Source organism: Cytobacillus spongiae (genome assembly GCF_021390075.1).
In genome coordinates, this window is the sequence record NZ_CP089998.1 from 403700 (window position 1) to 461370 (window position 57671).

The following is a 57671-nucleotide window of genomic DNA, read 5'->3' on the forward strand; positions in this document are numbered from 1 at the left end:
ATCTGCTTGAGGAACTAGAGGGAATATCAGAAGGTGTAGGCATTCCATTTAATAAGGCTGCTGCATTATTTAGTGGTTATGATCTACCAAGAGTTGCCGCAATGGGATGTTCTGCAGTAATTACAAATGAATATTATGTTAGAAATTATGACTTTTCTCCATTCTTATATGATGGTTTATTTAGCTTAATTAAATCTAATAATTCATATGCTTCAGCTGGATACAACCTCCAAGGAATAGGAAGGCATGATGGAGTTAATGAACATGGACTTGCTGTTGGATTACATTTTGTAAGTAACATGGAACACACTAAAGGTTTATCCGCTTGGACTTCCATTAGAATGGTTCTCGATACTTGTTCTTCAGTGGATGAGGCTATTCTCCTGTTAAAAGAGCTGCCGCATTCTGCTTGTTACAATTTCTCAATGGGAGATCGAAAAGAGGGGCTAGCGGTAGTAGAGGCAAGTCCACAAGGAGTTATTACAAGAGAACATTCGGATCATTTGACATGTACGAATCATTTTCAACAAGAGAACCATATACATAAGAATAGGCAGTCAATTGAAGGATCGATTAGGAGAAACAACTATTTACAAGGTATCCAGGATGCTGAATTGACACAGGCTGAATTGGTATATAAGTTCTCAGTCAAAGATTCTCCTCTGTTTTTTAGAGATTACAAAGCTCTATTTGGAACTCTTCATACCTTTTCATATTCTTTTAATGAAGGGAAGGTTGTTACCACAATTGCTCAGAGTGAACAATTATTAGAGATAGACTTCCAAGACTGGGTTGTTGGAAATGACATTGCAGAGATACAAATGGATGGGCTGATAGAAAATATTTAATATCATTTTGGACTTAGTACAGGTTACTAGAATAAGCAGTGCTAAAAGCTGACGTAATCCCAAAGGGGATTGCGTCTTTTTGTCCAATTTAGGAACAAGAGCATTGCCGAAGCTCGAAATTTTTGAAATAATTAGTATTAGTTCAAAAAAGCTGAAAAAACATTTTAATATGCAAGAGAGGGTGAAGACCGATGATTTCAGAACTTGAAAAGTCTGATTATTACAAGTGTAGAGAATTAATATATGAAAAAGGACCCTTAGAAGCAGAAGCTGTAATCGAAGGATCGCATCCTGGTCGCATATTTGTTGATGACATTATTTCTCCTACGTCTGGATTCATTTGGTTGGGGAGTAATAATGGTTTTATCTTTATTGGGAATGAAGCAAATGAGGAATTTAATTTCGAATTATACGTTTTTTTTAATACAGTAATCAAACTTGATGCCTATAAATTAGGTTTAACAGCTTTTGAAGCGATTGGAAATCATTCGAAATGGAATGATACTTTTAAAAAAGTATTTGGTGAAAATATGAAAGCTTACAATCAAAGGGTTTATGAATTTAAAAAAACCGATTATAGAAAGCAAAATGAACCTGTTATTGAGCAGGGGTATGAAGTAATAAAAATTACCAAAGATATCATTGAAAACAAAGGTTATGTATCGTTTGAAAACATTAATTTTTTACGCTCGAAAATCTTGGAGTTTTGGAATTCCTTTGAAGAATTTTTAGAGGATGGTATTGGGTATATTGCCGTTTATAAAAATGAAATTGTAAGTGTGTGTTTTTCTGGTGTAGTAGCTGGAATCGTACATGGTGTTGATATTGAAACTTTAAAACATCATCAAGGAAAGAAGCTCGGACAAAAGGTTGCTCATTTATTTGTAAATGAACTTATAGACAATAATATTACTCCGTATTGGGATTGTATGGAAATAAATAAACCTTCTGTTTCGTTTGCAGAAAATATTGGATTCAAGAATGAATTTAATTATATTTGGTATAGCATCTCTTTTAAACAAATTTAGTTTTTATCTAAGAGGAGAATAAATAAACACCAGTTATTTCCTTATTCAATTATCCGAGCAGTTTAGTTGAATAAGGATTGGTGTTAATATAAGTTAAAAATGGATTGGTATGGAGGAGAGTAAATGTCAATAAATAAAGCAATAGAAATTATAGAAGCTAACCAAGAAGAAGCTGATTTTATTGGTGAAATCGATGAACAAACAATAATTGATGCAGAAAATAAATTAAAGGTGAAATTTCCTAAAAGTTATAGGGTGTTTTTAAAGAAATATGGTTTGGGAGATATTTTTGGACAAGAAATTTATGGTCTAGGAACAGATGAAACGGGAGTTCCGAATATGATTTGGATTACCAAAGAATTAAGGGAAACAGATAGTTTGCCTAATAATCTAATTTGCTTTTATTTCGCTAATGATGGCGAGTATTTCTGCCTGGATTGTTCCAAAGTCCAAAGTAATAATGATGACAATGCACCCGTTGTTTCGTTTATCAGTGGACTTTCGATAAAAGAACAATCATTTGAAATGATTGCAGAGAATTTTGGAGACTTTTTAGCAGAGTTATTAAAAAATTCTCTAGAAGATTAACTACTGAGTTCTACATAGCTTTATTCTAAGGTCCATTCCTTTAACAGGGAAGCAATGCATTTTCTTATTCAAGTAATGGGCAGTAAAGTTGAAAAAAGGCAGTTGTTATAGGTATCTATATCGAACAAACTATAACTATAAAGGCGGTAATTTTTTGAATTTGAATATTGCATTGGCACAATTTGAACCATCTTTTAAAATACTTGAAAATCTACAAAAAATGCTGGGGTTAATTTCACATTCATCAAAAGGGGATATTGTAGTATTTCCAGAAGGATGTTTATCGGGCTACTCAGATAACCTTGATTTTCTCCACAAAGACATTATGAAAGATATTGAAAACGCCATAACCAAATTACAAAAAACAGCCAAAGAACAAGACGTTCATTTAATCTTTGGTTCTTGTATTGTAGAGGAAGGTAATTGGTATAATGCTGGTTTTTACTTGTCTCCTAAAGGAATTAAGCATACATACAAAAAGGTTAATTTAGCCTATCATGAGAGAGAAATTTTTAAAGCTGGAGATAAATTATCTTGTTTTTACATTGAAATAAATGAGAAAAAAATAAAATGTTCAATTCAGTTATGTAGAGAAATTAGATTTCCTGAACAATGGAAATTCTTATCACTACAAGGTTCAGAAATCTTCTTTTATTTAACTAATACACTTGGACCCGAAAAACAACCAGTTTGGGATGCTCACTTAATAAGCAGAGCTGCAGAAAATCAACGTTATGTCGTATCTTCTAATATTACTAGCGATGAACAAGGATGTTCAACAATGATTGTCTCTCCTAAAGGAAGTATAATTAAGGAACTTACACCTAATATTGAAACAATAGAAAGAATCAATATTAATTTGAAGCAAAATTCCGATTGGTACTTAACGCAAAGTAGAACTGACTTGTTAAAAATTGTTAAAATGTAGTGTTTTCGTAAAGGGGCAGCGCGTGCGGTGAGGAGCAGGGGGAAAGCCCGAGATAACTTTAAACGCTTACCTATTGCTAACATTAACTAAGATCAGCTAATTGATTGTCATTGTTCAATTATTGGGCAGCATTCCTGTTATGAAGAAAAATGGGGTTTGAACAAAAAAATAACCTCTTGGTATGATATGAGTGTCCAGAGCCGGCAAGCAAAACGGACGAAATCATATCTACCAGGAGGCCTTCATAATGAATTATAACCAAAATGAAAAGATTGCTCAAATCACTTCTCAAACGCTAATTATAGGTGTAGACATTGCGAAATTCAAGCATGTCGCACGAGCTCAGGATTTCAGGGGATTGGAGTTTGGAACCCCTTGTCACTTTGACAATACCAAAGCCCATTTCGACTTGTTTCTCAATTGGATCAATCAGTTGATGAACCAAAATAAGATGGACAAGGTGATTATAGGAATGGAACCTACAGGACACTATTGGCTTAATCTCGCCCATTTCCTGAAAGAAAAGGAGATTAAGTTTGTCGTGGTGAACCCTATGCATGTTAAGAAGTCGAAGGAATTGGATGATAATTCACCAACCAAAAACGATGTGAAAGATGCCAAAGTAATTGCCCAGTTAGTCAAGGATGGAAGGTATGCTGAACCAAATATTCCGCAAGGAGTTTATGCAGAACTTCGTGTAGCCAGAAAACTACGCGACCTTTTGACTGTAGATTTACAAGCGATTCAGGGTCAAATTCACAACTGGTTAGATCGCTATTTCCCTGAATTCTTGACCGTTTTTAAGGATTGGGAAGGGAAAGCAGCACTACAATTATTGAAGTTAAAAGTATTACCACATGAGTTGGAACTTTTATCGGATCAAGACATTCTGACTCATCTTAGAAAGACTGTAAAACGTGCGGTTGGACTCCGTAAAATTCAAGAGCTGAAACGAGCTGCCAAAGACTCAATTGGCATTCGGGAAGGTTTGAAGATGGCTAAATTAGAGCTTCGCACTTTACTTGAAAAGTATGAGTTGGTAATCGAAAGGTTCGAAGAACTAGATTCTGATATAGAAGAACTTCTTGAAAAGATTCCTGGTGTTCCACAGATGTTAGCTATCACAGGAATAGGCAGGGATACAGTGGCAGGGTTCTTTGCGGAAGTAGGAGACATTAGAAACTACTCCCATCCCCGCCAGATCATTAAATTGGCTGGACTTAGCCTGAAGGAGAACACCTCTGGAAAGCATAAGGGACTAACGAAAATTACGAAACGAGGAAGGAAGGCACTTAGGGCTCTGCTCTTCCGAGTAGCTATGCCGTTGGTCGCCAAGAATGCCGCCTTTAAAGCTTTACATCACTATTATACTACTCGACAGAGTAACCCTTTGAAGAAGATGCAGTCCATGATTGCCATCTGTAACAAGCTAATACGGATCTTATTTGCGATTGGCACAAAGCATTGTGAATTTAGTGAAGAAAGAATGTTGAAAGACATTCCTCATCTGGCTTCATTACAGGCCGCAGCCTAAGTTTCACCGTTGTTTTTTAGTATTTTTCTAAAGATTATAGTCATAGACATTTGAAGCACGGATTAGTCAGTAAAACAGTTAAAGTACGGGCATAGACCCTGTCGGGCAGCATCACTGACATCCACCTCATGGAAAGGTTGGACGAAGGAATTTTAGAGCATAGACTCTGGGAGAAATGGGAGGGTTGACCTCCGTGAGAATTGTGGAGATCCACCAGTGCGACCATACTTTTACTAGTTAACCACTTTTTGGTTTGAAGTGGCTAGGTAGGTTAGCTTTCTTTTTCTCTTTATGCCCAAAATTACCCTTACTTTCAACATCTATCCATACCTCAAATGTCTTAGCTATTTAAATCTCTTAGGAATATTGAGAATAAACGAGAAAACAAGAGTTATCTCTTTCTTTATAGAGGGAGTTTAACTGAATATAAACCAAGGCAACTTTAAGTGGGAAGTTGCCCTGGTTTTTTAAAAGAATAAGTGGAGTCTAAAACTTCACTTTGTCCTTACTCAAATTTTTTGTAATCAGCCTTTTTAATAACTGAATTTCTTCCTCGGATGCAAAGTACCTTTTGGGCAGAACAATAGCTTTTGCTCTTGATACATATAACCGAAACATTTCAGTGTTTTCATATGCTGTGCGAATTTGTTCCCATTCTAGATAGTTGTTTGACTTGCCTATTTTCTGATGAATCTCCTGAGAACTAATTATATAAGTTATCTCTCTCTTAACTAGGGGATCACTTTTATATTCTCTGTACGCTTTTAGCTTAGTTATAATCTTTAACCCTATTAGAAGAACGCTTGATAAAATCAGCGAAAACAATGCGAAGAAGATATAACTGAAAACATCATCAAGGTCTTCCGCATTCCAAGTTGCGATTACGAATGTGAGGAAGGAAAAAATCATGAACGAAAAAAAAATCGTATGGAGGATTTTCTTAAAATGATAATCCCCATGCTTTGTAAATTCTTTCTTAGTTAGCGTGCCGCGTAAAATAAGTGTATCCTTTTCAGGGCAACAGTCTTTCTCCATTGTAAGGACATTTCTCCTTTCAATAACAATTACTTTTTTAAGTTTAACATAAAGTTAGAGCATTTTTTCTAATTCTGTATGTATGGAATGTAAATTTCCTGGAAAGTCGTGGTCATCAACTTTAACCTCTACAAGTGTCTGTTGTCATTGGGCAACTATTGAGCGATATTCCATTAACGGGGGCTATAGCGGAAGTTCGTTCGGGTATCTGATCTTCAGCTTTTTTCTTTGTTCAGTTAAAGGAGCAGTTTAATTCAGTAAAAATTTGTTTAAAGAAAGGATAATTTGTAGTGATAAATGAAGAATTAAGGGATGCTATTTTGAAGTTGAACATTGAAAATTCAGCGATGGAACATATAACAAAAATTGGTGAAGGTGCCTGGCACAATGTTTATAAAATAGAAAGAAAACATGGAGGAGATCTTGTACTAAGAATAAGAAAAAAGAATTCTTATGGACAACTACAAGAATATCATGAGATCGACTTGATTACTGAGTATGAATCTTCAAAAGTGTATTATCATCAGGCTAACCGATCTTCTTTTAATATTTGTCCTTTATTCTTTGATTATTTTTATGAAGAATCATTGGTTTTTACGATAGAAAGTTATATGGGTAATGGAAAAAAACTTCAGTATCTCAGTCATTCTGAGGGCTTTGCCATTGGAGAAAAATTAGGGGAATTCTTTAAGGATATGCATGAAAAAATTCCCGAAATAAAAGGATTTGGAAATATTATATGGAATGGTAAACAACTTGAAGGGAATATTCAACAAGAAACCAACCTAATTTGGCAAAATGATAACGATAACTATTTAAATGTATTAAATGAATTGACTACTACAGATTTAAAAGTTGATCGAAAAAGAGTTGTAGATAAAGTAATCAACATAATTGATAAAAGACGCAAATTTCCACAAAAGATATCATTAGTAAATCAAGATGTAACACCAGAAAATATTATATTTAACTTAGAAGATACTTCTTTAATTGATCCATATCCACGCTTAGATTTTGATTTGAAATATGCTGGATATTTTGTGTTTTGTTACAAATTTCTAATTCCTGCATATTCCAATGCACCCAGATACCAAAAACATACCTATGCCCACAATTCTAAAATAATGAGTAGAATTGCCGATGGTTTTATGAAAGGATACACAAAAAACAAAGAGAAACTGTATCATCGCTTAATGGAGGAATATGTATTATGGGTATTGTTAGAAACTCATGAACACTATGAAACACTAAATAAAAGTGAACTGCCCCCTAAGACACTACAACAAATGGGTGATAAAGATATGATTAAGAATAGATTATCATTATGCTTGAGAGAATTGGAAAAATCTATGCTCTTCTTGAACTAACGGATGCGCTAATGTAAGATCGATATTCATTTATGTGTTCCTATAAAAATCGACCTTTTTTTCATAGATTTGTATTAATCATCTTCCGAATGGGCGTACTAAAACCAAAGTTTACTTGGTTGGCAGCCTTGTAGGAGATAGTAACGTGATGAGACTATCCGAAGCCTGGCAAAAGTATCAGTTAGATAAAAAGATTGAAGGGTATTCTCCGTTAACGTTGAAAGCATATTGTTTTCAATACAGTCTTCTGTTAAAACACTTTGGTGATATCAGCATTAAGGACTTTACAACCGACGAATTGAAGAATTATTTGATTAATTCAGGAGACCATTTAAAACCGGCGAGCCTTGGGCATCGAATAATCCAGCTGCTAAGTTAATGGAACCGAAGATAGGAAAAAGAATTCCTAAGTTTTATACGGATCTTGAAATTGAACACTTAAGGGAAGCTTGCGATAGCTCCCTGGAAAATGCCTTTTTTAAAATTTTTTATTCGACAGGTTGCAGGCAGGATAGGGGAAATTGTTAAACTTAACCGAGAAGACATAAACTTTTCAGCTAACTCTGTTATTGTTCATGAGAAAGGTGACAAAGAGAGAGGAGTCTATTTTAATACTCGATGTTCCCTTTGGTTGAAACGATAATTGGATGAAAGAGTAGATCAAGAAGATTGCCTATTGATAACAGAAAGAATAGCATTCACCCTCATCAATTAAGACATAGTTAAGCGCCACTCATTTAATTAATAACGGCGCACCTCTGGAAGTGACCCAAAGCCTTTTGGGACATGAGAAAAGTGAGACTACAAAGATCTATGCTCAACTTAGTGGGAAGCTTCGCCAGGACTCTATTGGTGTCACCGCCACACTAGGTTATGCGAGTCAGAGCGGCTGGCGCCCATCGAATTACCTTCCAGAATCATTAAAGTAAAATTATATAGGGAGGGCTCATAGATGTATACTTTGTACGAGTTGATACCCGCTTATGTGTTTGGGATTATATTGATAATAATTTCAATATATCTATTCTATATTGCTTTTTTTAAGAATCCAAGTAAAGGTGAATATATAATTGGTAAGATGGCCTTTGTTATGATATTTTTTAGTGTTTCAGTCAGTGCACTATTTGCTGAATTCAACACTGTCATTGCATCAAATGTATTACTTTACATTACAATCCCGTCAATATTTATTTTTGTTATCATTGCTTTAATTAATAAGCAAAAAGGAAGTAGACTTTGAGATTTTTAGGAAGTTCAGCTTACATGCTAACGGGTTCTCGATTAGGGATGAAAAGAGTAATTTAGTCAGTCAAAAGAGGCTGGGACATATCCAGCTTCTATTAGAAAAAAAGGTGATACCTCTTGATTTAGTGAATACTAAGTCAGGAGGTGTTTTTATGTTGGTTACATTTGTACAAAAAGACTTATCCAAAATTTAGGAACTAATTATAGAAGGTATTCTAACTGAAGGAGAATTTATTCAGCAGGAACAAAGATTTTGTAATAAAAAGAATATACCTCAATTTATGTTGAAAATAAAACGATGAAAGGAGGGGATAAGATGAGTGGTCAAGTTACAAACTACTTAGATCCTAAAAGAATTAACTTTTTCAATATGAATGGGAAAAACGTTTATCTGAAATTGACAATGAAATTAACAAATTAAAAAAGTTAGATACAACAAAATTCATTATACAATGTGTAGATTCAAGAAGTGACGTTTCTATTTCATCAGACCACTGAAGAGTCTGCTGCTCAATAAACCGGCGAACGAAGGAGGGGTTCATATCGCTCAAAACAGTCGATCGCTTATGATCCTGCAGGAGTTCATGAAAAGCGTTAAATCGCTTTCATAGCTGGCAAGGGTATTTTTGGAATAATTTTTTCAACGTCGAGATACAGCAAAAATTCATCCAAAGCCTGTTGATATTCCATGGAAAAGACCTCCAAATGATTATTATTTGAAGGTACCAAAAAATTCTATCCCGAACCAACGGATTATCGAAACATGCCGGAGACTTATCAGGAAGGTCCAGAACATTATCCGGAATCATTATTGAGAAGTCACACAGCAAAAACTTCTCAATATCATTTATTATGGGAAGTGTCTCATTTACCAAAATTTTTATTCTGTCTCAATATAAGGCGTATACTAGCCTTTTGAGACCCAATCATTCATTTTAGATTAACTTCCTATAATATATATTATGTAAACTAGAAACAAATGAAATAAGAAATCACAAACTAAAGCCTCTCCTTCTGACGAACGACATAAATGTCAGGATTCTTCCTCTATTGCTTCATTTTATATTATTGATTATTTAAATTAGTGAATTTTTACCCAGCTTATAAAATTTTTTGATATGGGTGATTATAATCGCTCCTAAATGTAAAAAGTTTGCTAATGTGGACAGTGACTCTGGACTGAACTTGATCGAATCGTCTTTCTCAGCTTTAATATATATTTGATAAAAGTACAAGTTTACCACAATCAACATAAATACAAGATTAACTAACAAACAACCACCTCAAAAAAATATGTATCATAAAAGCCTATTCATTAACATGCCATTTCCCTACACATTCCCAGGCAAGAAAATCCGAAACGTCGTCCCCACTCCCCGCTCGCTTTCCACCTCTATTTCACCCTTCAACCTTTTGACGATTTGATAGCAAAAGGTCAAACCGAGTCCCGTCCCTTTTTCCTTGGTCGAGTAATAGGGTCTTCCCAATACCTTGAGTTGTTCCGGAGACATCCCTGATCCATTATCTTGAATCAGTATCATGATTCTGCCGTCTTTATGTACAGTGGCGGCCGCGGTGATTTCTCCATTTTCTTTTACCGCCTCGATGGCATTTTTCAGAAGATTGAGCAGTACTTGCTTCATCTCAATCTTTATCCCTTTGATCATCAGGTCATTTTCGATGTTTCGATAGATTTGAATGCTGTTCATGACAGCATATGTAGACATCACGTCAACGGATTCATTCATGGTGTCGGTTAGACTGAACACCTCGTAATCCTCCGTTTGCGGCTTTGCAAGGGATAGGTATTGATTGATGACGTCTTGTGCATGGTCCAATTCCTGTATGGATATGTCAATAAAGCTCTTTTGTTGATTGGTTAATGTTTCTCTCTGCAAGAGCTGCATGAATCCTCTTACAGTCGTCATGGGATTTCGGATTTCATGCGCAACCGAAGCCGCCAACTGGCTTACTACATTAAACTTTTCAGCCTTCATGAGCTCTTTTTTGATCCTGGTTTGTTCCAGCCGGTTTTCAATCAGATACATGGTCAGGATCAGCGTGATCCATATGATCAAGGTAGAGCTTGCCACAAGTGGGAGCTGCCCTACTTCATTGTTCTGAAGTAAATACAGGGATCTTGTAACCGGGATGAACAAATAAAAGACCGAAATCAGGAGCACTTTATTCTTCCAGGTCAACTTTCTATACCATCTCGATAATGGGACCAGCAACACACCATAAATCGCATAATTCACGAGCAAAAAAATCCATACATGGTGTGTAAAGAAACCGATCACCAGCATGGCGAAGAACGTACTGACCCCCACTCTCTTACCGCCATAAATAAAGGCAAGGATAATGGGAATCACTTTGAAATCGTACACATATCCGCTAGAGTAAACAACGGGGAAGGTCATGGTAAACACTAAGATAGCAAAATTCATGAGAAAGAATTTAACGGGAAAACCTTTTGTGCCGCTGTCCGATTCACTCATAACCATTTGAAATACAAGAATCGTAAATAGAATAAATACCACATGTAAAATTAAATGATGGACAGTCTCTACCATACCAGGTCTCCTTTAAGAAAAAGCGTCTACTCTAATTCTTCGACATCCTTATGGGAAATCCTTTCCATTCATCACGAACATTCGACAAAAATCAGGGACCCACAGGGACAGGTACCTTGGTTCCTCGCAGATGAGAGCTTTTTTCAAAAGTAAGGCCATGGTAATCCAAGGGTCTTTTTATCTACAAAAAATCGAGCATGAGATCTAACATGCTCGATTTCATATGATTAGAGAGTTCACTTGTTACTACTTGCCTAGTAACTTATCAAAGCACCCTGATTCATTAATTGGAAGTTGACTTTAAAAGGGTGATACCTATGATGATGACAAATTTTTTTCGAACAGGAATACTTGCATTCACTACTCAGGGAGAGTATCCGGAGCCCAGATCGCCAAGTCTTTACCCGGTAGTGCACTTATCAGTTCACTTTCTCCATAAATTCCTGCTTGCCAACATTCAAATTCGCCATGATTTCCGCTTATAAATAAGGAATAATCGTTTTCAAATTGAATGAGTAAGTGGAGAGCATTGTCGTCAACCAGTTCTACCTTTGTCACCAGTTGTCTTCTCATTCGAATGATTTGTAGAAATTTCTCCTCTTCCGAACTATCTTCTAATTCATCCTCACTGAAAGGATACTGTTTTACTCCGGGGTCCAGGAAACACCACGTTGATTCAATGTTTAAGAAGAGTTGAGGATCCTCAACATTGGAACAAGTTGTTTAAAAGGTCTTCAGCTTGAACTTTATCTCCTTTTTTCTTGAATTTTTTTTTAGCTTTAATATTGTGCTTATCTGTCCCTCGTAACATACTACGATATGAAGCTTGCCTAAGTCGTGTACTGCCTCACCTTCTCATAAATTGAGAGGAAGCTTTTATTCGTCTACAAACGTCTTAGGTATACCAAGCGATCGATATTTCTGATAATCACTTTATTTAACTTGCAACTGAATGTAAATCTTCCTCTACTTTCTGAGTTCCTTCATATAATTTGTCCGCATATTCTTTAAGGTCCTCCCAGCTATCCCTTGCAATATTAAGGTCTTCTTTGATAAAAGAATAATCATCGGGACTTAATATTTCAATATTATTTAATAGACTGTTATATTTCGCGCCGATAGTATTCCACTGATTCGAAATATTTTGGAGTGATGTGATGGCGGTATCTATTGTCTCATTTAAGTATCTAATCTGATTGTTTATAGTTGTCAGCGTACTTATGGCTGACTGTGAATCTGAAATTCTCTTGTTTAGCTTTTGTATTTCTTTGTTGGCAAAATCGATATTTTTCTTGGCTGTAGCAATCATTGGCCCTCCGGCAATACATCCGATTAGTGACAGACATAGGAGTCCACCGGTAACAATCATATCCTTGTTCTTTTTGATGGCATCATTGTGCTGTTGTATTTGTTGCTGGAGTAGTGGAATCCCACTTTCGTGACTCGTAATAATACTGGAAATTGTATTGAGATCATCATTAAAATTACGCATGTCCTCTCCTATTTCATTTCGTAAGTCAATGAAATTAACTAACAGTTTATCTGCATTTTCTTTATTTTCTAAAATGGTGGCATATAACGTTTCTAACTCTTTTTCGAAAGTAGCCGTGTCATGAATATTGATCGCACTTAGTAAATTAAGATAATGTACTTCAAAAAGAGATTGATAGTCAACAATATCCTGGTTTACATCCACCATTTGAGGTTTAAGTTGATTTGTCCATCGGTCGGCATTCATTCGTGAATCTTCCTGATGGACCCTGATATTGTCTTTAATATTTTCACTGATGAAATTTGAACCTGTAAAATCTACAGGAGTTTGTTCTAGCAACGTAAGGGAATAGCTATCCATGATCAGCACATTGGATGCCATTCTCTCCATGGCATTCTGGAAATTATCAGGACCTAAAGAATAGGTTCCATTTTCAGTAGCAAAAGCTTGGTGTGGTATCAGACTATATGACAAAAATAGCATTATTATAATAAATGAGAACAGTTTATTAATCCGGGCTTTCTTCAAAGTAAACACTCCCCTTGCTCATTTAATAGGAGATCCCCTTTTCGAGAAGATCTCCACTGTTTCTATTAAAGAGTTTGTGTATCTACAATTTTGATATCCTCAGCATAAATCTTTTCTGCATACTCTTTAATGTTATTCCAGCTATCTTTCGCGATACTTAAGTCTTCTTTAATGAAAATCAAATCATCAGCACTGATAGCGTCAACATTTTGAAGAAGCGAATTGTACTTGGATCCCATCGTATGCCATTGGTTTGAAATGTTCTGTAAGGCAGTAATAGCAATGTCAATGGTACTTGTCAGATATTCAGTTTGATTTTTGATATTGGTTAACCCTGCTACTTGTAATTGAGCCTGAGAAATTTGACCAGTAATGTTCATGATATCTTCTTGTGCTTTGTCCATTTCCTTCTTCGCTAGTATGATTCCGGTGGTCCCTCCTCCTACTGCTGCTGTACCTCCGGCAATCAATGCGATCCCAAGAGGTGTTCCTGCACCAGTGGCGATAACGACGGAACCTCCGATGATTGCAACTGGTCCTAAAGCCGTTGCAACAGAGGATCCAATAATAATCGCATTGTATTTGTCGATTGCCTGATTGTACGTCGTCAATTGGTTTTGCATCAGAGGGATACCTGCATCCTGACTTGCCAAAATTGACGTGATTTGGTTGGCATACCCTTTAAAGTTTTGTGTATCCGCGGTCATTTTGTCCCTGAAAGTTCTTAATTCCAGTATGAGCTCATCTACACTGGCTTTATTATCTGAAATACTGTTCGACAACCTTGTCAGTCCCTTTGTCAAGGTTTCTTTATTTTGGTTATCCACTGCTGTAACTAAGGTATTATAATAGTTTTGGAACTTTGTATTATAATTGATGATATTTTGGTTTGTTGTAATAAGCTTGGGTTTAAGGTCATCCAACCAGTAATTTGCATTCGTTCTGGCAACGGATTGGTGATGGACGATGCTTGATTTCAAAGCTTCATTAACAGTCGTGATACCATTGAAATTCGCATCGGCTTGTTTTATGATCGTTAATGCATAAAGGTCCATTACTAAGGCATTTGAACCTGTACGTTCCATTGCATCCCTAAGGCCATCGGGTCCTAATGAATAACCCGGGTATTCAACTTCATGGTTTATGGCCACGACTGGTTGATTCGATTTAGTAGCAGCTTCTGTTGCCGATGCTTTGGCAGGGACTATATTACTTGCCGATAAAGCTAGTAAAGCTGTTAACGTCATTATTTTAAATGGTATTTTTTTCATATTCCTCTCTCCCTCTTATTGAAATTCATAAACTATCGAACATTTACATTCGTTACGAAATCTTCGAATTGATTTGTTTGCTTGTCCATTTCGTCACTCATGTGTTTAAAGTGTGATAATTTCTCTTGTAAAGCCTTTATATCCACTGGTTCATCTGTTGATGTCATGTTCATCAATTCTTTCATAGCATGATTGAATGCTTTCCAATCTGTCTTCAAAAAGTCCAATATCATTAATTGACGGTTAATCATTTCTGTAAATCCATCAACTTGATCCTCAATCAGAGTAATCTGGGTTGCTTGAATTTGTGTATCGGACAACTGTTGTATCAATGGAATCAGCTCTTGTTGTTTTTGCTGAATGGTTAAAGCTGCCGCAGATACTTGGCTATCAGAAAGGTCGATCAGGTCGTTGCTAAGGTGTTCAATTGATACAAAATCAACGGTTTTCGTTTGAGCCCCATTGGAGGTAACTGTAAACACTTGCTTTCCGATATTGATTGACCCGTTAATTATTTCCTGAGGACGATTTAATATGATGGTGAGCTCAGCTTGTATTTCATCTTGAATTCGTTTAATCTCTTCTCGAATTTGTGGGATGTTTCCATTTACACCTTGCAAAGCTTGAATCGAAGCATTTGCACGTTCTGAAAAATTTTCACTATCTTGAATGAGCAATGTATTATAACGAATTAGTTCCAATGAAGTCATATCCATATTTCCCTCAATCTTTTGCGCTTGAGCCTGAAGTCTACCAAAAGCATATTGAAAGCTTTCTTTCGCCTGTGGATCATCATTCATTTCCTCCGATAGTTCAGTCAGCTTGCTGTAATAACTATCGAACCTTGAACTGAACCTCATCATTTCTTGATTCAAATCAATTAACTTAGGGTTGTACTCATCAACCCATTCCCTTACATTGTTTTTGGCGAATAATTGATGATTTGTTATGCTGGGCATCGACTCAATCTTCACTTCAGGCTGTTGTAATATGACTAGTCCATATGCTTGAATAAGCGGGGTCTGAGATCCTAACGTTCGGATCGAGTTGGAAAGGGTGTTGTTCGAGATCGTGTTTTGAGTCATAGAGTTTAAATATTCTTGTTGTGGGTTTGCAGGTGATGCACCTACGGGGATCATACAGCTAGCAGATACCGTCGTTACCAATAAACCAGATATTAAAGTCTTCTTCATCATTCTCATTTCCTCCTGTTTGTTATTTCATTACCTACTATTCCAAACATTATTTCAGATCTTCAACTGACACCCTCCTCCCTACGAGATTACATTATTATGAATTGACTAATAATGTTGAATCCGATTATACATATCCAACATCCAACGGTGAAGTTAGTATGCTTAAAAGAATATCAAGTTTTGTCGAAACAAGAAAAAAGACCTACATTCAACTCTTCGATTGAAGACCACTATACCTGCTTATCACAGAATAATTTCCTACACGCGTTTTTATGTACGAAAAAGAAGCCCAGATAATCAAATCTGACCTTTGTCGTGTAGGAAGTGAATGGTCCAAATCAACATCAATCCCGAAGAACTAAGTGACATTATCGTTCTAAAGGCTGACATGACACTTAGCCTATTGGCTTATAGATACATTTATACTATCTTAATAGTATGAAATTTCAGATAAAGGAGAATGGAATTATGGTTAATTTAAGTAAGATGATCGTCATTTTGTTTTTGATATTCTTATTGTTTCAAGAAAGGAAAATGTATGCAAGTACCGGAGAATCTGAAGGCAATGATTACCCAATTTTCCTAATACATGGAGTAGGTGGTTGGGGGAAAGAAGAAGTGTCTAATTTTTATTATTGGGGGGGAATTCATGATATAGAAAATGATTTAAACAATCAAGGATTTGAAACATTTACAGCTGCAGTGGGACCTGTATCAAGTAACTGGGATCGAGCAGCTGAATTATTTGCCTATATAAAGGGTGGTACCGTTGACTATGGGGCTGCTCATTCTTTACAACATAATCACCATCGTTTCGGGAAGAAATACTCTGGAGAAAAAACGGATTGGGATGAGGAGAATCGAGTACATCTACTTGGTCACAGTATGGGTGGACAAACTTCAAGAATGTTGCTGGAATTACTGAAATCTGGCAGTAAAGAAGAAAAGGATTTTCATAAGAAGAATCCTCATGCTCAACAAATGTCCAGTCTTTACGATGGAGGAAAAGATTGGGTTCATAGCATCACAACCTTGGCGACTCCTCATGATGGATCTCCTTTTGCTAATAAACTAGAAAACTTTATGCCCTTTCTAAAAGGGTTTGTATACAAATATGTTAATTTGGCAGACCAGCATTCTAATGAATCTTTTAACTATGATTTCAAACTGGATCATTGGGGTTTGAAGAGAGAGGTGAATGAACCGACTTATTCGTATATAGAACGAATGTATAACAGCCCTTTCTGGAAAACAAAGGATACAAGTCAATATGACCTCTCAATAGAAGGAGCAAAAGAGCTGAACGAAAAAATGAAAACGTATTCAGATGTTTATTATTTTTCTTATACAGGGGATGCTACATTTCATTCTCCCTTAACAGGGTACAACCTCCCCCTCCCTTCAATGAATCCACTATTATATCCTTCTGGCTTTTACATTGGAAGATATGGAAATAATCAACTTGGTTCTTCATGGTGGCCAAACGACGGTCTAGTGAGCGTTCCTTCTTCACAATATCCGAATGGACACAAGGCTCAACCTGCACAAAGTACGGCTGAAAAAGGCGTTTGGAATTATCATAAGACTCAATATAGATGGGACCATGCCGATTTTATAGGATTGAGCTTGTATGACACTGTTGGATTAAGTGATATCCGTGCCTATTATCGAGAAATTTCCATGAAACTAACTTCATTACCAGTCAACTAAGGTCATGGAAATAATGATTTATATCTTTTATGAATTCTTTTCATAGGAGTTTTACGAGAATCCTAGCCAGCTCTATCCATCGTTTTTGAAGAAGGAGAGGCCTTATGCCATCTTTTGTATTACTTCTGTAAGGGAGATAAGAGTACCCACTTACAATTCTTTTTTGCTATCTGCCTTTATACGTTTAAGGTACATCAGGCTATCTCCCATCACAGGATTAAATACTTTTGAAACAGGTATTGATCCAATTTCTGTTGGTGGTAAATCAGGTTCCTGCACCCCTACGTAAACAATCAGTTCAGGATCATCCGCTGGAGCCATCCCCAAAAATGAAAACAAATATTCATTGGATGCAGTTAAATATCCTCCACCATTTGGGTTTGGTATCTGGGCAGTACCTGATTTACCAGAGACTTGAAAATGATTCAATTGGAATTTGCTCCCTGTTCCTATATCGGACGTGACAGTCGACGTTAAATACTCCCGTGTTTTATCAGCAGCTTCTTTGGTAATTGGAGACCTTATGACCTCTGGGTGAAATTCTTTAACGATTTTGTTTGAATCCCTATCTACTATCCGTGAAACTACATATGGTTTCATCATTTTCCCACCATTAGCAATCGCCGATCCTGCTTGGATCATCTGAAGTGCTGTCACGGTACTTCCTTGACCGAATATTGTAGTAGCTCTTTCGATTGGATTGTTATATTGTACTATTCCTTTTGCTTCATTTTGAAGGTTAATGCCTGTTTTATTACCGAATCCAAATGATTTTAAATAAGTGTAATACTCATCTGTTCCTATTTTTCCTAACAGATTAATAAAAGCTACATTTGAGGACCGTTGTAGTCCCTCTAAATACGAAATTGTTCCCCATCCTTTCCCTCTATTCCAATCCTTTATTGGTGAAGGGTAGCCATCTACAAAAGTCTGCCCGGATTTATAATATTCTTGTGGGTCAAATACCATACTATCCACTGCAGCGGCTAAAGAGAATGATTTCATAGTGGATCCTGGTTCAAAAGAGGTTTCAACTATGAAGTTTGACCAACTGTCACGTATACCTTCTTTTGTATCATTATTGAATGATGGTCTTTGGGCCATTGCCAGTATTTCTCCAGTAGTGGGATCAGATACAATGGCAAACATTTTTCTAGGGTGATACTCGTTATCAACGGAATTTAATGCATCTTCTAAAATTTTTTGGATGTTTCCATCTATGGTTAAATAAACATCATCACCATCCACTGGGGGAATGATGGTCTTTTCTGAATCCGGTAATAGATACCCCCAAAAGTCACTTTCATATCTTATCTGACCATCCTTACCACTAAGGTATGTATTTAAACTTTTTTCGATGCCCATTATACCCTCGTTTTGTGTGTTCCCATTCCTCTTCGCATCGGCTTGAGTGAGACCAATGGTATGAGAAGCAAACATCCCTTTTGGATAGGACCGTCTATTTATAGTAAGAAACGTAATTCCCGGTAATTCTTCCTTTTCAATTTTTTCTTTCATTTCGGTAGAAATTCCATTACCTACAGCTCCTAATTCCACTTGGAATTTCCCTTCATTATTTAATAGTTTGTAAATTTCAGTCTTTTCTAACTTGATATATCTAGACAACACATCAGCCGTCCTATTCTTGTTGACAACATGGTTGGGTTTTTTAGGGTTAGATGTTACTGACTCAGATAAAATCGCTATTATTTTATATGAAGGAGTGTCTTGTGCTAGAACATGTTCGCTACGGTCAAATATCGTTCCTCTATTTGCCTTTAATATATGATTCTCTAAATATTTATTAGATGCTTCTACAACTAAATTTTTCCCTTCTATTTCTCCTGTTACTTGTATATAAAGAAAACGAACAAATACTATTGAAAATAGGAGTGAAAAAGTACAGAACAAAAAGGCACCTGCCCGATTCATATTTGGCGGTTTTTTATTCATTTAACTCACAACCTTAACTTCGTGTTTATTCATACTGTCCTTTACCTAATCTTCCTTATTCATTTGAGTATACATTATAGTAATTATCCCTCCCCTCACATGAAATACATTAATACAATATAGGTAGATCACCTCATAAAATTTAAAATGGTTCCACTCATTATTTGAATTCGACTACTCATCCAGTTTTAGAAGATTGTGGAGATAAGTCTTCAATAGAATATTATTCATTGGATAATATTAGACTAATTTCTACATTTTTCTACAAATCCCAAAACATCTTAACACTAATTGATTTAGTTTAAATCCCTCTTTTTTACCGAGTTAAAAGTACTAAAAATCTTTTTTAGGGAATTCAGAAATTTGAGACGTTAGCTATTATAATATTCATCATATTCTTGAAACGAAAATGAACATTGATCCTTTATGAACAGTGTTCTCGTGCTTCCGCTGTATGCAAGCCCAATGACTAATAACAGTGTGAATCAAATTAACTGTCTTCCACCATATGGATGCAATGTTTTTTTTGATCATCATACCTCTGTGTCTTTATATTCAAATAATTCAACCTCCTCCTTAACTCCTACTAATCTCCCAGTGACTATGATTCGTCATTTTTCGCGGTTAAATGACTATATTCGACGTCTGGAAATTAACGAACATAGGAAAACAATGGGTACTAAGGATTGTATTGGTAACTCCAACATTAGACCCTTCTCACCCACAAATGGCTCATATATAGTTAGTTCGATAGTATTTAGGACAAAGGAGATGGAAGAATTGAATACAATTCAACTTAGTAGGAGAGAAAGAATAGCTATTGAAAAGAAGAAAGCATTTAAACAAAGAAACAAAAAATTAACGATTGCCACTACTGTAGGAGCACTGTCTGCTCTTATACTCACCAATGGAAATGCAAGTGCTTGCAGTGCAGAATATACAGTGAAAAAGCATGACACATTATATAGTCTAGCTAAAAGATATGATGTTACAGTCGATCAACTAAAAGAAAAAAACGTATTAATGTCTGATAAAATTTATGAAGGTCAAGCGCTTCTGGTGCCTCACCTAGAAAATCATAATGAAAACAAATATTCAGTCCAACGAGGAGATACATTATACTCATTAGCCAAAAAATATGAAACAACAATCGCTTATTTAAAACAATTAAACGGGTTGGATTCAGATCAAATTAATATTGGACAATCTATTTTGGTTCCTGTTGAACAAAACAAGTCAAATGTTGGAGAAATATACACCGTAGTTCCTGGTGACACTTTATGGGGCGTAGCTCATCGGTTTGGAGTAAAACAAGAAGACTTAGCTAAATCAAATGATTTGAAAATGGATATGTTACTCATAGGTCAAAACTTACTTATACCTGGAAAATCCGAGGTAACTGAAGCAGAAATTATTGGGGCATCTGACAAATTCACTGTTGAATTTAAGAGAAATGGTAAAACATTCGCATTGAAAGTCCCATATGGTTCTTCTTCTGATTTTCAAAAAAAGTCCGGTGTCTTCGTAACCGTCATACATAAAAATGGTGCTGTCATTTCAGCAACATAATGAATACCTTATTAAGGTATTGGATATGGGATTGGATATTTCCATTCCCTTCTAAATACGTGATTGTCAAGAGATACCACAGGGACAGGTACCGTGGCACCTCAACGATAAGCGCTTATTCCTAATACGTCAGAAAAAACGCCCCATGGCAAACAAAGGACGTTTCCTATACATTTTTTGAACTAAATTGTATTTTTCAAACATTTACTCCATACTCAGGAAAAGGGTATAACCACGATTCACGCGGCGGATTTCTGATTAAACATACGAGAAAATCGAGAATCATGACCCAGTGTCGAATTTTCTTTATTTATGAGTACTCAAAAAAGCACCTGACCCCCGATACACTAAAACGTTCCCGTGTTGGGGGCAGGCACCGATAATCACATTTATTGCGCATACAGTTCTACTATTTTTTCTATGGGTAATTGATTCGAATGACTCAAATCAACAAAATAGGGTAACTGCCATTTTTGAGTTTTTATCGCTTGTTTGCTAGTTGGGGTATCCCAACCAGGGTAAACTCTGATGGCCATCTTCCCTTTTGTAGTACTTGTTTTAAGAATATTTCGTTTGGCAAGGATGTCTTTCGGGAAAATAAATTGTCCCCATTCATCCTTACTTAAAAAGGTAGTAACAACCAATAAGTCGGGGGCCTCTTCATATGTAAATGGTTGATTGTTATCATTTTCGTCTTTTTCCCAAAAAGCAACAAATTGCCCTACCTTATTAGGTGTTGTTTTTGCCACTCTAAATCGAACTGAACGAGAAGCTAATTGAAAAGTACCAGCACCGTAATGTGCATTTTGTTTTTCCTCTTGAACCGATTTTATCTTTAATTGATTAGGTTCATAAACTCTTTCGTTTACATAGGTTAATGCTTTCATAAAGTTGTTCATTTCTTCACTCCTGGTCTTTCTACTATATAATGCAGGCACCGATATTTTAGATCCTATTGGTCCTGGGCTTTCATATAAGCTCTATTCCTTAATTGAAAAATAAAATATGTAGCCGCCCAGCCATATTAAATTGGAAAAATACGTTCACGACATCTCTAAAAGAAGCAATCGGATAAATACCGCTAAGAAGTAAAGTTGGGAACACAGTGATCAGCATGACCAAATAATGAACCATCATTTGGTTAAAGAAGCTCCTTTTTTTCATTCTAAATTCGCCATCCATTTTTTCCGATTATAAAATGATACGATTTACTTGTTGTTTCGTTTCAATATTTTCCAGAAATTTTCCCGGAACGAAAAAAACAGGCCCCCCTTATAAGAAAGCCCATTTCTCTATTCTTAACTCAATTTAACTGGTGAATGTCTATCATCAGAATCCCGGTAAGATCGAAAGGAAACCAATTCCTTTCCATTTAAAGAACCATCCAGTTGTAAAATACGGTCATGGGTGGTTTCTAAGTAGAACCGATAGTTATTCAAGTTCAGTCTAAAAAAAGAATAGATGTTGCCGAGCAGACTCTTCTTGATTTCATGTGTGTCAGGGTGTATCTGAATGAAATCCGCCAACTCCTGAACGGAAGCTGTGGGAATGTCAGCAATAGAATAGTACGTCCCCTTCACATTGTGTTTGAACTTACTCATTGCAGCCTTAGCCCTGTCTTTTAAGTTTCTGCCATCTAACTCCATACGTCCACTCCTCTTTCGTTCCTATTAAGAAGAATCCCCAATATTTCATAGAATAAACCGAAATTAGAAAAAGGGACTTCCCCCTGCACACTGAATACAGCACGTAGAGAGAAAAGACCCGAATTATAAATCACTTCTGCTCGATCATCTGAATAAGGTTTCCCCATGTATCGTCGAAGACAGCAATGGTGATATCGCCCATTACGGTTGGCTCCATCGTAAACGTTACTCCCTTGTCCACTAATCGCTTATGCCATACCTAAACTTCACCTTAACAGGTTGAGACCCCAAATTTTCTAAATTGATATTACTATCAGAAAAACAGAAAAACCCATATCTCTAAAGATACCGGTTTTTCTGTTCTATTGATTTATGAAAATCTCTTAGTCTTGCCCCTCACCAGAAATCGTGTCTATACCTTGAGAAGCCCATGATGCCGCTTCCTCCTGAGGTCCATTTCACATTGGGCTCATATAACTCTTAGCTTAGGCCAGATTTTGTTAATCCAAACGCTTTGTCAGCTGAACCTGGTACCGATTTAAACGCAATACTTATAAGGTTCCAAGCATTAATTGCCATAACCGAGAATGTAAGGTCTGATAACTCTTTTTCTGAAAACTGAAAACGAACACGGTCATAAACGTCATCAGACACACCATGCTCAGGCATCTTTGTCAAAATCTCTGTCCACTCTAGTGCCGCACGCTCACGTGGACTAAATAGTGTTGATTCACGCCAAATGGTAGTGTGGTAAAGACGCAGCTCTCTCTCACCATGGATTTTAGCTTCTTTGACGTGCATATCTAAGCAAAAGCCACATCCATTCATTTGTGAAGCTCTAATGTGCACTAAATGACGGATTGATTCTTCAATTGAACTTTCCTTCTCTTGCATGCTAAGTTCCATCAACTTTTTAGAAAATTCCGGTGATTCTTTCATGTAATTCACACGTTCAGCCATAATTGGTATACCTCTCTTTTCCTATTTTATTCAATCATGTAGATTGGTTCTTTCCCATTCAATGATGCGTTTACATACTATTTACAACCCTCCTTAGTAAATAATTGGATGAATCAGATGAAGTATTAAGTGATCTTATGAAGGCAACTAACCTTTTGTAATGCTGCTTTCATTACTTCTCCTCCATCAACACCTATATAACGAGTAAGTCATTCATTCTGTGACAGGGTGTTCAATTAAAATAGTTATATATATATTTCCATATGATTTTTATCCATATTTAGAAAGTAGTTGTAATATATGTTAATATTTTTTTAAGAATAAATACTTTATTTTGTCACAAAACTGCTCCTCAGCTCGTTATATTTGTAGCCCATTCTACAATCGGTGAATTGTAGAAAGAGAATGGAAGTGAAAATGTGCAGGAAATGTACGAAAAATATAAAATGTTGCTGTTTAAACTCGCCTACCAACTGACAGGATCGGTTTCAGATGCGGAAGATGTCGTCCATGACGTTTTTATAAAATTATATGACGTTCCTTCGGATAAGTTGGGTGAGCCTAAAGCCTATCTTTGTAAAATGGTAACGAATCGATGTCGGGATTTACAAAAAACAGCTCGCAAGAAGCGAGAACAATATTTTGGAGAATGGTTACCAGAACCCTTATCTAAATCTGCAGAAGATACAATAGACTCCGTTATCCGTGACGATGAATTGTCTTATGGGATACTTGTGCTACTTGAAAAGCTTACACCAACGGAACGTGTCGTTTTTGTCCTTCGAGAGGCACTCGGTTTTGGTTATCACGAGATAGCAAAGCTCATTGAAAAAAGTGAAGTGAATTGCCGGAAATTATTCAGCCGTGCAAAAGCAAAGATGGGGATTAATTTTGAAGACGATGTTCATTCTGAAGCAGCTTCTCAAGATTTAGTTCATGATTTTATAATAGCACTCAAACAGGGAAACCTGAATCAGGTCATATCCAAGCTTGATCAAAATGTGGTACTGGTGTCAGATGGAGGAGGCAAGGTGTTGGCTGCCGTAAATCCAATTTTAGCACGGGATCGCGTTGTAAAGTTTCTGTTTGGTGCAGTACGAAAATCTTCCATTGTTGATGGAAATTCACATATTGAAATAAGTGAAATTAACGGGCAACCTGCTCTTATTCTCCGTTCAAACGAAGGTATTCATACAGTGGGGATGTTTCATGTCGAAAATAATATGATCCACAACATATATATTGTCCGGAACCCAGACAAGCTGAGGCATGTAGGAATATAAAAAATTCTCCACAAAGAACACACAAAGAGAAAAGAGCCGATCCTTAGGGTTGGAAAAATCGGTTTTTTCCATGTCGAAATTTACTTAGCGTATGTAGTTTGTAGGCGGGACCCCATGAGTAGCTTTTTGTTATTTATATTGAGTTAATAACAAAAGATCTATTGCACATTCGACGTTATTGTGTGGTAAGCAAATGGTGAACCACCTTCCAAGATCGGGTGCTATTGCGGCACAAAGTGGAACCTCTTTATCACTAGATCAAACCCAGTTATTCCTTTGAGAAGCTGGGTTTTTAAATTAGATGTGCAAACTATCTCCTAAAGTGACAGATATGACATTTTTTAGTTTGAGATGTACCAAATCTCTATTCATTACTCTCTGTTCAAAAACATTTTCATTTTACCTTTCGCTTAAATTAAATTAGAGCAGACAGTTCATTTACTATCCTCAATAGAGTGAGGCTGGGACAAAAGGATTTTTACTCAAACAAAACCCGAACCATTATACCTGAAAACAGGTAAAACAGTTCGGGTTTTGAATTATTAAAATATACCTAAGACTCCAATTCTACCCAGCGGTTGATTGGAGTGCAAGACGGAGACTCCTGCGGAAAGCGGAGTCTTGCACGGAAATCATTAGCGGCATAAAGAAGCATCACTGAAATGGTTCATGTTTAAGCGAGGTTGTTATAGTTTTGTCCCAGCCTCTTCATATTCTGCTGCAGCAGGTACAGAATCCATGAAGAAATCAGTATCATCACGTGCCACGATCTTTCACTACTCACAGATAAAACCCTGCTATACGAATATTAAGATAAAAGCCAGACCCTCTAAGCTATTGATATCAACCGTTTTGCGCTTTATTTCTTCTCAATTTTCATCGGTTGATACTGGAACTGAATCCCTTTTTCAACACTTTCGATATCACATAATGGAATAAAACTGGTCGTACCTGGAACAAGTAAATCATCAATTTCAAGTACACTATACTTCAAGCCCCGGAACCTTCCGACGAAAATCCCAGCAGAAACATCTCCCAATCGAGTGATTCCAATCGTATCTCCGCAACGGAACTGCTCTCTGATTGTCTTCTCTAATCCAATGACACAACAATCGCATGTATCTACTTGATGATGGTCACGATGATCATCATGCTTGTACCCATTGGATTTATGGCAATTACAGTCATGATAGTTGCTATTCATATTCTTCCTCCTTTCTACTCTAAGGATAATCTAGGATATGAAAAACTGAAGCGTGTTTCATCCAATTTCAGAGAAAACACATGATCGTACTACATTCACTCTATAAATCCTAATGTCTGATGACCTATATGAAAGCTCAGAGTGTAAAACCCCTGAGCTATTAATTCAATTTTTCAGTAAATGGCATTACTTTTTTTCAATTTGCATCGGTGGCTCCTGGAACTGAATGCCTCTTTCAACACTTTCGATATCACATAATGGAACAAAACTTGTCGTACCCGGAACAAGTAGATCTTCAATTTCAACTACACTATATTTCAAGCCTCTGTATCTTCCGACGAAAATACCTGCCGCTGCATCTCCGAATCGAGTGATACCAATCGTATCTCCGCAACGGAATTGCTCTCTGATAGTCTTCTCTAACCCGATGACACAACAATTGCACGTATCCACTTGATGATGGCCACTATGATCATCATGCTTGTCTCCACTACATTTATTGCAGCTACAGTTATGATAGTTACTATTCATATTCTACCTCCTTTCTACAAAGGATACTCTAGTATATGAAAGCATAAGTAGAATGGTATAGGCTTTTATTTCAATTTGAAAAACACTTAGATATACTGAGTATATCAATGACTATTTGATAGAAACTATCCCCCCTCCCATTTCCTTCCTGCTTACACTCTCTCTTTTTGACAGAACCATTTTACATATTAAAATTCCAGTCAGGATTACCATAAGGGAATAGGTCTAAAAAAATCCTAAGCCATTGGGGCTTAGGAGAAAGGCATTTATGAAATTGATCATACAATCTTTCCGTTTTATTCCCTGTCCAAGCTTGCAGGCTGTGGAGGCTGTTCGAGCCATTGATTGGCTATCATGATATTCGCCCCTTTACGAGCAAGTTTAGATGTCTCTGTTAAAAACTCCATGTAAGCCGTTTTTAAGTCATTTCTCATACTGGCGGCAAGCGAACTGGCGTATCCAGATATACCTGATGCCATCATAGTTGACATTTGATACATCATGTACTTGTTGGAGAAAGCGGATTCCGTAATGGGATTTACATGGATATCAGAGGGCATAGGAGCAGACAGGTCAGAAGAAGTTAAAAACGTTGACAGCTTGCTTATGATCTCCTTCCCCATATTCACAGAATCTGACATGAAGTCTCTTACCTCTTTATCCTCAATCGTCTGGCCAAAAGCTTTAGTAAAGGTGATGCCTGTCAAATTTGCTTCCAGATTACCGAATACATGAGAGATTTCTACGGCATTTAAAGGCCTTTCTTCTCTAATCAGACGATATCCATCCAGATATTGCTTTCCCTTTATGTAAACTGATTGGGTGTTTGGCTGTATGTGTGGTGGTCTTACATAAAGACCTTTTTGGAGCAACACATCACTGACGCTGTTAAAAACCTTAAAGGCTCGAACAGTACATTTTTCATAGTGAGTACGAATATCCCCCCTAGTGGACATGGTCATCATTAATCCGCAAGCAGAAGCCATCACTCTAGATAGATTCTTGATATAGTAGAGTGAAAATGAATCTGAAAACAGTTTTTTGGCTTTTGTATTCACATCCTCGTCACTGAATCCAATAGGTATTGGCAGGTTTTCTTTTTTTATAATCGATAGTGTTGCTTCTTTTGTCTCTTCAACAATTGTAAAAGCCTCTTTTAATACGGATACGATTTCTTCATCCTTAGTGGTTGCAATTAAATAGAGTAGCATACAGCGGCTATGTGTATGGCTTATATATTCCTGCCATAAGGAAGCTATCTCTGAAGAAGTTAATTTTATGAGATTGGAATTTGACATAACGTCCCTTCTTTCATTAATTCTTGAATGATCTTTTCATTAGCCTTCCACCCTCAATATCAAATATTCTTCAAAAAATGTTCGTATATCGTTCTCATTCACCCGCGTCACGGAAGATCATATACATGCCTTTTTGATAAAATCAGGAATTCCATCTTTCACTTTTTCTTAAGGGAATCAAGCATGTAACGATCATGCTTAAAATAGGACAGAAGGAATAAGATTATTGGGACTATCCCCCCATAGAGCAAAACATATATCTGCATGGTTTGAGTAAACTCGATTAAATAAGAGATATTGGGTAATAAATCTAAGGAAAGGACATACATGAGTAACCCCAATGGAAAGACGAGGATTTTATAATCATGCAATTCAAATGTCTGCGCGAGCCCTAATGAAACGATATAGGTAAGGATCGTCAATTTCATGAAAACCGTTGTAAACCAAATGAATGCCATCATGGCTTCTACCCTTTGAAAGAACCCCCCTAAATTGATTTGCTTGGCCAGATCATAGCTCGAGTAGATGCTTTCGGTTGTTTCACCTACCCCTGTGACCAGAATAGACAGAAGGGAAATCAGGATAAGGCAGCACCCGCCAATCATCGTTCCGGAAATGAAGCCTTTTCGAACCTCTTGTGTATTCACATATGGGACGATCATTAAAAACACAACCAGCTCTAAAAAAGGAAACGTTAGAAAGGAAAAGCTGGCGTTAAATACTGGTTTAAGTCCGAATTCCAATATGGGTAAAACATTAAAGATGTCTATTTGGGGAGCAACTGCCAGAACAAGGATCAAAAACAGGAGTATAATCCATGGAAGAAATAATTCCGCTGTTCGTGAAAAAGACTCCAGCCCATGTCTTACAGCATAAACAACCACAAGTAAAAAAGTTAAATGAATGACTTGAATCGGAGTCTCCACCATCATCACCGAAACCATGAAGTCCCCGATATCCCGCAGGACAAATAAACACAATAAGAAGACAAACGTAAGAAAATAAAAAACAGAAAAGAGTTTCCCCAGCCACTTCCCAAGTATCAGCTCCAACATCTGTGAAAAGTTTTTACCCGGATATCTGGAAGCCAGTGCTGTGTATAAAAAAATTGCTGCAATTCCTACTCCTAACCCGATCATTCCAGAAATCCAGGCGTCTTGTTTTGCAGTTGATGTCAGGATAGAAGGAATGATTAAAATGGTACTTCCAATCGTATAGAGTAGAACCAACACTGTAAATTGCCTACTGCTGATTTTTCCTTCCTCCAACATGTTTCGTACCCGCCTTCTTTATTCGAATAGTTTATAAAAAGATGAAGTCACCGGTTTGAGAATATAGTCAATCCCTTTTAATGGGGTTGGAATCGGTCCAATAAAACTTTGATAAATCAATAAACCTGTCCCTACTCCCAATAGAATGATAAATGTCCAGAAAGCATTAAACCGACGTTTTTTCCATAGGGGTACACCGTCCACGTAGATAAAAATCAGTAAGACAGCTAAAATCCCAAGCATTTTCCACATAATCTCTTACTCCCCGCTTCTGTTGACTACGGAATGATTTCGTTTCCCTATTTGCCGGATTTGTGCGCTTACTTGTACCTTTACGGGCAAATCGTCGAAGTGTTCATCCCATTGTTCCTTTACATCCTTCCAATAGGAAGGCCTCTTCCGATGAATTACTTCTCCAAAGCCAAAAATATCTACATGATACGTTTCCTGAGCCGTTTTGATGGATTGTTGCATTTTCCCCTTAATATCTTTCTGCATTTGTTTTTCTAGGTACTTAATCGTCTCTGATTTTTCGAAATTCATTCCGCATTCCACTTCGCCCACATTCCCCATTGCCTTAAGGAGGATTTCAATGGAGGGCTTTCCCTTGGTGAAATGTGCCTTAATCTTTGACTTCGTTTTCAGAATTTCGATGGCCACACTCCCTTTTTCACTGCATGGTACGGTCACAATGGTGCTTTTTACGTTTCCGTTTATATAGTTATAGCCTTTGCTTTCCGCTTCAGTTAACCAACCTTTCAGTTTATCCTCTTTGAACAGTGCCAAATCTGTGTATTGCAATCGAACAGGAGGATCTGCCGATTGAAGATTGGCTGAGGGTGTCCCCTCTTCTGGATGACCAATAATCTTTACCCCCGTAATCACCGCTTGTTTGCCTGGGCTGATGAACTCATCAATCAATGTCCCGATTTTCAGGGCAACGGTGGGAGCCCAGACGTTTGAAGACGTTTCTAATTTATTGAACAGGTTCTGAGCCGTGATCTTTTCCACCGGTACTAACATTTTTAAAATTTGTTGGGCTTCATTTTCTTTTGCAATCACCACATAAAAATCAGTTCTGAATTCCTGGTCTCTCGCCAATAAATCCATAGATGTAGCAATTCCTTCTTTGGCTAAGTCCTCTCCGATGACAAGCATTCTCAAATGCGGAAAGAATGTTTTAAGAGGAACGGTCTTTGTCATCTTCCTGAGAGCTTCAAATACAGTTTCCCCTGTTTCCTGATATACGACGATAGGGGCTTTGTTTCCACTTGAATGTTTACTTGAAATTTCCGCGGGATTCACGAGTTGTACGGATACAAGCACCTCATCACCTGCTTTATCGAATCCCAATGCTACCGCAATGCCGATGTCATCAAGCTCCCTGCTATTCCAGCAGCCACTAAGGATTAATGAAAATGTAATCAATACACTCAAAAGCCTTGATTTCATCTCGTTCACCTTCCTGTTTTGCCTTTGTTCGATTGTTTGTCCTGACGCACAATATTTTTCTGACTGATTAGGCGCGGCCTGGTCAATAAATGTTTTTGCGGGAGTCTTAACAATGTATCTTTTTGATCCTGTTTAATATACGGTGCAACTGGAGACATAAACGGGACCCCGAAGGAGCGCAGACTGCTCAGATGAATGGCCAGTACAAATAACCCTAGAGCGATCCCGTATAAACCCAGCGTAGCCGCCAGAACCATAAATAGAAATCTTAAAATCCTTATGGAAATGGCAATATTATAAGACGGGATGATAAAGTTGGAAATAGCAGTAATGGAGACGACGATCACCATGGCAGGAGAGACAAAGCCTGCTTCAACAGCTGCTTGCCCAATCACCAAGGCACCTACAATCGACACGGTTTGTCCAATGGTTTTGGGCAGTCGGATTCCCGCCTCCCTTAATATTTCCAAAGTGATTTCCATGAGAATCGCTTCAATAAGTGCTGGAAAGGGAACGCCTTGTCGTTGAGCAGCGAGGCTGATCAACAGGTTCGTTGGTAACATTTCCTGATGGAAGCTACTTAGAGCGATATAGAGGGACGGTCCAAGGAGAGACACAAAAAGACTGAACACCCTCAAGATTCGAATGAGACTCGCAATATCCCACCTCTGATAGAAATCTTCAGCTGAATGGAAGAATTGAACGAATATGGCCGGAACCAACAATGCAAAGGGAGTTCCATCCACCAATATGGCGATTCTCCCTTCCAATAATCCTGCTGCGATCACATCAGGTCGTTCAGAATTATAAATGGTGGGAAATGGAGAGTATGTTTGATCCTCAATTAATTCTTCAATGTAATTCCCTTCTAAAATCCCATCTATATCAATCCGGTCGATCCGTTGAAGGACCTCATCAACAATCTTGTCATCTGCCACCCCATTGATATACATAATGGAAATATCGGTTTGGGTAGAACGTCCAACATGCCTCTCGATCCTCCGAAGATTGGGGTCTTTTATCTTTCGGCGAATGAGAGCGATATTCGTTTTCAACGTTTCAGTAAAAGATTCCTTGGGACCTCTCACAACCTGTTCGGCTGTTGATTCTGATACATCCCTCACCTTCTGACTGGATGTCTTCAGAACAAACCCCCTCGATACACCGTCAATCAGGATGGCGGTATCTCCACATAATATCGATTTGATGACTCGATCAAAACATTCAACCTCACCTGTATTGCCGGGTAAGGAAGAGTTTGAAATGTCCTCATACAAATGCAGATCGACCAAAGACTGCTTAAAGTCCTCAATGACCGAATGATCAACCATTCCATCTAAATACATCAAACTACCTGCCTGTGTCTCCAATACAAATTGACTAATCTGTAAATCTGAAGTATGACCGAACACTTCTTGTATGTTTTCAATATTTACAATTAACTCGTTCGATAGTGGTTTAACAGGAGCATTCGAAGCGCTGATCTTCTCATTTGACCTGTGAAATGACTGTCGATTCTGTTTTCCACTGCGCATCATGACCGCTCCCAATGACTCATTTCTTTTATCTTTCCTTGATTATAGGAGACTATTCATTATTAGGTACCGATAAGCAAAAAAGCGAATTGAATATTCCTCAGGGTTCTAAGCTGAGAGCACGCATGCCACCTCTCAACAACATAAAAAGAAAGTATCGATATGGCATGAGTTTAAACTAAAAAATATACCCTTCTCATCATACAGAGTTTAGTTGATACATATATTTAAAAAGTTTAGATCCTGAATAAGGGGTGAATCAGCATGAATCAATCGACACCAGCGTATGTCACTCAAGTTGATCCATATGTATACCAAACACTCCTCAGCATTACGGGGAACATGGTAGTCGTTCAAACCACTCAAGGCACTGTTTCTGGAAAGCTTAAAACCGTTATGCCAGATCATATTGTGGTGAAATCAGGGGGCTCTCCTTTTTATATCCGGACTGCTCAAATTGTTTGGGTCATTCCAAGAGGATAAGGAGGAATCACAATGATTAAACGGGAAAACCGAATGTTAATTGCCTTACCGGTTCCCGAGCACGGGGATCCGAATGCAGCAGCAGCAGTTCAGGAGCTTTTAGGGGGCAAATTTGGAGAAATGTCTACGTTAAACAATTATATGTTTCAATCCTTTAACTTTCGTCGAAAAGATAAACTTAAACCATTTTATGATTTAGTTGCCAGTATCACAGCCGAGGAGTTCGGTCACGTGGAGCTTGTCAGTAATGCCATCAATCTCTTATCAAGAGGAAATACCTTTTATACCGGTGATCCTGACGTTACTCCCTTACGCACAGGAAAGGACAGCCGGAATACGTACCAATTCATCGCCACGGCCCAAACCGCTTTGGCGGGTGATTCCATGGGTCGTGCCTGGACCGGTGACAATGTATTTAATAGCGGGAATCTGGTATTGGACCTCCTTCATAATTTCTTCTTAGAGGTTGGGGCAAGAACACATAAAATGAGAGTGTATGAGATGACAGAAAATGAAACAGCCCGTGAAATGATCGGGTATTTACTCGTACGGGGCGGCACTCATGTTCTGGCCTATGCAAAAGCTCTGGAAATTGCTACAGGTGTTGATGTAAAGAAATTAATCCCTCTGCCCGATTTGGCAAATTCAAGATTTGACCATGCCCGAAAATTTGAAGAACAAGGATTGGCGAACGTTTTATACACTTGGAACGACGTAGGGGAATATGCGGATATCTCTCAAATATGGAAAGGGACAAATCCTGAAAATGGAGAGCGGCTGATTGTGAAGCAGGGAAGTCCTAAAGGAGCTCCTATCCCAAATCTGGATGATCTTCCTGAGGAATTCGCACCAGGCATCGATCGGGATGATTATGAACGAATCGCAAAACGACTGATGGAAAATCTTTAATAGATAAGTAATACGCATGATAGCCTGTACCTCTGTTCCTGTCTGATTTTTCACTTTTGAACAAACCAAAAAGCCTGGAAGTGTATAATCTCCAGGCTTTACTGAATTCCTTCCTTCTTTTTTCTCCTTTTTCCTTCTATTTTCATACTAACTTGCTTTATACCTCTGGATAGAACAAATGTTCTACCTCCTATAAAACTACATTTACTTATTATATAATGTTAGTTCTTTCTTATTTTTTATGGATAAATATAACTGTTAAAAAACCGTCATCCATTTATCAATCGAGATGACGGTTATTACATTGTTATGTCTAAGAAGCTTTCTGCTCATTCACCACAACATTCAGTTTCCGTTTAGATAATCGATTAAAGAATATATTTAACCCAATGGCTGTCACACTGCCTGCAACAATTCCATTATCCGTAAAAATCCGGATGCCCGATAGCATTTCTGCGAACAACTCAGGTACAGCAGTTACCCCGAGTCCCATTCCGACAGAGCAGGCGATGATCAACAGGTTTTCCTGGGATCCAAAATTTACGTGACTCAGCATTTTAATTCCGTAGGCTACTACCATCCCGAACATGGCTACCATTGCTCCTCCAAGTACAGATGCAGGGATGACGGTTGTAAGTGCTCCGATTTTCGGCATAAGCCCCAGAATGACCAGGAAAATCCCTGTAGCATATATCACACTATTCCGTTTCACTCCTGAAAGCTGTACCAAGCCGACATTCTGAGAATATGCGGTGTAAGGGAATGCGTTGAATAATCCACCAAGTACGATGGCCAACCCTTCTGCCCGGTAACCTCTAGCTAAATCTTCTTCGGAAATCTTTTTATCACTGAGGTCTGCAAGAGCGAAATACACTCCTGTTGATTCTTCCAAGCTGACTGTTGCTACTAGGACCATAGTGAGAATAGCTGTTATTTCAAATGTGGGCATCCCAAAGTAGAAGGTTTCGCCACATGGAACCAGGAAGCATCACCGACAGCGCTGAAATCAACCATCCCCAGTATAACTGCAACAGCCGTCCCTGCCGCCAATCCAAGTAAAATGGAAACAGAACGGACAAAACCTGTAAAGAACTTGTAAAGGAATAAGATGAATAACAGAGTACCGAAAGCCAGAGACAAGTTTTGTAACGATCCGAAATCTGCACTCCCTTGTCCGCCAGCCATATTGTTCATGGCGACTGGAATCAGGGTGATCCCGATGATAGTCACAACGGAACCCGTTACAACAGGTGGAAAAAAGCGCACTAGTTTCCCAAAGTATCTTCCGATCGCAACGACGAAAATACCTGAAACAAGAATCGATCCATAAATAGCGGAAATCCCATACTGTCCTCCAATGGCGATCATGGGTCCCACTGCAGTGAACGTACAACCCAGTACAACGGGCAGTCCGATACCGAAGTATCGATTCTTCCACACCTGCAGCAAGGTTGCGCTAGGATTGATCGATCTCGTGAAACAAGCAGGGGCGGAAGTAGCCGGGATCGGAATCGTCATTGAGAAATCCTTTCAATTCGGTGGGGAGATCGTCCGAGACAGAGGCTATAAGGTTGAATCATTAGCGCAAATCGGGTCTCTTACTAACGGTGAAGTACAATTTAAGAAAGAGGAGTCGGGTTTATGATGAAGGAAAAGCCTCTCAAACTGGCATCACTCGGTATTCAGCATGTTCTTGCCATGTATGCAGGAGCCGTCATCGTCCCCCTTATCGTAGGAGGGGCTCTTGGACTGACGGGAGAACAACTTACGTATCTCGTATCCATTGATATCTTGATGTGTGGAATCGCAGCCTGTCCGTTAGCCAGGAAATCATCAATCAAAAGAACACGATCACGTTCTTTAATGTATGTATCTGAAATCGATATCGTATTTTCTTCCTCTTTAGTGAATGAGTACACTTTCGAAGTCAGCACACCTTCTGATAGAGTCAAAGATTTCCGCTTACGGGCGAATACAAGGGGCACATTCATGTGAAGAGCAGCCATCACGCCTGGTGCAATTCCTGATGATTCAATGGTAAGTACTATTGTGATACCCAGATCATGGAACCGACGTGCAAATTCTTTCCCAATTTCCATCATTAGCTCCGGATCCACTTGATGATTCTAGAATGAATCTACCTTTAATACAGTATCTGAGAGAACGAGACCCTCTGCTTTGATCTTGCTTTGTAATAACTTCATCAATCATACACTCCCTTACCTGTTGTAGACACTAAAAAACCCAAAGGAAAATTGCTCACACAGGAGTGAGACAATGACCTTTGGGTTAGAGGAAGAGCGTCCATACAGACGAACCTATCATTGCTCACTCATAGTCGGATCATTTACGGTAATCCGGTAGAAACTCGCAGGCCATATCCCCGCTATTATATGAGTGAAAACGAATATTGATTTGATATTGGATAGTATACCGGCTGATTACGTATTTGTAAAGACTCATTTCCTAACAATAAGACGAATTCATTCGTTAATGTTCGTAAAATAAGACAGAACGGATGTAAAGTCATCTCACTTTACATCCGTTCTGTCAGTTCTTTTAAACGTTTCCTTTTCTCTCCATCAGATACATCTGAGGCTTTGATTTCTTTTCTTTTTTGAGAAATCTGATCGATCTTTTCTATATAGGCATCATCAAATGGCTGGAAAAATTGATCCGTGAGTTTTTTGGCTAAGAATGGGCTTGCTCCACCGGTTGAAACAGCAACGGTCAAATTTCCTTTTTGCTTATAGGAAACCATGTGTATATTCCCACAATCCCCATCATCCGCCACACATATTAGCTGATTATCTTTAGAGTACGCCTTCACCTGTGCATTTACACTTTGTTTATCCGTGGCAGCAATGACGATAAACGCCTGTGTTAAATCATTAGGCATCATTTTTCTCTTGATCCATAGTATTCTGCACTCTTCGTGTAACAGCCTGATCTGTTCCACCACATCCGGGCTGATGACTGTAACCTTTGCTCCCTTCCCCAAAAATACAGAAAGTTTACGGTAAGCTACTCTTCCTCCTCCAATGATCGTCACTTGTTTTCCTTTGACATCAATCATGATAGGCAGCATGTGATTCACCTCTATTCCAAAGGGAGTCCTTTACCCGGTCCAGAAATGCTTCTTCGACAAGAGAGTCATATCCTAAATAATCCCCCAAAATGATCTGCTCGTTTTCCGTTCCGCGGATATCGGTTTCGATTCCTTTCATGAGCATCCCCGTAAACAAGAGATACGGGATGAAAATGATGTTTAAGTCCGTATTTCTTACGGATTCCAATGTTTCGGAGAAGCTTGGTGTGGCTGCTGTTAAATAGCATGTTTTTACCGCCCTTAACTTTGTTCCCTTCAGAACAAGGTCAGCAATGGCACTGAGATCCCTTTTGACATCGGGATCTGAACTTCCCCTTCCTATTAATATGGCAACTGATGACGAATCAATGAAAGCAGCATCTTCTATCTTTTTGATCACACTTTCAGCCATTTTGTCGTGAACACCAATGGGACGCCCCACATTCACCTTTATTGCGGGATACGTTTCCCTGCATTTTTGAATTTCAACAGGAATATCCTTTTTGGCATGAACCGCCGTCAAAAGGAGGAGAGGAACGACTGAGATGTGAGTGGCTCCTTTTTTCACGCAGATGTCAAATCCTTGTTGAATGGAAGGGGAGGCAAGTTCCAGAAAGCTTATTTCCTGGATATCTGCCTCAATATGTTCCTGGCATCGTTTGATGAAAGCGACGGCCTCCTCACAGGCTTCCGGTATCCGACTTCCATGGCAAACGTACAAGACTGCACGCTTCATCTATAATGCCTCGCTCATGATCATTTTCTTTTCAAACCATTGAATTTTCTCACGATAACGGACCACTTCTCCCACGATGATCATGCTTGGATTTTCAATTTTCTCTTTCTTAACCATATCGACGATTGTGTCCAGTGTACCTGTTACGGTTTTTTGCACGTCTGTTGTTCCCCAGTGGACAAGGGCCACTGGTGTATCCTTGCTTTTTCCATATTGGATAAGCTTTTCTTTAATATAAGGAAGGTTACTGACACCCATATAAATGGCAAGGGTATCGATACCCTTGGATAAGCTTTCCCACTTTTCATCTTCCTGCTGATGGTTTTGTTTGTGTCCAGTGACAAAGGCAACGCTTGAACTGGCATCACGATGAGTAACTGGAATCCCCGCATAGGCAGCAGCCGCTATTCCTGACGTAATACCTGGGACGATTTCAAAGGAAATCCCTTTTTTCGCGCATGCCTCTGCTTCTTCTCCACCCCTTCCGAATACGAAGGGATCTCCTCCTTTTAATCTCACCACCACTTTCCCGCTTGCTGCGTAACGGACAAGGAAATGATTGATCGTCTCCTGTTTCATCGTATGATAGTTTGGCAGTTTGCCGCAGTAGATTAAGTCAGCACCATTCTTCGCATAAGAAAGGAGTTCTTTATTCACCAATCGGTCATAAAGAATGACGTCTGCTTTTTGGATTGCTTTCAGCGCTTTTACCGTGATCAATTCAGGATCTCCAGGACCCGCTCCCACCAAATATACCTTTCCCATTGTTTTCCTCCTTATGGTTTAATGATCGTTTCCTGTTCGTGCAGAACAAACCCTGCACCATTTCCCCGGATCCTGCGTTTTTCATAAAGAGAGATGTCCAAGATCTCCTGCTTTTTCAAGAAATACTTCTCGAGTTCAATCTCAACTAAATCAAAAGCTTTCTCATCTGATTCAGCGGCTACCACTACAATCGTAACGTATGCGTGAGCGGTGACTTCAAACCGATACAAGTTCATCTGATTTCCCCCCTCATGCTTCCTGAAGTGACTGATTCAGGGATTCCTGTAGCGTCGTTGTTCCAACTCGGTTGATGTAATCGTAAAATGCTTCACCCGGTTCCTTCGTATTCTTGAAATGAATGAGCAGCTCCCTGACAACCTCAGTCAGGTTTTCTGCCTCCACTTTTCCTTTTAACTTCTGATTCAACTTTCCTCCATCTTGAAGGGTACCACCGATGTAAATCTCAAAAGCTTCGATCATTTTCTTATCTTTTGTTCTCATTTTTATTCCTTGAAGGCCAATATCAGCAATCTGGCGCTGACCGCATGAATTAGGACATCCCACCATATGAATTCTGACCGGCACGTCCAGTTCAAGTTCTTGATCCAGTTGATTGGCAACCTGTCTCATCCGTTCCTTCGTTTCCACTAATGCAAGATTGCAATATTCGATACCTGTGCAAGACACTGAATATCCGATAAACGATAGGGGGCTCGTTGAAATCCGGTCAAAGATTTTCTCGGAAAGTAAGGACTCCACGTGTTCATCCGGAATATTCGGAATGATGAGGTTTTGGGAATTGCAGTTGCGCAATTCACCGTTTCCATATTTCTTGGAAATCCTTGCAAGCTCATACACTTCATCCGAATTGAGACGGCCTACAGGAACATTCAGTCCCACATAATTGAGCCCTTCCTGTTTCTGAGGATGAACACCATAGAAATATCCTGCGTTCCATCCTTTTACGGCACTAGTCCCCGCTGGTAGAAGCTTTACATATTCCAGTAACTTCTCTTTGAACTTCTCCGGCCCCCAGTCAGCCATTAAAAATTTAAGCCTGGCTAAATGCCGCTTCTCCCGATAACCGTAGTCCCGGAAAATGGTCGTAACGGCAATGGAGACATCCTTCACTTGATGAGGAAGAACGAAAACGTCCAATTCCTGTGCAAGAAACGGTCTGGCAGACAATCCCCCTCCGATTTTCAAGTGAAAGCCGACTGCCTCCTTGCCATCGATCCATTTTTTTGCCGGAACAAAAGATACACAGTTGATCTCGGCATTTGAGGCATTGTTAACATTAGAGGAGATCGCGACTTTATATTTTCTCGGCAAATTTGAAAAATCTTCGTTATGCTGGAAGAAATCATACACTTCTTTCACAACACCTCTTGTATCAAATAGTTCATCAGGATCGATACCAGCCAGAGGATTTCCAACAATGTTCCGGGTAATATCCCCGCATGCACCTGCAGAAGATAGTCCCACTTCCTCCAAGCGTTTGAATATATCGGGAATCTGTTCGATCTTCAACCAGTGAAACTGTACTGCCTGCCGTGTGGTAATGTCATAGACGTCCCTTCCATACTCTTTACAAATGGAAGCAAGTGCTCTTGCCTGATCATACGTTAAGATCCCTGATGGAACATTCACCCTCATCATGAAATACCCGTCTTCCTTTGGTCTCTGAAGGTATAGGCCGGCCCATTTGAATTTATCCCACTCTTCTTTCGGGATGGAAGAGAACCCATTTTCGGCATAATGGGGTATGTCTTCAAAGATTGACAATCCATCTTTCTCAAGCTTCCATAATTCCGTTTTGTTCAATTTCTCATTTGACTCCCATGATTTGGAATACGCCATGATTCTCTCTCTCCTTATATCAATTGTTTGTGTTTTAATTCTGACAGCAGGCTCTCTACACACTCTTCAATGGTATTCTTCTCTGTATCGAGAATGATTTCCGGATTCTCCGGTTCTTCATAGGGGGCACTGATTCCCGTGAAATGAGTAATTTCATGTTTTCTTGCTTTTTTGTATAAACCTTTTGGATCTCTCTTTTCACATGTTTCGATTGAACAATGAACGTACACTTCCATAAATTCTTCTGGTCCGACTAATTTACGTACAACATCCCGATCTTCCCTGTACGGGGAGATAAAGGCGGTAAGGACGATTTGCCCGCTGTCAATGAACAGCTTGGAGACCTCGCCTATTCTTCTGATATTCTCTTTGCGATCTTTCTCGTTAAATCCTAAATCATGATTCAATCCATGACGAACATTATCCCCATCAAGAACATACACCTGCTTTCCCTGTTGAAATAGGGAATGGGCCAAGGCATTGGCAATCGTCGACTTTCCTGAGGCCGACAATCCGGTGAACCAGAGGATGAAGCTTTGGTGTCCATTCAGGGAGCGTCTCTCCTGTTTCGTTACGGTAGTTTCGTGCCAAACGATGTTTCTTTTTTTTTCACTCAATCGATGCACCTCCTCAAAGCGTTTGTTTCGTTTCCTGTTTTAGTCCCCTGATCAACACTTCAATCACTTCTGGTCGACTAAAGGTTGAAGGTGGAATTTCTCCCCTTCGAAGCATCCCTCTCACTTTCGTTCCTGAAAGGATGACGCGGTGTTCTTTTTCATGAGGACATGTCTTTGTCGTCGCCATTCCTTCACATTTCTTACAATAGAAGCTATGCTCGAAGCAGAGCGGTATGATCCCGATTTCTTCCTCACTGAACTGATCAAATATTTTCTGAGCATCATAGGTTCCGTAATAATCACCGACACCTGCATGATCTCTTCCGACAATAAAATGAGTGCAGCCATAGTTTTTTCGTACTAACGCATGAAAGATGGCTTCTTTTGGTCCTGCATATCTCATGGCTGCAGGAAAGACTCCCAGAAATACTCGGTCATCCGGGTAATAGCTCTTTAGTAAAACTTCATAACTTTCCATGCGGATCTCCGCTGAAATATCATCTGCCTTGGTTTCACCCACTAATGGGTTCAAAAACAAGGCATCCACCGTTTCCAAAGCGGTTTTTTGAATGTACTCATGTGCCCTGTGAACAGGGTTTCTCGTTTGAAAACCGACAACCGTTTTCCACCCCTTTTCCTGGAACAGCTTTCGTGTTTCATCAGGATCAAATGTATACTTCTGAAAAGGCTTAGTCAGTCTCTTAAGCAAGGTGACCTTGCCTCCTATATACACTTCCCCCCGCTGGAATAATTTCTTTACGCCAGGATGTTCTTCATCGTCCGTTCCGTATACTAGAAGGGCTTCTTTTAGTTTATCGGGTACATACACATCCTCTACGTCAATGAGCCCATACGTTTCTCCTTTATATACGAGCCTGCTCTTTACCCCTATCTTTACGGAACCAGCTCGATCTCTATCAAGGGGAAGGGTAATAGGGATACTCCAAACACACCCGCTTTCAAGCCGCAATGTTTCTACAACGCTCTTATAATCTGCTTCTGTCAGGAATCCGTCTATTGGACTGTAAGCACCAATCGCAATGAGTTCCAAATCACTTACTGCGATTTCATCCAGTGGGATTTCCTGTTGAACGTCCTCGAATGATTCTTTAGGTAGATAGGATTGAACCAGTACTCCACCGTGGGGTTGTAAACTCATTCTCCATTACCTCCTTAACATATTGATTTAATCGGAATTAAATTTATATACCGCCTCCATCTTCGTGGACGGACCGCCTTTCTTCACTCATGACCCGCATGAGGGAGAGTGCCCCCACAGTGGCAATGATGACACTCAAAGGAACAACGATTGAGTAGACATCACTATGGATAAAAATTTTAACCAAAAAATATGAAATACTGAGGGAAATCAGTGGAGAAACCACCCAAATTTTTACGATTTTCTTTACAATCTTCTTTTGCAGCATACGTTTACCGTTTTTAGCCATTCCAAGACCGATGATGGAAGAGGACGTAACCTGCGTTAGAGGGATCGGCAATCCATAGAGTGAGCTCAACATAACGAGGAATGCTCCTGTGGATGAAATGACGATTCCTTCTGCTTTAGAGTATTGCGTGATCTTCTTTCCATTTGTCTCCACCACCTTTTTTCCCAGTAAAATGGCTCCCAGTGCAACAAATAAACCACCAATCAAGATCCCCCTTGAAGGTGAGAGTAACCCCGCACCCACCAGAGGTCCCACAGCGTTTGCCACGTTATTCATCCCTGCTGAGAAAGCTTCAAAGAATCCGGCGGTAATCAAAAGGTAAGCAAGCCACCTTTTTTCAAATTGATACCCTCGCTTTTCAAGTCCAGCTAAACCTATACCGAAAAGCCATGTAACCCCAAATGCGACAACCGGGACAATCACCCAGAATGACATGATGGTGATCAGAGACTTTACATAAAGAACCTGATAGGCTACCCCCACTCCTACAACCGCCCCTACTGTGACTTCGCTGGTGGATAACGGAATGCCGATTACATTCGCCAGGAACAAAGAACTCGTCGCCGATAACAAAATGATGATGACGATTTTAATCGACAATACATTTTGTGGAATGATCCCTGAACTGATGGTCTTTACTACCTCTCCTCCCCCCAGGACCGCTCCGCTCAGGACACCGGCGGCACATATCCATAATGCTGTCCTGATGTTCTTTATCGCTCCCGCACCATATGCAACGCCCATCGATGCTGCCGCTCCACTGGCACCGATATTCATAGCAAAAAACAAGCTGATGATGAGGGCCGAAATTTCAAGCAAAGGTGTTCCCCCTTTTTAATGAAGGCCGCATTCCGTCTTCCCCTTCCCCTTCCATCTTCCGGAGCGAAGATCATTCATATCGATGGCCGGTGCTGTGCAGTGGAAGCAGCCTATGCTCGGATACCCTTGATCATGGAGGGGATTATAGGACAGGTTATGTTTATGGGCATACCTCCAAATCTCCTTCCAAGTCCAGTGAATCAGTGGGCAGATCTTAACGGATTGAAATTTATCATCTTTATTAATGAATTCAACGTCAGCCCTCGTCGAAGATTGTTCCCTTCTTAACCCTGATATCCAGGCATTCCCTTTGGATAAGGTTTCTTTCAATGGGTCAAGCTTTCGAATTTGACAACACATGTTCGGGTGTTTCTCCCATAGCTTATCCCCATATACATCTGCCTGCTCTTTGATAGTCAGACTGGGCGTTTTCATGAGTATGTTCAGCCCCGGATAAGTGTCCTTCACTTTTTCAATGATTTCATACGTTTCCTTGAAATGAACGCCTGTATCCAGGAAAACAATGGTGGCAAGGGGTTGTACTTTGGATATGAGGTCAATGAGTACAATGCCCTCAATCCCGAAACTACACGCATACACTACACTTTCACCGTAATGGTTATAGGCCCATTTCAGGACGTGCAATGCCCCTTTATAGACCGGATCCACTTCAAAATCCAAGGTTGGTTGTTTCCAAGTTTCATAGGTTAACATGATACACACCTTTCCCTGATGCTTATCCAACTAAAAAGAGGCGATAACAAGATAAAGGGGATCCCCTTTATCCAGCTATGCGCCTCTAGTTTGTCTAGTCAGCTTATTTAATTCGGACTTTCTCATTTTTCTCTAATTGAATGACTTTACCATTCTGAACCACGATGGTTATCGATCCGAAATTCATCGTTTTCAACATAGAAGTGATTTTGTCCACGACTGCCTCATACCCAGCTTCATGATTATTATCGTTCGCCACATGATCCCCCCAATTTTCATCTTATCCAGAAAAAAATCAAGAAAAAAACAACCCCCCATTTTGGAAAGTTGTTCAGGTAAGTTTACCTTATCTTCCAAAATGACTTTACATTTTGCTGGAATTAGCACCTTACAATACGTAGGTTGCTGGGCTTCACAGGGCCAGATCCCTCCACCTCTCTGGATAAGAGTTATTCTTTTTAATATTCTAAATAATATCACACTTCTAGGGAAAGTCAACCCGAGTTTTTCTATCGGATTTATGTCTTTCTGCTTATTTTGTGGCAAAATTTCAATCCTACTTATCTTTATTCCTTTATTCGAAGCTTTACTACACTATATTTACTTAATGACGATAAAACTGAAATGTCAGTTTCCCGTCGATCACTTTCTTTTCGTCTTGATTTATGGCTGAAACGTTAAAACGTGCATGATCGATCCCTGTTTCAACTACTTCTGCTCTTAAGGTAATCACGTCGTGGAGGAAGACCATTCCTTTAAACCGTACTGAATACTCCCTCATATATCCTTCTTCATAGTAATCACTGAAAAGCTTGGACAGATTGCCCATTGTCCACATTCCGTGGGCAATGATTCCACGGAGACCAAGTTTACGTGCTTCTTCATCTATTGTATGAATGGGGTTATAATCCCCCGAAGCCCCTGCATATTTGATCAGGTCGATTCTCGTAACAGGTTCTAACTCAACTTCGGGAAGAAATTCACCGATACGATAGGACGATAGTACAGTCATTTTCCTAACCTCTCCCTTACTGCTTCTGTGATGATGACAATGGATTCCGCCGTAAAAATCCTGATCCCTGCCTGATCTTCACCAATGTCTTCTATCACAAGGAAACCTAATGTTCCATCCGAGCCTTTACGTTCATAGTAATCTTTTATTTCGGTATGACAGTGAATACGTTCACCAACTTTAAGTGGTCTTTTATAGTGAAAAGTTTGTTCCCCATGGATTAACCCGATGTTTGGAAGATGAAACCCTTCAATCGTTCCAAAATCAAACACACGGGGAAATGTAGGGGGAGCGATATTGTCCTTGTAACGAGATCGTTTACCTGCTTTTTCATCAACATATAGAGGGTGGGGATCTTTGATGGCTTCTGCGAATTTCCGCACCGCCCCTCTCTCCACATCATTTGCTACGGATGTTGAACGCTTGCCTATATGAGATTGAAACATACCATTCTCCTCCTGTTAAGCTTTGGGACCTCCGGCTACGTAAAGCACTTGACCATTGACAAAAGATGACTTTTCATCTGCAAAAAACGCCACTGCATGTGCGATATCTTCCGGCTGTCCGCTTCTACCGACAGGAATCCCTTGAAGACTAGCCTCTACCAGCTGTTCAAACGTGATTCCGATTCGCTTTGCCGTCTCCCTGGTCATTTCTGTTTCAATAAAACCTGGAGCTACTGCATTCGTTGTGATTCCGAAAGGCCCCAACTCAATGGCAAGGGTTTTCGTTAACCCTTGTAACCCGGCTTTAGCCGTGGAGTAGTTTGCCTGTCCCCTATTCCCGAGTGCCGAGGTAGAAGAAATATTGATGATCCGTCCGAATTTTTTCTTCACCATATACCCTTGAACTGCTTTTGCCACATTAAACGAACCCTTCAAATGGACATCCATGACCGTCTGCCAGTCGTTGTCACTCATTTTAAATAGCAGGTTATCTCTGATGACCCCGGCATTATTGACGACAATATCAATGGAACCAAAGGTATCGACTACTTCCTTGACAGCCATCTCCACTTCCTGGGACTGAACTACATTCGCCACTTTTATATAAACATCATATTGTTCTAACTCCGCACCCACATTACTTAAAGCTTTTTCATTTACATCAAGGATGGCTACTTTTGCACCTTCTTCCGCAAAGAAACTGGCGATTGATTTCCCGATTCCTCTGCTTCCCCCTGTCACTAAAGCTACTTTTCCTTTAAATCGTTCACCCATACATACAACCTCCCTGCCTTGTACAATTTGTCTTCTTTCTCCGTTTTAATAGATACCTTAAAATGATCCGTTTTTAAATCTATCCAAGACGATTTAATGCAGCCTCGTTCCCCAGGATGATCAAGGATTTCGCGAATCGGTCAAAATCCTTAAAGCGGGGATCTTTTGTTTGGCCCATTTTATACCGGTAGTAAATCTGCTGGACGATAACGGCGAGCTTAAAATAGGCAAAGGATAAATAGAAATGAATGTGATCCACATCCCTTCCACTCTTTCTGGCATATTCTTCGATAAATTGTGCTCTGCTGTAGAAGCCCTCCATCACCGTTACAGGAGGCTTACCAATTCCGAATTTCAATAATTCAGGGTCATCATATTGGATCCAGTATCCCATGGCCACCCCCAAATCTGCCAGGGGATCTCCTACAGTTGCCATCTCCCAGTCAAATAGACCCACCATGGACTTCAGGTCAGAAGAGAACATGGCATTGTTCAATTTATAGTCGTAATGGATGATAGTGGCTTCAGCATTGCTCGGTACATTCTTCATCAGCCATTGTGTCAGTTGACCAACCTCAAGGATTTCGCTGGTCTTCGCACGTTCGTACCTCCTAACCCACCCATGCACTTGCCTTTCCATAAAATGGTCAGGCCTGCTGATTTCATGAAGACCTGTCAGACGTGGATCGATGGAATGAAGTTCAACCAGTTTAGAAACCATCTCCTCTGAGATTCTCTTGCATACATCGGGTGTGACATGAAGGTGTGGAGGAAATGAAGTATCAAATACTTCACCCTTTTTCCGTTCCATGATAAAGAATGGAGTGCCCACAATACTTTCTTCATCTGAGAATACGTACGGCTCGGGTGTAACACCGAATAAAGGTTGGATTTCCGACAGGATACGATATTCCCTTTTCATATCATGGGCCTTTGGCGCGATGGGTCCTAAAGGAGGACGCCTCAGAACCCCTTCCCAATCACCCATTTTTAATAGATACGTAAGATTGGAGTGCCCGGCAGAAAATTGCTGAATCAAAAGCTCTTCTTGCATCAGTTCAGGAAAATGTTCATCCAGGAACTTTTTTATATTCGACCTATCCAATTCTTCTCCCTTTCGTACCGATACTGTTTCATACGCTGCTTGATCAGTCATTTAACCCCTCCAAAATTAAGAATATTCAGTTTTTTTACGGACACAGATGTTCGGTTAACTGCGCCTTTAACAGTTCAGGAATCATTAGGCTTTGCTGCTGAAGAAAATCGAAATAAACCATTACCGCACTTCCCCTGGCAATCAGTTGATCCGTTTTCCCACACAAAATATCATGCTCTAACTGAAAGCTCTTTGAACCGATTTTTGACAGGCAGGTGGTGACCTTCAACTCTTGATTAAAATAACCTTGAGAAACAAAGTCACATTTGGTTGAAGCCAAAATAAACCGCCAGTCCGTCGTGTCCAGTTCGAATCCCAAGGCTTCAAAAAATTTAATTCTTGCTTCTTCCAAGTATATAAAATAGGTTATATTGTTGATATGACCTAATGCATCTGTTTCGCAAAATCGACTCGTTACCGTGATGCTTTCCATTATTTATTCCCTTCTCCCTTCGTAAAGACCAACCATTCAGTATGCTAGGAAGGGGAGGTCTGAACTCCTCTTCCCTTTTAGCCCTCTTCAATTCCTCTTAAAATCATTTCGACGAAAGTCCCTGCAATTTCCCTTCCAGATTTCGAACCATCAGGTTTATACCATTGGTAGCTCCAGTTCATCATCCCGAGTATTCCGAATGTCACAATCGACACGTCAAAGTCCTTACGAAAGTCTCCTTTCCTTTTACCATCATCAAGAAGAGCTTCGATATTATATCGATACATATCCCGCTTTGGCTCAATTATTTCCAGGCTTTCCTGACTCAGATGCCTGATTTCCCTGAAGAAAACTTTGGCGCTGCTCCCTTGTTCCTTAATGTCCACTATGGAAAGATGGACGATGTCAAAAAGCTTTTCTCTGTAGCTTTTACCGTCATCTTTAAGTATACTTTCCTGTTTTGACAACAATTCATTTATATAGCGGATGTGAATTTCACGTAAAAGCTCTTCTTTACTCGAGTAATAGTAATAAAATGTTCCCTTTGTTACCCCGATTGATTCTACTATGTCCTGAATGGAAGTAACGGTAAAACCTTTTTCATCAAATAAACGTATAGCATGATCTGTCAGTTTCTCTTTCATAAATAGTCCTCTCAATCTGTTAAACGATCACATGGATGATATCACATTCCTGTTTTTGTTTTGAAAGGGTCACCACCATTTACATACAGCATGCAACGGTAATAAAAAGATTCCCTATGGACACCATTCTTTTCATCCGATTCCATCGGTGATGATGTTCACCCTCCTTTTAGCGTTATCTGCCCTCACTCTTTAGCTCACCACGGCAGAATCTTTATCATATTTTAGAAGTTCCAATTTGGCCAATTGTGCCCTGTGCACCTCATCGGGTCCATCGGCAAGACGTAATGTACGGGCATTTGCCCATTGTGCCGCCAGTGTAGAATCTTCTGAAACCCCGGCTGCCCCAAATGCCTGAATTGCCCTGTCAATCACTCGCAATGCCATGGATGGAGCCACCACCTTAATCATGGCGATTTCCTGTTTTGCAGCTTTATTACCCACTGTGTCCATCATATGAGCCGCTTTCATCGTCAGAAGACGCGCCTGCTCGATTTCAATCCTCGAATCCGCAATCCATTCTTGTACAACGCCTTGTCCAGCCAGTGGTTTCCCAAATGCTTCACGCGTCCGAACGCGCTTACATAATTCTTCCAGGGCTCGCTCTGCTGCACCTATTAAACGCATGCAATGATGAATCCGTCCCGGACCAAGCCTTCCCTGAGCAATGGCGAACCCTTTTCCTTCTGCCCAGATCATATTCTCAAGAGGAACCCTGACATTCGTAAAAGTGATCTCTCCGTGGCCATGGGGGGCATGGTCGTATCCGAAAACCGGAAGCATTCGTTCTATTTTCACTCCCTGTGTATTCAAAGGGACGATGATCATGGATTGTTGTTCATGCCGAATTGCTGTAGGATCGGTTTTCCCCATTAAAATGGTAAAGCTGCATCGTGGGTCCCCGGCCCCGGAAGACCACCATTTCTTCGCATTTATGACATATTCATCACCATCCCTTATAATACTTGCTTTAATATTCGTCGCATCGGATGAGGCAATGTCAGGCTCTGTCATAGAGAAACAAGATCGGATCTCACCTTGAAGGAGGGGGCGAAGATAATGCTCTTTTTGGCTTGGTGTCCCGTAACGTTCCAGCACTTCCATATTACCTGTGTCAGGTGCGCTGCAATTAAAGATTTCAGGCCCGATCAGGGATCTGCCCATTATTTCGCAGAGAGGTGCATATTCAATATTCTTCAGTCCGGCTCCATATTCGCTTTCAGGGAGGAATAGATTCCATAAACCTTGTTTCCTTGCTGTTGCCTTTAACTCTTCCATGATTGCAGGAACGGCACTCCATCTGTTTTCCTGTTGATTTAATTGCTGTTCATAAACAGCTTCACTCGGATATACGTATTCTTGCATGAACCGTGACAGTTTATTTTGATATTCTTGTACTTTGGGAGAATGGGAGAAATCCATTAAATCCTTCCTTTCCGGTTTTCATACATTCAGGATTCACTTGGCTGATGAGCCGCCGTCAACGACTAGAACTGCACCAGTGACAAAGTCAGATGCGTTGGATGAAAGAAACAGGGCAGCTCCTTTGAGGTCATTTTCGTTACCGAAGCGGTTTAGCGGAGTTCCGTCCAAAATGGCTTCACCTGCCTGGGACAGGACACCTTTGGACATTTTGGTCGGGAAGAATCCCGGGGCTATGGCATTTACATGGATCCCCCGTGATCCCCATTTGACCGCCAAATCTTTCGTGAAATGTATGACAGCCGCTTTACTGGTACTGTAACCGATGGCATCCATATAGCGGGGGTCTGTCCCTTGTAGACCGGCTACGGATGCAATATTAATGATTTTCCCTGCTCCTTGTTCGATCATGAGTTTCCCGACTGTCTGAGACATGAGGAAGGTGCCGTTCACGTTCACATTCATGACTTTCTGCCAAGCTTCATAGGGCATCTCCTCTGCCGGCGCACCCCAGGAAGCACCGCTGTTATTCACTAAAATATCTATTCTTCCAAACTTCTTTTTGGTTTCATCTACAACATGCTGTACGTCTTCGGGATTGGTGACATCGCACCTCATCGCAAGTGAACGGACGCCCATCCCTTCTAATACTTTTTTCACGATTTCACACGCTTCCACATTTCTGGAACATAGAACAACGGTTGCCCCTGCTTCAGCAAATCCCGTAGCGATCTGTTTTCCCAACCCCCTTCCTCCACCTGTGACGAGGGCCACCTTTCCTGAAAGATCGAATAATTCCTTTACATGCATGATTCAGCCTCCTTATTCTTACAGAAATTCCATTCACATACCCAAGATACTAACCGGTTGGTATGTACACTATCATCGTAAATAATATAGTCAGAATTTTCAATTATAATGACTTGAAATCATCCTTTATTGTTACGTTATTCAGGTAGTGATCCCTACAGGACAAAAATTCGAATCACCTTATAAGCATAGTCAAATGCAAAGAAGCTACCAGACGCCATTTCCTGGTAGCTTCTCGTACGTACTGATATCTTTATTTATCTCCAGGGTTCGCCCTGGCACCATTCTAGTAGTGCACTTATCCTGTTTCACCTTTGGGAAGCGTCTCTTTATGCTTCTGCTTCAACCATTTCTTTGTTATACGTTTCTGTGTCCAAGTCTCCCGTCACCTTACTTGTTATGATTCCTGATGTCATTGCACCACTTACGTTTACCGCTGTTCGCCCCATATCGATTAATGGTTCAACAGAAATCAATAGACCCGCAAGTGCCACCGGAAGATCCATTGCAGAAAGTACCAGGATCGCAGCGAAAGTTGCTCCTCCCCCGACTCCGGCAACACCAAAGGAACTGATGGCCACAATGATGATAAGGGTAAAAATAAAGGAAGGTGTCAACGGATTGATACCTACCGTTGGAGCGATCATCACGGCAAGCATGGCAGGGTATACACCTGCACAGCCGTTCTGACCGATGGATAACCCGAATGATCCTGAAAAGTTGGCTATTCCTTCTGAAACACCAAGCTGATTCTTTTGTGTTTGAATGTTGAGAGGTAAAGTTCCTGCGCTGGATCTTGACGTAAAAGCAAATGCCAATACCGGTAATACTTTTTTCATATATGTCACAGGATTTAATCCTGCAAGTGTCAGCATCATTAAATGGATGGCAAACATTATCAGCAAGGCAACATACGAAGCACCTACAAATTCACCCAGCTTCATAATGGCATCAAAATTGCTCAATGCCACCGTTTTAGCCATAATGGCTAATACACCGTATGGAGTAAGTCTCAACACCATCGTCACGATCCTCATAATGACAGCATAGAGTGATTCGACCATTTTTTTGAAGAAAGCAGCTGCTTCCGGTTCCTTGCGCTGGACCCCAAGGTATGCTATTCCGATGAATGCTGAGAAAATCACAACGGCAATGGTTGAGGTTGCTCTTTGGCCCGTGAAATCGAAGAATGGATTAGCAGGTAAAAGCTCCAGAATTTTTTGCGGATAACTTTGACCTTCCAGCGCAGTCGCTCTCTCCTCTAATTGCGCACCCCTTGCCGCTTCTGCATCTCCTTGATCGATCTGAATGGCTTCGAGATCAAAAGCAACTGTGGTGCCAATACCTACAGCTGCAGCTACTGCAGTGGTTCCTACCAGCAATCCAATAATCAGAATGGAAATCTTCCCTAAGTTATGAGAGCGCTTTAATTTAGTGAAAGCTGATAGAATAGAGATAAATACCAAAGGCATTACAATCATTTGCAGCAGTTTGATGTAGCCGGTCCCAACGATATTGAACCACTCAATGGATTGGGTCAGATTTTCATCTGCTGCCTCATATACCCACTGGAGGCCAAAGCCAAATAATATCCCAAGTCCAAGTGCCGTAAACACCCGTTTGGAAAACGAAAACTTTTTCTTTTGCATATAAAGTAAAACACCAATGAGAACAAGAAACACCAAAATAGTTAACAATACAAACCAAACATTCATTCTTACCCCTCCCTCTTATCTTTGATGATGATACAAGTCAGACCGAGGTCTACTGTATAGGTATGATGGGAGAGGGAGAGATATGTTTCCGTAATGGATTATTTTTGCCATTGGACAACACTCACGACTCAAGCAGGGTATCACGGACTGCACGCGCCAACATTCCCGTCCGGCAAGGGTTCCTTGAAATGGCGGAAATGACCGCAACCCCGTCCGCACCTGCCTTCAACACCTGAGAGGCATTTTTTTCATGTATTCCACCGATCCCGACCAGGGGAATGCCAATGCCCCCGGCCCTTATAGACTGGATGACTCCCGGACCCCGAACCTTTCTGCAATCCTGCTTTGTATCCGTAGGAAACATGGGACCCACCCCAAGATAATCTGCACCAGATTCCATAGCCAATCCGGCTTCTTTCCTATTATGGCACGAAACCCCGAGCAGCTTGCCCCCGATTTTCCGGCGCACACCTTCAATAGGTGCATCCTCCTGTCCGATATGTACGCCATCTGCATCGATAAACAGTGCCAGCTCTACGTCGTCATTCACGATGAATGGGACACTGTATTTCCGGCACATATGCTGCAGCTCAATGGCAAGTTTCACTCTCGCATGTCCTTTTAACCCTTTCGTTCCTTTTTCCCGGAACTGAAACATCGTAATGCCTCCTACAATGGCTTCTTCCAACACCAGGACGGGATGCTTCAAACAATTTTGGCTCCCCATTATAAAATATAACTCCAGGCTTTCGCGGAGATTCATATCTTCATTCCAGCCTGATAAGCCCAATGATTCGTGGGACCATGATGAGTTCCGATACCCAAAGTGTCGCTGATTGCTGCTGTTATAAAATGTTTTGCCGTTTGAACCGATTCATGGACCGTAAGACCCTTCGCCAATTGGGCTGTGATCACTGCAGAAAAGGTGCAGCCTGTACCATGTGTATGAGGTGTGGAGACCCTGGGGCTTGTATACGTATAAAACCTCTTCCCGTCAAAGAGTATGTCCGTTGCCAGATAAGATTCGGCTCCCGATTGGTGACCGCCTTTGATGACCACATGTTTTGCCCCCATATGGAATAATGCTTCTGCTGCTTTCATACAATCACCATCATTCTGGATGTCCATGCCTGTAAGTGCCTCAGCCTCTGGAATATTTGGGGTTATCACATAGGCAAGTGGAAGCAGTAAATGCTTAAGTGCATATACTGCTTCTTCTTCCAGCAACGGAGCTCCACCTTTTGCCACCATTACGGGATCCACCACCAGAATATCCCAGGAGTGTGAATGGAGAAACGCGGCTGTTTCCGAAATGATATCCCCATTCACCAACATACCTGTCTTGACCGCTTGTGGCGTCAAATCTTCTGCAATGGAGTTCAATTGCTCTATGACCGTCTCCGGTGATAACGGATACACACTTTGTACTCCTTTTGTATTTTGCGCCGTAACCGCGGTCACAGCAGACATGCCATACACCTTCATTTCCTGAAACGTTTTAAGATCCGCTTGAATACCTGCTCCTCCCCCGCTATCTGACCCAGCGATCGTCAATGCTTTTTGAATCATTTTTCCGCCTCCAATCAACCTAAGTAACGATGATAAATCGATTTTGCTTCCTTCATATCTTTGGTGCCGTGAATGAGGGTCCGCCCATCCTTGAAGAGAACCATCCGAAATGGCGGGACTTGAATGGAAACCAGGTAGGGAGTGACATCCGCCTGGACGCCTTTACTTTTTAGAGATTCTGCAATAGTACGAAGATTCACCTCCAGTGGTGATGATGGTCTTATTTGAACAGAATCCCTGCCGCAAAGAACAGCCGTTTTCGTTTGATTTTCATACTTTAGAAAAGGATAAATCCGTTGTTCTCCACATGAAGCACACTCTTCTCTTTTTAGCTTCCTTACATCCATTTCCGTATGTTCATTTCTCCAAAGATCGAAGGAGAGTAGTTTTTGACTCAATGCATCAAAATCTTCCACTAACAGTTTCAATGCTTCTGTTGTCTGGTATGAAGCTACCATGGAGACGGCAGGACTGATGATCCCGGCTGTATCGCACGTAAGTCCACCTATGGGAACCCTTTCGATTAAACACTGTAGACACGGGGTAATTCCCGGGATAATGGTGAATGAAACTCCGTAACTTCCTACACAGGCACCATAAATCCAGGGAATTCCATATTTTTGAGACACGTCATTGATCATCATCCTGGTATCAAAATTATCCGTAGCGTCCATGATAAGATCCACACCTTGGACAAGCCTGATCAGCTCTTCCGGCATGATGTCCATGATGTGACCTTCGATATCAACAGCCGAATTAATCTCCCGCAACCTCTTTTCTGCTGCTACAGTTTTTGGGAGACGTTCTTTTGCATCATCTTCATTGTAGAGTTGCTGGCGCTGTAGATTGCTCCATTCCACATAATCACGGTCTACAATGGTCAGCTTCCCGATTCCTGCACGCACAAGGGCTTCGGCATTACTTGTTCCAAGTGCGCCGGCACCTATGATTAACACATGTTTTTCCTTTATTCTTTTCTGACCTCTTGATCCAATAGGACTGAACAACATTTGCCTTGAATATCTATCCTCACTCAAACACTCATCCCCTCTGAAGGGCTGCTGCCTGTTGCATATCGTTTCTTCGGGATTCTCCCCGCTTCAAAACCGAACCTGCCCGCCTCAATCGCAAGCCTCATGGCATGAGCCATTTTGACCGGGTCGACAGCAGAAGATACGGCCGTATTAAGTAATACGGCATCTGCACCGAGTTCCATAGCGAGAGCTGCATCTGCAGGAGAACCAATCCCGGCATCAATAATGACAGGGACCTTTGCCTGTTCAATGATAAAGCTTAAATTGACTGGATTAATGATCCCTTGCCCGGACCCTATCGGGGATGCACCCGGCATGATGGCATGGGCCCCCAACTCTTCCAACCTTTTTGCAAGAACCACGTCATCAGAAGTATAAGGAAGAACCGTAAACCCTTCTTTTATTAATTCTTCTGTCGCTTTCAATGTTTCAACCGGATCGGGGAGCAGTGTTTTATTGCACCCGATCACTTCCACTTTAATCATGTCACATAGCCCTGAAGCCCTCGCTAATTGAGCATGCCTGACAGCTTCCTGTGCTGTTTTTGCTCCTGCAGTATTCGGTAATAATGAGTAGTTTTCAAGGTTCAGTTTTTCCAGGAAATTAGGCTGACCCGGTTCAAATATATTCATGCGCCTGACTGTAAACGTAAGTATTTCAGCTCCTGAAGCCTCTACTGCTTTCTTCTGGATATCAAAATCAGGATATTTACCTGTTCCTAATAATAGTCTTGAATGAAAGGTATACTTACCGATTTTCAACATCTTAACCGCCTCCTACAAATTGGACAAGTTCAATCGTATCCCCGTTTTTTACTTCTGCTGTTTCATGATGACCTTTTTCAAGAATGATTCCATTCTGTTCAACGATTATCAACCGATTTACACATTTAAGATGGTGGATTAAATCAGCGATGGTCCTTATTGTTTCTGGAACCGTCACCAATTGACCATTTAAGCGCAATTCCACTGTCTTCACCCCCTCCTATACTCTGCCAGTGGATAGGGAATGTCCTTTTCAATCATGGCTGCTACCAATTCACCTGTGATCGGGGCAAGAAGAATCCCATTCCGGTAATGTCCCGTGGCAACGGACAGGCCATCCCATTCCTCACTTCTCCCAATGAAAGGCATTCCCCCTTCAGTTTGAGGTCGTATACCTGACCAGGCTTTTTCCCATTCTGCATAGGATAAATCGGGCAGTATCCCTGTCGCAAGCTTCATGAGATGCATTAATCCATCTATGGAAATGGTTTCGTCGAAAGTATGTGATTTCTCTGTTGCACCGATTAAAAGCCTGCCTCCCATCTTCGGAACAATATAACAGTCCTCTGTGAATATGGTACGTTTCACCATTCTGGGTGAAGCTTTAACAGAAAAACATTCTCCTTTAACTGGATAAGATTGAAAAGGAACATTTAGCTTAGTCAGCAGGGACTGACTCCAGGCGCCCCCCGCAATGACCGTTTCCTTTGCGCTAAAAGGACCTGCGGAGGTCTGAACACCCTCTATCCTGTTGCCTTTTATAATAAAATCATGAACGTTCGTAAATTCTTTTATTTCCGCACCCAATCTAACCGCCGCAAATCCCAACCCCTGCACAATCATCGGAGCTGATATATTTCCATCCTTCGGGATCCATAGACCTCCTGTCATGTCCTTGGATAAATGAGGTTCATAGAAAGACAGACTGCCAGGGGATAACCACTCAAGCCCTTCTTCTTTTTCTGCAATGGATGTAAGCTCCAGTAAACCCTTCGCGTCTTCCTCTGTCTTCGCCAATTTAATCATCCCGTTTTCTACATATTGAATATCGATCCCTGTTAATTCTTTTAGCTCCTCAGCTAATCCTGGGTACATATCCCGACTCGCCTTTGCCAACTTGTATAGAGGGCTTCCGCCGTGTAATTCTGTCTGGACGCCAAGCATTCCTGCGGCGGCCTGAGATGCTTTTCCCCCGAGCTGATTCCTCTCAAGAAGGAGGACACTCCTTCCTCTTTTACATAACTGATAAGCGATGGAGCAGCCAATCACTCCTCCCCCCACAATCAGTACGTCATATGTCTTTACCATACCAGTTCACCTCCTTACGCAGTTCTTTATCATAAGAGCTGGCTGCCTTTACGGGATCCCCTGCAAGAAAAATTCCTGATAAGACCGCGATCCCCCTTGCTCCTGTCTGCATGACTTCCGCGACTCTCTCAGGTGTGATGCCACCGATCGCAATAGTGGGTACAGGTACGGACTGAACCACTCTCTTGAATCTTGCCAATCCAATACCCGCTTTCCCAGGTTTCGAAGAAGTCGCATACACATTCCCGCAAAGCAAAAAATCAGTTCCACCTGTAAATGCCTCCACTGCTTCTCCTTCAGAATGAACAGACGACCCCAATCTTAGTGAGGGAAAGGCATTCTTCACTAAATGGATGTGGGCACTTTGATGGCCAAGCTGGACTCCTCCTGCGTTCTTCATAAGGGCTATGTCCGCACGGTCATTGATATGGATTTTCTCCAAAGGGATCCCTTCTTTCTCAAGCTTTTCAACGGCCACTATTATCTGTTTACTTGTCCATCGTTTTTCACGCAGGTGAAACAGGTCTACAAATGGGGAAATGTGTTTCGAGATCTCCACGAACTCTTCCATTGATTGTTTCCCAGTGGATATGACATGAAGTTGTCCTTTGGATTCACCTCTCATGACGAACATCTCCCACGGGAAAAATGGGCAGGTGGATGGAAGCATAAAGGCTGACCAATATGATGAGGAGAATGCTGCCAACAAAGTATCCATCATATCTTGAAAACCCCACTCGATAGTAGTAAGATCGTTCCCCTTCCCCTTTAAATCCCTTCGTTTCCATCGCCACGGCGATCCGGTGTGCCTTTCTGATGCTTTGGGCCAGGAGCGGGATCATGTAGCATTTCATTTTGTAGATCAGATTTCGACTTTCATCTATCCCCCTGACTTTCATGGCATTGCGGATCGTGACGATTTCCTCTGCCATTATGGGGATGAGCCTGAAAGCAGCCATAAAGCTATAGGCGTACTTAGGCTTTATTTTCATCTGCTGCATAAGTGAATAAAAGAGAAGCACAGGCTTTGTCGTTATCACAAATAATAAGCCCAATACAGCAAATACAAAGGCTCTGACCCCGACATGAATCCCACGGTA

General features: G+C 40.2%; 54 protein-coding genes, 6 pseudogenes and 2 riboswitches (2 of these 62 running past the window's edge). Of the genes and pseudogenes, 14 read left to right on the plus strand and 46 right to left on the minus strand.

The window, feature by feature from the left end:
* From LS684_RS22530 to LS684_RS22550, 5 genes are all read left to right on the plus strand, one after another.
* A protein-coding gene (locus LS684_RS22530) for a C45 family autoproteolytic acyltransferase/hydrolase (protein ID WP_233811963.1) crosses the window boundary here: on the plus strand, window positions 1-848 show its 3' portion. It extends 172 nt beyond the left edge of the window; the window shows 848 of its 1020 coding nt (coding positions 173-1020); its start codon lies off the left edge, out of view; the stop codon is at window positions 846-848.
* A 191-nt stretch (window positions 849-1039) separates the two neighbouring features.
* A complete protein-coding gene (locus LS684_RS22535; protein WP_233811964.1) occupies window positions 1040-1876 on the plus strand; it encodes a GNAT family N-acetyltransferase in 837 nt (278 codons plus the stop codon).
* Window positions 1877-1999: 123 nt separating this feature from the next.
* Window positions 2000-2464, plus strand: coding sequence for an SMI1/KNR4 family protein (locus LS684_RS22540; RefSeq protein WP_233811965.1), 465 nt, complete (start codon window positions 2000-2002; stop codon window positions 2462-2464).
* Window positions 2465-2618: 154 nt separating this feature from the next.
* Window positions 2619-3392 (plus strand): carbon-nitrogen hydrolase family protein, encoded by a 774-nt coding sequence (locus LS684_RS22545; RefSeq protein WP_233811966.1) that lies wholly within the window; start codon window positions 2619-2621, stop codon window positions 3390-3392.
* Window positions 3393-3639: 247 nt separating this feature from the next.
* The gene (locus LS684_RS22550; protein ID WP_233811967.1) at window positions 3640-4926 is read left to right on the plus strand and encodes an IS110 family RNA-guided transposase; all 1287 of its coding nucleotides are present in this window, start codon (window positions 3640-3642) and stop codon (window positions 4924-4926) included.
* A 486-nt stretch (window positions 4927-5412) separates the two neighbouring features.
* Here the strand turns inward: LS684_RS22550 and LS684_RS22555 are convergent, their stop codons facing one another.
* On the minus strand, window positions 5413-5961 hold the full coding sequence (locus LS684_RS22555; protein WP_233811968.1) for a YcxB family protein: 549 nt from the start codon (window positions 5959-5961) through the stop codon (window positions 5413-5415).
* Window positions 5962-6251: 290 nt separating this feature from the next.
* Here LS684_RS22555 and LS684_RS22560 point away from each other — a divergent pair, with 290 nt between their 5' ends.
* Both LS684_RS22560 and LS684_RS22565 read left to right on the plus strand, forming a co-directional pair.
* The gene (locus tag LS684_RS22560) at window positions 6252-7328 is read left to right on the plus strand and encodes an aminoglycoside phosphotransferase family protein (protein WP_233811969.1); all 1077 of its coding nucleotides are present in this window, start codon (window positions 6252-6254) and stop codon (window positions 7326-7328) included.
* Between the two features lie 148 nt (window positions 7329-7476).
* Window positions 7477-8257: pseudogene (locus LS684_RS22565) on the plus strand (tyrosine-type recombinase/integrase).
* A 1647-nt stretch (window positions 8258-9904) separates the two neighbouring features.
* Here the strand turns inward: LS684_RS22565 and LS684_RS22570 are convergent.
* From LS684_RS22570 to nheA, 4 genes are all read right to left on the minus strand, one after another.
* Window positions 9905-11146 (minus strand): ATP-binding protein, encoded by a 1242-nt coding sequence (locus LS684_RS22570; RefSeq protein ID WP_233811970.1) that lies wholly within the window; start codon window positions 11144-11146, stop codon window positions 9905-9907.
* A gap of 937 nt (window positions 11147-12083) precedes the next feature.
* Window positions 12084-13166 (minus strand): non-hemolytic enterotoxin subunit C, encoded by a 1083-nt coding sequence (nheC, locus tag LS684_RS22575; RefSeq protein ID WP_233811971.1) that lies wholly within the window; start codon window positions 13164-13166, stop codon window positions 12084-12086.
* Between the two features lie 65 nt (window positions 13167-13231).
* Window positions 13232-14437, minus strand: a complete 1206-nt coding sequence (gene nheB, locus LS684_RS22580; protein WP_233811972.1) for a non-hemolytic enterotoxin subunit B — start codon at window positions 14435-14437, stop codon at window positions 13232-13234.
* 32 nt (window positions 14438-14469) lie between these two features.
* The gene (nheA, locus tag LS684_RS22585) at window positions 14470-15630 is read right to left on the minus strand and encodes a non-hemolytic enterotoxin subunit A (protein ID WP_233812145.1); all 1161 of its coding nucleotides are present in this window, start codon (window positions 15628-15630) and stop codon (window positions 14470-14472) included.
* A gap of 471 nt (window positions 15631-16101) precedes the next feature.
* On the opposite strand from nheA, the gene LS684_RS22590 reads away from it, so the two are divergent.
* Window positions 16102-17343, plus strand: a complete 1242-nt coding sequence (locus LS684_RS22590; RefSeq protein ID WP_233811973.1) for an esterase/lipase family protein — start codon at window positions 16102-16104, stop codon at window positions 17341-17343.
* Between the two features lie 150 nt (window positions 17344-17493).
* Here LS684_RS22590 and LS684_RS22595 read toward each other — a convergent pair whose 3' ends face one another.
* The gene (locus tag LS684_RS22595; RefSeq protein ID WP_233811974.1) at window positions 17494-19296 is read right to left on the minus strand and encodes a peptidoglycan D,D-transpeptidase FtsI family protein; all 1803 of its coding nucleotides are present in this window, start codon (window positions 19294-19296) and stop codon (window positions 17494-17496) included.
* A gap of 780 nt (window positions 19297-20076) precedes the next feature.
* On the opposite strand from LS684_RS22595, the gene LS684_RS22600 reads away from it, so the two are divergent.
* Complete coding sequence (locus tag LS684_RS22600; RefSeq protein WP_233811975.1) at window positions 20077-20865, plus strand: muramidase family protein; 789 nt, start codon at window positions 20077-20079, stop codon at window positions 20863-20865.
* 389 nt (window positions 20866-21254) lie between these two features.
* Here LS684_RS22600 and LS684_RS22605 read toward each other — a convergent pair whose 3' ends face one another.
* From LS684_RS22605 to LS684_RS22620, 4 genes and pseudogenes are all read right to left on the minus strand, one after another.
* Window positions 21255-21764, minus strand: a complete 510-nt coding sequence (locus tag LS684_RS22605; protein WP_233811976.1) for a MepB family protein — start codon at window positions 21762-21764, stop codon at window positions 21255-21257.
* A gap of 399 nt (window positions 21765-22163) precedes the next feature.
* A complete protein-coding gene (locus LS684_RS22610) occupies window positions 22164-22511 on the minus strand; it encodes a hypothetical protein (protein ID WP_169214963.1) in 348 nt (115 codons plus the stop codon).
* Between the two features lie 130 nt (window positions 22512-22641).
* A pseudogene (locus tag LS684_RS22615) lies at window positions 22642-22764 on the minus strand (VOC family protein); the annotation flags it as partial.
* A 227-nt stretch (window positions 22765-22991) separates the two neighbouring features.
* Entirely contained in the window at window positions 22992-23471 is a 480-nt protein-coding gene (locus LS684_RS22620; protein WP_233811977.1) for a carboxymuconolactone decarboxylase family protein, read from the minus strand.
* Window positions 23472-23890: 419 nt separating this feature from the next.
* On the opposite strand from LS684_RS22620, the gene sigJ reads away from it, so the two are divergent.
* Window positions 23891-24754, plus strand: coding sequence for an RNA polymerase sigma factor SigJ (gene sigJ, locus LS684_RS22625; protein WP_233811978.1), 864 nt, complete (start codon window positions 23891-23893; stop codon window positions 24752-24754).
* Between the two features lie 859 nt (window positions 24755-25613).
* Here the strand turns inward: sigJ and LS684_RS22630 are convergent.
* The 7 genes from LS684_RS22630 to LS684_RS22660 all read right to left on the minus strand — a co-directional run bounded on the left by LS684_RS22630 (window position 25614) and on the right by LS684_RS22660 (window position 32045).
* Window positions 25614-25958, minus strand: coding sequence for a hypothetical protein (locus LS684_RS22630; RefSeq protein ID WP_169214966.1), 345 nt, complete (start codon window positions 25956-25958; stop codon window positions 25614-25616).
* A 186-nt stretch (window positions 25959-26144) separates the two neighbouring features.
* Complete coding sequence (locus LS684_RS22635) at window positions 26145-26489, minus strand: hypothetical protein (protein WP_169214967.1); 345 nt, start codon at window positions 26487-26489, stop codon at window positions 26145-26147.
* 296 nt (window positions 26490-26785) lie between these two features.
* The gene (locus tag LS684_RS22640; RefSeq protein WP_233811979.1) at window positions 26786-27787 is read right to left on the minus strand and encodes a DUF3231 family protein; all 1002 of its coding nucleotides are present in this window, start codon (window positions 27785-27787) and stop codon (window positions 26786-26788) included.
* A gap of 158 nt (window positions 27788-27945) precedes the next feature.
* Complete coding sequence (locus LS684_RS22645) at window positions 27946-29058, minus strand: GerAB/ArcD/ProY family transporter (RefSeq protein WP_233811980.1); 1113 nt, start codon at window positions 29056-29058, stop codon at window positions 27946-27948.
* Window positions 29059-29076: 18 nt separating this feature from the next.
* Window positions 29077-29310: a hypothetical protein gene (locus LS684_RS22650; protein WP_169214971.1), complete on the minus strand. Its 234-nt coding sequence runs from the start codon at window positions 29308-29310 to the stop codon at window positions 29077-29079.
* 6 nt (window positions 29311-29316) lie between these two features.
* Complete coding sequence (locus tag LS684_RS22655; RefSeq protein ID WP_233811981.1) at window positions 29317-30510, minus strand: Ger(x)C family spore germination protein; 1194 nt, start codon at window positions 30508-30510, stop codon at window positions 29317-29319.
* A 5-nt stretch (window positions 30511-30515) separates the two neighbouring features.
* Window positions 30516-32045 (minus strand): spore germination protein, encoded by a 1530-nt coding sequence (locus LS684_RS22660; RefSeq protein WP_233812146.1) that lies wholly within the window; start codon window positions 32043-32045, stop codon window positions 30516-30518.
* Between the two features lie 264 nt (window positions 32046-32309).
* On the opposite strand from LS684_RS22660, the gene LS684_RS22665 reads away from it, so the two are divergent.
* Both LS684_RS22665 and LS684_RS22670 read left to right on the plus strand, forming a co-directional pair.
* On the plus strand, window positions 32310-32528 hold the full coding sequence (locus LS684_RS22665) for a YuzF family protein (RefSeq protein ID WP_225003269.1): 219 nt from the start codon (window positions 32310-32312) through the stop codon (window positions 32526-32528).
* 12 nt (window positions 32529-32540) lie between these two features.
* On the plus strand, window positions 32541-33437 hold the full coding sequence (locus LS684_RS22670; protein WP_169214976.1) for a manganese catalase family protein: 897 nt from the start codon (window positions 32541-32543) through the stop codon (window positions 33435-33437).
* A gap of 313 nt (window positions 33438-33750) precedes the next feature.
* Here the strand turns inward: LS684_RS22670 and LS684_RS22675 are convergent.
* Window positions 33751-34955: pseudogene (locus tag LS684_RS22675) on the minus strand (nucleobase:cation symporter-2 family protein).
* Here LS684_RS22675 and LS684_RS22680 point away from each other — a divergent pair.
* A pseudogene (locus LS684_RS22680) lies at window positions 34885-35082 on the plus strand (xanthine phosphoribosyltransferase); the annotation flags it as partial. The pseudogenes LS684_RS22675 and LS684_RS22680 overlap by 71 nt on opposite strands.
* A pseudogene (locus LS684_RS22685) lies at window positions 35082-35246 on the plus strand (solute carrier family 23 protein); the annotation flags it as partial. The pseudogenes LS684_RS22680 and LS684_RS22685, both read left to right, overlap by 1 nt.
* Here LS684_RS22685 and LS684_RS22690 read toward each other — a convergent pair.
* From LS684_RS22690 to LS684_RS22825, 28 genes and pseudogenes are all read right to left on the minus strand, one after another.
* Window positions 35243-35641 (minus strand): annotated as a pseudogene (locus LS684_RS22690) (xanthine phosphoribosyltransferase); the annotation flags it as partial. The pseudogenes LS684_RS22685 and LS684_RS22690 sit on opposite strands and share 4 nt — an antisense overlap.
* A 111-nt stretch (window positions 35642-35752) precedes the next feature.
* Window positions 35753-35854, minus strand: a riboswitch (purine riboswitch).
* 119 nt (window positions 35855-35973) lie between these two features.
* Window positions 35974-36525, minus strand: a complete 552-nt coding sequence (locus LS684_RS22695; RefSeq protein ID WP_233811982.1) for a precorrin-2 dehydrogenase/sirohydrochlorin ferrochelatase family protein — start codon at window positions 36523-36525, stop codon at window positions 35974-35976.
* A complete protein-coding gene (locus LS684_RS22700) occupies window positions 36506-37261 on the minus strand; it encodes a sirohydrochlorin chelatase (RefSeq protein ID WP_233811983.1) in 756 nt (251 codons plus the stop codon). The genes LS684_RS22695 and LS684_RS22700 overlap by 20 nt, the downstream gene beginning before the upstream one ends.
* Window positions 37262-38026, minus strand: a complete 765-nt coding sequence (gene cobA / locus LS684_RS22705; RefSeq protein WP_169214980.1) for a uroporphyrinogen-III C-methyltransferase — start codon at window positions 38024-38026, stop codon at window positions 37262-37264. It abuts the gene before it with no gap.
* An 11-nt stretch (window positions 38027-38037) separates the two neighbouring features.
* Entirely contained in the window at window positions 38038-38262 is a 225-nt protein-coding gene (locus LS684_RS22710; RefSeq protein WP_233811984.1) for a DUF3906 family protein, read from the minus strand.
* Window positions 38263-38275: 13 nt separating this feature from the next.
* Window positions 38276-39886, minus strand: a complete 1611-nt coding sequence (locus LS684_RS22715; protein WP_233811985.1) for a nitrite/sulfite reductase — start codon at window positions 39884-39886, stop codon at window positions 38276-38278.
* 14 nt (window positions 39887-39900) lie between these two features.
* Complete coding sequence (gene cysC, locus LS684_RS22720) at window positions 39901-40503, minus strand: adenylyl-sulfate kinase (protein WP_169214983.1); 603 nt, start codon at window positions 40501-40503, stop codon at window positions 39901-39903.
* Window positions 40504-40516: 13 nt separating this feature from the next.
* A complete protein-coding gene (sat, locus tag LS684_RS22725; RefSeq protein ID WP_233811986.1) occupies window positions 40517-41662 on the minus strand; it encodes a sulfate adenylyltransferase in 1146 nt (381 codons plus the stop codon).
* Window positions 41663-41705: 43 nt separating this feature from the next.
* The gene (cysP, locus tag LS684_RS22730) at window positions 41706-42770 is read right to left on the minus strand and encodes a sulfate permease (RefSeq protein WP_489886021.1); all 1065 of its coding nucleotides are present in this window, start codon (window positions 42768-42770) and stop codon (window positions 41706-41708) included.
* 15 nt (window positions 42771-42785) lie between these two features.
* Entirely contained in the window at window positions 42786-43484 is a 699-nt protein-coding gene (locus LS684_RS22735; RefSeq protein WP_233811987.1) for a phosphoadenylyl-sulfate reductase, read from the minus strand.
* Window positions 43485-43587: 103 nt separating this feature from the next.
* Window positions 43588-43743, minus strand: a complete 156-nt coding sequence (locus LS684_RS22740) for a YezD family protein (protein WP_225003276.1) — start codon at window positions 43741-43743, stop codon at window positions 43588-43590.
* Between the two features lie 84 nt (window positions 43744-43827).
* Window positions 43828-43933: riboswitch (SAM riboswitch) on the minus strand.
* 155 nt (window positions 43934-44088) lie between these two features.
* Window positions 44089-44496 (minus strand): MaoC/PaaZ C-terminal domain-containing protein, encoded by a 408-nt coding sequence (locus LS684_RS22745; protein ID WP_225003277.1) that lies wholly within the window; start codon window positions 44494-44496, stop codon window positions 44089-44091.
* Window positions 44493-44942, minus strand: coding sequence for a MaoC family dehydratase N-terminal domain-containing protein (locus tag LS684_RS22750; protein WP_169214987.1), 450 nt, complete (start codon window positions 44940-44942; stop codon window positions 44493-44495). Before LS684_RS22750 ends, LS684_RS22745 begins: the two co-directional genes overlap by 4 nt.
* 15 nt (window positions 44943-44957) lie before the next feature.
* The gene (fabG, locus tag LS684_RS22755; protein ID WP_233811988.1) at window positions 44958-45716 is read right to left on the minus strand and encodes a 3-oxoacyl-ACP reductase FabG; all 759 of its coding nucleotides are present in this window, start codon (window positions 45714-45716) and stop codon (window positions 44958-44960) included.
* A gap of 79 nt (window positions 45717-45795) precedes the next feature.
* Window positions 45796-46872 (minus strand): phosphotransferase family protein, encoded by a 1077-nt coding sequence (locus LS684_RS22760; protein WP_233811989.1) that lies wholly within the window; start codon window positions 46870-46872, stop codon window positions 45796-45798.
* A gap of 34 nt (window positions 46873-46906) precedes the next feature.
* Complete coding sequence (locus tag LS684_RS22765) at window positions 46907-47305, minus strand: acyl-CoA thioesterase (protein WP_233811990.1); 399 nt, start codon at window positions 47303-47305, stop codon at window positions 46907-46909.
* 77 nt (window positions 47306-47382) lie between these two features.
* Complete coding sequence (locus LS684_RS22770; RefSeq protein ID WP_169214990.1) at window positions 47383-47949, minus strand: TetR/AcrR family transcriptional regulator; 567 nt, start codon at window positions 47947-47949, stop codon at window positions 47383-47385.
* A 192-nt stretch (window positions 47950-48141) separates the two neighbouring features.
* A complete protein-coding gene (locus LS684_RS22775) occupies window positions 48142-49371 on the minus strand; it encodes an acyl-CoA dehydrogenase family protein (RefSeq protein ID WP_233811991.1) in 1230 nt (409 codons plus the stop codon).
* Between the two features lie 36 nt (window positions 49372-49407).
* Window positions 49408-50181 carry an SDR family oxidoreductase gene (locus LS684_RS22780; protein WP_233811992.1) on the minus strand — a complete coding sequence of 258 codons (774 nt, stop codon included), beginning with the start codon at window positions 50179-50181 and terminating at the stop codon, window positions 49408-49410.
* 329 nt (window positions 50182-50510) lie between these two features.
* Window positions 50511-51896 carry an L-cystine transporter gene (locus LS684_RS22785; RefSeq protein WP_169214993.1) on the minus strand — a complete coding sequence of 462 codons (1386 nt, stop codon included), beginning with the start codon at window positions 51894-51896 and terminating at the stop codon, window positions 50511-50513.
* A gap of 121 nt (window positions 51897-52017) precedes the next feature.
* Window positions 52018-52659, minus strand: coding sequence for a thiamine phosphate synthase (thiE, locus tag LS684_RS22790; RefSeq protein WP_233811993.1), 642 nt, complete (start codon window positions 52657-52659; stop codon window positions 52018-52020).
* Complete coding sequence (thiD, locus tag LS684_RS22795; RefSeq protein ID WP_233811994.1) at window positions 52656-53465, minus strand: bifunctional hydroxymethylpyrimidine kinase/phosphomethylpyrimidine kinase; 810 nt, start codon at window positions 53463-53465, stop codon at window positions 52656-52658. Before thiD ends, thiE begins: the two co-directional genes overlap by 4 nt.
* 14 nt (window positions 53466-53479) lie before the next feature.
* Window positions 53480-54502, minus strand: coding sequence for a thiazole biosynthesis adenylyltransferase ThiF (locus LS684_RS22800; RefSeq protein ID WP_267930449.1), 1023 nt, complete (start codon window positions 54500-54502; stop codon window positions 53480-53482).
* Complete coding sequence (locus LS684_RS22805; protein WP_233811995.1) at window positions 54499-55263, minus strand: thiazole synthase; 765 nt, start codon at window positions 55261-55263, stop codon at window positions 54499-54501. The genes LS684_RS22800 and LS684_RS22805 overlap by 4 nt, the downstream gene beginning before the upstream one ends.
* 1 nt (window position 55264) lies before the next feature.
* Window positions 55265-55468 (minus strand): sulfur carrier protein ThiS, encoded by a 204-nt coding sequence (gene thiS, locus LS684_RS22810; RefSeq protein WP_225003287.1) that lies wholly within the window; start codon window positions 55466-55468, stop codon window positions 55265-55267.
* Window positions 55469-55473: 5 nt separating this feature from the next.
* On the minus strand, window positions 55474-56571 hold the full coding sequence (thiO, locus tag LS684_RS22815; RefSeq protein WP_233811996.1) for a glycine oxidase ThiO: 1098 nt from the start codon (window positions 56569-56571) through the stop codon (window positions 55474-55476).
* Window positions 56555-57196 carry a thiamine phosphate synthase gene (locus LS684_RS22820; protein ID WP_233811997.1) on the minus strand — a complete coding sequence of 214 codons (642 nt, stop codon included), beginning with the start codon at window positions 57194-57196 and terminating at the stop codon, window positions 56555-56557. The genes thiO and LS684_RS22820 overlap by 17 nt, the downstream gene beginning before the upstream one ends.
* Window positions 57186-57671: the 3' portion of an energy-coupling factor transporter transmembrane component T family protein gene (locus tag LS684_RS22825; protein WP_233811998.1), read on the minus strand. Its footprint extends 309 nt past the window's final position; the window shows 486 of its 795 coding nt (coding positions 310-795); the start codon falls outside the window, past its right edge — the gene reads right to left on this strand; the stop codon is at window positions 57186-57188. Before LS684_RS22825 ends, LS684_RS22820 begins: the two co-directional genes overlap by 11 nt.

Excerpts from the sequence above, each read along its gene's own strand:
- LS684_RS22540 (WP_233811965.1), top strand. The coding sequence starts at position 2,000 with ATGTCAATAAATAAAGCAATAGAAATTATAGAAGCTAACCAAGAAGAA.
- LS684_RS22550 (WP_233811967.1), top strand. The coding sequence starts at position 3,640 with ATGAATTATAACCAAAATGAAAAGATTGCTCAAATCACTTCTCAAACG.
- LS684_RS22745 (WP_225003277.1), bottom strand. The coding sequence starts at position 44,496 with ATGACTGTACTATCGTCCTATCGTATCGGTGAATTTCTTCCCGAAGTT.
- LS684_RS22535 (WP_233811964.1), top strand. The coding sequence starts at position 1,040 with ATGATTTCAGAACTTGAAAAGTCTGATTATTACAAGTGTAGAGAATTA.
- LS684_RS22590 (WP_233811973.1), top strand. The coding sequence starts at position 16,102 with ATGGTTAATTTAAGTAAGATGATCGTCATTTTGTTTTTGATATTCTTA.
- sat (WP_233811986.1), bottom strand. The coding sequence starts at position 41,662 with ATGAGTTTACAACCCCACGGTGGAGTACTGGTTCAATCCTATCTACCT.
- LS684_RS22630 (WP_169214966.1), bottom strand. The coding sequence starts at position 25,958 with ATGAATAGCAACTATCATGACTGTAATTGCCATAAATCCAATGGGTAC.
- cobA (WP_169214980.1), bottom strand. The coding sequence starts at position 38,026 with ATGGGAAAGGTATATTTGGTGGGAGCGGGTCCTGGAGATCCTGAATTG.
- LS684_RS22780 (WP_233811992.1), bottom strand. The coding sequence starts at position 50,181 with ATGCATGTAAAGGAATTATTCGATCTTTCAGGAAAGGTGGCCCTCGTC.
- LS684_RS22570 (WP_233811970.1), bottom strand. The coding sequence starts at position 11,146 with ATGGTAGAGACTGTCCATCATTTAATTTTACATGTGGTATTTATTCTA.
- LS684_RS22650 (WP_169214971.1), bottom strand. The coding sequence starts at position 29,310 with ATGTGGAAAATGCTTGGGATTTTAGCTGTCTTACTGATTTTTATCTAC.
- LS684_RS22665 (WP_225003269.1), top strand. The coding sequence starts at position 32,310 with ATGAATCAATCGACACCAGCGTATGTCACTCAAGTTGATCCATATGTA.
- LS684_RS22645 (WP_233811980.1), bottom strand. The coding sequence starts at position 29,058 with ATGTTGGAGGAAGGAAAAATCAGCAGTAGGCAATTTACAGTGTTGGTT.
- LS684_RS22750 (WP_169214987.1), bottom strand. The coding sequence starts at position 44,942 with ATGTTTCAATCTCATATAGGCAAGCGTTCAACATCCGTAGCAAATGAT.
- LS684_RS22805 (WP_233811995.1), bottom strand. The coding sequence starts at position 55,263 with ATGTTGAAAATCGGTAAGTATACCTTTCATTCAAGACTATTATTAGGA.
- LS684_RS22605 (WP_233811976.1), bottom strand. The coding sequence starts at position 21,764 with ATGAACAACTTTATGAAAGCATTAACCTATGTAAACGAAAGAGTTTAT.
- LS684_RS22670 (WP_169214976.1), top strand. The coding sequence starts at position 32,541 with ATGATTAAACGGGAAAACCGAATGTTAATTGCCTTACCGGTTCCCGAG.
- LS684_RS22555 (WP_233811968.1), bottom strand. The coding sequence starts at position 5,961 with ATGGAGAAAGACTGTTGCCCTGAAAAGGATACACTTATTTTACGCGGC.
- nheA (WP_233812145.1), bottom strand. The coding sequence starts at position 15,630 with ATGAAGAAGACTTTAATATCTGGTTTATTGGTAACGACGGTATCTGCT.
- LS684_RS22735 (WP_233811987.1), bottom strand. The coding sequence starts at position 43,484 with ATGTTAACCTATGAAACTTGGAAACAACCAACCTTGGATTTTGAAGTG.
- LS684_RS22635 (WP_169214967.1), bottom strand. The coding sequence starts at position 26,489 with ATGAATAGTAACTATCATAACTGTAGCTGCAATAAATGTAGTGGAGAC.
- nheB (WP_233811972.1), bottom strand. The coding sequence starts at position 14,437 with ATGAAAAAAATACCATTTAAAATAATGACGTTAACAGCTTTACTAGCT.
- LS684_RS22655 (WP_233811981.1), bottom strand. The coding sequence starts at position 30,510 with ATGAAATCAAGGCTTTTGAGTGTATTGATTACATTTTCATTAATCCTT.
- fabG (WP_233811988.1), bottom strand. The coding sequence starts at position 45,716 with ATGGGTGAACGATTTAAAGGAAAAGTAGCTTTAGTGACAGGGGGAAGC.
- LS684_RS22595 (WP_233811974.1), bottom strand. The coding sequence starts at position 19,296 with ATGAATAAAAAACCGCCAAATATGAATCGGGCAGGTGCCTTTTTGTTC.
- LS684_RS22695 (WP_233811982.1), bottom strand. The coding sequence starts at position 36,525 with ATGCTGCCTATCATGATTGATGTCAAAGGAAAACAAGTGACGATCATT.
- LS684_RS22760 (WP_233811989.1), bottom strand. The coding sequence starts at position 46,872 with ATGACTGATCAAGCAGCGTATGAAACAGTATCGGTACGAAAGGGAGAA.
- LS684_RS22710 (WP_233811984.1), bottom strand. The coding sequence starts at position 38,262 with ATGAACTTGTATCGGTTTGAAGTCACCGCTCACGCATACGTTACGATT.
- thiD (WP_233811994.1), bottom strand. The coding sequence starts at position 53,465 with ATGATTCAAAAAGCATTGACGATCGCTGGGTCAGATAGCGGGGGAGGA.
- thiE (WP_233811993.1), bottom strand. The coding sequence starts at position 52,659 with ATGAATCTCCGCGAAAGCCTGGAGTTATATTTTATAATGGGGAGCCAA.
- LS684_RS22765 (WP_233811990.1), bottom strand. The coding sequence starts at position 47,305 with ATGGAAAGCATCACGGTAACGAGTCGATTTTGCGAAACAGATGCATTA.
- LS684_RS22610 (WP_169214963.1), bottom strand. The coding sequence starts at position 22,511 with ATGGAGTTAGATGGCAGAAACTTAAAAGACAGGGCTAAGGCTGCAATG.
- LS684_RS22640 (WP_233811979.1), bottom strand. The coding sequence starts at position 27,787 with ATGTCAAATTCCAATCTCATAAAATTAACTTCTTCAGAGATAGCTTCC.
- LS684_RS22820 (WP_233811997.1), bottom strand. The coding sequence starts at position 57,196 with ATGAGAGGTGAATCCAAAGGACAACTTCATGTCATATCCACTGGGAAA.
- LS684_RS22620 (WP_233811977.1), bottom strand. The coding sequence starts at position 23,471 with ATGGCTGAACGTGTGAATTACATGAAAGAATCACCGGAATTTTCTAAA.
- LS684_RS22770 (WP_169214990.1), bottom strand. The coding sequence starts at position 47,949 with ATGAAAGAGAAACTGACAGATCATGCTATACGTTTATTTGATGAAAAA.
- LS684_RS22715 (WP_233811985.1), bottom strand. The coding sequence starts at position 39,886 with ATGGCGTATTCCAAATCATGGGAGTCAAATGAGAAATTGAACAAAACG.
- LS684_RS22775 (WP_233811991.1), bottom strand. The coding sequence starts at position 49,371 with ATGGATTTCTCCCATTCTCCCAAAGTACAAGAATATCAAAATAAACTG.
- LS684_RS22785 (WP_169214993.1), bottom strand. The coding sequence starts at position 51,896 with ATGAATGTTTGGTTTGTATTGTTAACTATTTTGGTGTTTCTTGTTCTC.
- thiO (WP_233811996.1), bottom strand. The coding sequence starts at position 56,571 with ATGGTAAAGACATATGACGTACTGATTGTGGGGGGAGGAGTGATTGGC.
- LS684_RS22660 (WP_233812146.1), bottom strand. The coding sequence starts at position 32,045 with ATGCGCAGTGGAAAACAGAATCGACAGTCATTTCACAGGTCAAATGAG.
- LS684_RS22700 (WP_233811983.1), bottom strand. The coding sequence starts at position 37,261 with ATGAAGCGTGCAGTCTTGTACGTTTGCCATGGAAGTCGGATACCGGAA.